At 68.2% G+C, this 57,671-nt stretch carries 42 protein-coding genes (1 of these 42 running past the window's edge); 20 read left to right on the top strand and 22 right to left on the bottom strand.

Annotated elements, in window-relative coordinates; translation table 11 throughout:
• The 11 genes from A5709_RS03945 to A5709_RS03895 form a co-directional block, all read left to right on the top strand.
• Positions 1 to 1,701 carry the 3' portion of a galactan 5-O-arabinofuranosyltransferase gene (locus A5709_RS03945; RefSeq protein WP_068010505.1) on the top strand. The gene continues 177 nt to the left of window position 1, outside the view, so only the last 1,701 of its 1,878 coding nucleotides appear in the window; the start codon falls outside the window, past its left edge; its stop codon occupies positions 1,699 to 1,701.
• A complete protein-coding gene (locus A5709_RS03940; protein WP_156767955.1) occupies positions 1,701 to 4,979 on the top strand; it encodes an arabinosyltransferase domain-containing protein in 3,279 nt (1,092 codons plus the stop codon). The genes A5709_RS03945 and A5709_RS03940 overlap by 1 nt, the downstream gene beginning before the upstream one ends.
• Before the next feature lie 79 nt (positions 4,980 to 5,058).
• Positions 5,059 to 5,385 carry a helix-turn-helix transcriptional regulator gene (locus A5709_RS03935; RefSeq protein WP_068118151.1) on the top strand — a complete coding sequence of 109 codons (327 nt, stop codon included), beginning with the start codon at positions 5,059 to 5,061 and terminating at the stop codon, positions 5,383 to 5,385.
• The gene (locus A5709_RS03930) at positions 5,382 to 5,867 is read left to right on the top strand and encodes an SRPBCC family protein (protein WP_068118148.1); all 486 of its coding nucleotides are present in this window, start codon (positions 5,382 to 5,384) and stop codon (positions 5,865 to 5,867) included. The genes A5709_RS03935 and A5709_RS03930 overlap by 4 nt, the downstream gene beginning before the upstream one ends.
• Complete coding sequence (locus A5709_RS03925) at positions 5,864 to 6,487, top strand: maleylpyruvate isomerase family mycothiol-dependent enzyme (RefSeq protein ID WP_068118145.1); 624 nt, start codon at positions 5,864 to 5,866, stop codon at positions 6,485 to 6,487. The genes A5709_RS03930 and A5709_RS03925 overlap by 4 nt, the downstream gene beginning before the upstream one ends.
• A 67-nt stretch (positions 6,488 to 6,554) precedes the next feature.
• Positions 6,555 to 9,881, top strand: coding sequence for an arabinosyltransferase domain-containing protein (locus A5709_RS03920; protein WP_068118142.1), 3,327 nt, complete (start codon positions 6,555 to 6,557; stop codon positions 9,879 to 9,881).
• Positions 9,878 to 13,075 carry an arabinosyltransferase domain-containing protein gene (locus A5709_RS03915; protein WP_068118138.1) on the top strand — a complete coding sequence of 1,066 codons (3,198 nt, stop codon included), beginning with the start codon at positions 9,878 to 9,880 and terminating at the stop codon, positions 13,073 to 13,075. Before A5709_RS03920 ends, A5709_RS03915 begins: the two co-directional genes overlap by 4 nt.
• 157 nt (positions 13,076 to 13,232) lie before the next feature.
• Positions 13,233 to 13,739, top strand: a complete 507-nt coding sequence (locus tag A5709_RS03910) for a hypothetical protein (RefSeq protein ID WP_067948269.1) — start codon at positions 13,233 to 13,235, stop codon at positions 13,737 to 13,739.
• Between the two features lie 108 nt (positions 13,740 to 13,847).
• Complete coding sequence (locus tag A5709_RS03905) at positions 13,848 to 14,312, top strand: hypothetical protein (protein ID WP_067948267.1); 465 nt, start codon at positions 13,848 to 13,850, stop codon at positions 14,310 to 14,312.
• Positions 14,309 to 14,755 (top strand): FHA domain-containing protein, encoded by a 447-nt coding sequence (locus A5709_RS03900; RefSeq protein ID WP_067948265.1) that lies wholly within the window; start codon positions 14,309 to 14,311, stop codon positions 14,753 to 14,755. The genes A5709_RS03905 and A5709_RS03900 overlap by 4 nt, the downstream gene beginning before the upstream one ends.
• Positions 14,756 to 14,765: 10 nt before the next feature.
• Positions 14,766 to 16,550 (top strand): acyl-CoA dehydrogenase family protein, encoded by a 1,785-nt coding sequence (locus A5709_RS03895; protein WP_068118135.1) that lies wholly within the window; start codon positions 14,766 to 14,768, stop codon positions 16,548 to 16,550.
• A 134-nt stretch (positions 16,551 to 16,684) separates the two neighbouring features.
• On the opposite strand, the gene A5709_RS03890 is transcribed toward A5709_RS03895, so the two are convergent.
• The 11 genes from A5709_RS03890 to glf all read right to left on the bottom strand — a co-directional run bounded on the left by A5709_RS03890 (position 16,685) and on the right by glf (position 35,945).
• Entirely contained in the window at positions 16,685 to 18,250 is a 1,566-nt protein-coding gene (locus A5709_RS03890; protein WP_156767957.1) for an acyl-CoA carboxylase subunit beta, read from the bottom strand.
• Positions 18,251 to 18,258: 8 nt separating this feature from the next.
• Entirely contained in the window at positions 18,259 to 23,601 is a 5,343-nt protein-coding gene (pks13, locus tag A5709_RS03885; protein WP_068118131.1) for a polyketide synthase Pks13, read from the bottom strand.
• An 11-nt stretch (positions 23,602 to 23,612) separates the two neighbouring features.
• Positions 23,613 to 25,511: a long-chain-fatty-acid--AMP ligase FadD32 gene (gene fadD32, locus A5709_RS03880; protein WP_067948257.1), complete on the bottom strand. Its 1,899-nt coding sequence runs from the start codon at positions 25,509 to 25,511 to the stop codon at positions 23,613 to 23,615.
• A gap of 288 nt (positions 25,512 to 25,799) precedes the next feature.
• Entirely contained in the window at positions 25,800 to 26,810 is a 1,011-nt protein-coding gene (locus A5709_RS03875) for a cutinase family protein (protein WP_067948255.1), read from the bottom strand.
• 183 nt (positions 26,811 to 26,993) lie between these two features.
• Complete coding sequence (locus A5709_RS03870; RefSeq protein WP_067948319.1) at positions 26,994 to 27,896, bottom strand: esterase family protein; 903 nt, start codon at positions 27,894 to 27,896, stop codon at positions 26,994 to 26,996.
• A gap of 156 nt (positions 27,897 to 28,052) precedes the next feature.
• Positions 28,053 to 29,105 carry an esterase family protein gene (locus A5709_RS03865; RefSeq protein WP_067948253.1) on the bottom strand — a complete coding sequence of 351 codons (1,053 nt, stop codon included), beginning with the start codon at positions 29,103 to 29,105 and terminating at the stop codon, positions 28,053 to 28,055.
• Positions 29,106 to 29,433: 328 nt separating this feature from the next.
• On the bottom strand, positions 29,434 to 31,404 hold the full coding sequence (gene aftB / locus A5709_RS03860) for a terminal beta-(1->2)-arabinofuranosyltransferase (protein WP_304442533.1): 1,971 nt from the start codon (positions 31,402 to 31,404) through the stop codon (positions 29,434 to 29,436).
• Positions 31,391 to 32,308, bottom strand: coding sequence for a decaprenyl-phosphate phosphoribosyltransferase (locus tag A5709_RS03855; RefSeq protein ID WP_067948248.1), 918 nt, complete (start codon positions 32,306 to 32,308; stop codon positions 31,391 to 31,393). Before A5709_RS03855 ends, aftB begins: the two co-directional genes overlap by 14 nt.
• Entirely contained in the window at positions 32,301 to 32,840 is a 540-nt protein-coding gene (locus A5709_RS03850; RefSeq protein WP_068118126.1) for a phosphatase PAP2 family protein, read from the bottom strand. The genes A5709_RS03855 and A5709_RS03850 overlap by 8 nt, the downstream gene beginning before the upstream one ends.
• On the bottom strand, positions 32,833 to 34,722 hold the full coding sequence (locus A5709_RS03845) for a glycosyltransferase (RefSeq protein WP_068118119.1): 1,890 nt from the start codon (positions 34,720 to 34,722) through the stop codon (positions 32,833 to 32,835). Before A5709_RS03845 ends, A5709_RS03850 begins: the two co-directional genes overlap by 8 nt.
• Entirely contained in the window at positions 34,722 to 35,945 is a 1,224-nt protein-coding gene (glf, locus tag A5709_RS03840; protein ID WP_068010482.1) for a UDP-galactopyranose mutase, read from the bottom strand. The genes A5709_RS03845 and glf overlap by 1 nt, the downstream gene beginning before the upstream one ends.
• A 265-nt stretch (positions 35,946 to 36,210) precedes the next feature.
• Between glf and A5709_RS03835 the strand changes: the two genes are divergently transcribed.
• On the top strand, positions 36,211 to 37,290 hold the full coding sequence (locus tag A5709_RS03835) for a PirG (protein ID WP_197520068.1): 1,080 nt from the start codon (positions 36,211 to 36,213) through the stop codon (positions 37,288 to 37,290).
• A 132-nt stretch (positions 37,291 to 37,422) separates the two neighbouring features.
• A complete protein-coding gene (locus A5709_RS03830; RefSeq protein WP_197520067.1) occupies positions 37,423 to 39,057 on the top strand; it encodes an LGFP repeat-containing protein in 1,635 nt (544 codons plus the stop codon).
• 13 nt (positions 39,058 to 39,070) lie between these two features.
• On the opposite strand, the gene A5709_RS03825 is transcribed toward A5709_RS03830, so the two are convergent.
• The 4 genes from A5709_RS03825 to A5709_RS03810 are packed head-to-tail and all read right to left on the bottom strand — an operon-like array spanning position 39,071 to position 42,250.
• Positions 39,071 to 39,886, bottom strand: coding sequence for a Cof-type HAD-IIB family hydrolase (locus A5709_RS03825; RefSeq protein ID WP_068118109.1), 816 nt, complete (start codon positions 39,884 to 39,886; stop codon positions 39,071 to 39,073).
• Between the two features lie 34 nt (positions 39,887 to 39,920).
• The gene (locus A5709_RS03820; protein WP_068118106.1) at positions 39,921 to 40,706 is read right to left on the bottom strand and encodes a 1-acyl-sn-glycerol-3-phosphate acyltransferase; all 786 of its coding nucleotides are present in this window, start codon (positions 40,704 to 40,706) and stop codon (positions 39,921 to 39,923) included.
• A 14-nt stretch (positions 40,707 to 40,720) separates the two neighbouring features.
• Entirely contained in the window at positions 40,721 to 41,476 is a 756-nt protein-coding gene (locus tag A5709_RS03815; RefSeq protein WP_067950236.1) for a 1-acyl-sn-glycerol-3-phosphate acyltransferase, read from the bottom strand.
• A 6-nt stretch (positions 41,477 to 41,482) separates the two neighbouring features.
• Positions 41,483 to 42,250 carry a 1-acyl-sn-glycerol-3-phosphate acyltransferase gene (locus A5709_RS03810; RefSeq protein WP_067950235.1) on the bottom strand — a complete coding sequence of 256 codons (768 nt, stop codon included), beginning with the start codon at positions 42,248 to 42,250 and terminating at the stop codon, positions 41,483 to 41,485.
• A gap of 157 nt (positions 42,251 to 42,407) precedes the next feature.
• Here A5709_RS03810 and A5709_RS03805 point away from each other — a divergent pair, with 157 nt between their 5' ends.
• Together A5709_RS03805 and A5709_RS03800 are read left to right on the top strand one after the other, a co-directional pair.
• Positions 42,408 to 43,958, top strand: coding sequence for an MBL fold metallo-hydrolase (locus A5709_RS03805; RefSeq protein WP_068118102.1), 1,551 nt, complete (start codon positions 42,408 to 42,410; stop codon positions 43,956 to 43,958).
• Positions 43,955 to 44,299, top strand: coding sequence for a hypothetical protein (locus A5709_RS03800; RefSeq protein ID WP_067950233.1), 345 nt, complete (start codon positions 43,955 to 43,957; stop codon positions 44,297 to 44,299). The genes A5709_RS03805 and A5709_RS03800 overlap by 4 nt, the downstream gene beginning before the upstream one ends.
• Here the strand turns inward: A5709_RS03800 and A5709_RS03795 are convergent.
• The gene (locus A5709_RS03795) at positions 44,282 to 45,712 is read right to left on the bottom strand and encodes a condensation domain-containing protein (protein ID WP_068118098.1); all 1,431 of its coding nucleotides are present in this window, start codon (positions 45,710 to 45,712) and stop codon (positions 44,282 to 44,284) included. The two genes, A5709_RS03800 and A5709_RS03795, sit on opposite strands and share 18 nt — an antisense overlap.
• Positions 45,713 to 46,139: 427 nt before the next feature.
• Between A5709_RS03795 and A5709_RS03790 the strand changes: the two genes are divergently transcribed.
• Together A5709_RS03790 and A5709_RS03785 are read left to right on the top strand one after the other, a co-directional pair.
• Complete coding sequence (locus tag A5709_RS03790) at positions 46,140 to 46,868, top strand: GAP family protein (RefSeq protein WP_068011316.1); 729 nt, start codon at positions 46,140 to 46,142, stop codon at positions 46,866 to 46,868.
• A 39-nt stretch (positions 46,869 to 46,907) separates the two neighbouring features.
• A complete protein-coding gene (locus A5709_RS03785; RefSeq protein WP_067950228.1) occupies positions 46,908 to 47,993 on the top strand; it encodes a PE-PPE domain-containing protein in 1,086 nt (361 codons plus the stop codon).
• A 6-nt stretch (positions 47,994 to 47,999) separates the two neighbouring features.
• On the opposite strand, the gene A5709_RS03780 is transcribed toward A5709_RS03785, so the two are convergent.
• The 4 genes from A5709_RS03780 to A5709_RS03765 form a co-directional block, all read right to left on the bottom strand.
• Positions 48,000 to 51,206 carry an RND family transporter gene (locus tag A5709_RS03780; protein WP_082973766.1) on the bottom strand — a complete coding sequence of 1,069 codons (3,207 nt, stop codon included), beginning with the start codon at positions 51,204 to 51,206 and terminating at the stop codon, positions 48,000 to 48,002.
• Between the two features lie 16 nt (positions 51,207 to 51,222).
• Positions 51,223 to 52,671, bottom strand: coding sequence for a condensation domain-containing protein (locus A5709_RS03775; RefSeq protein WP_068118095.1), 1,449 nt, complete (start codon positions 52,669 to 52,671; stop codon positions 51,223 to 51,225).
• A gap of 157 nt (positions 52,672 to 52,828) precedes the next feature.
• A complete protein-coding gene (locus tag A5709_RS03770; protein WP_068118092.1) occupies positions 52,829 to 54,391 on the bottom strand; it encodes an NAD(P)/FAD-dependent oxidoreductase in 1,563 nt (520 codons plus the stop codon).
• Between the two features lie 46 nt (positions 54,392 to 54,437).
• Positions 54,438 to 55,061 carry a TetR/AcrR family transcriptional regulator gene (locus A5709_RS03765; protein WP_067950220.1) on the bottom strand — a complete coding sequence of 208 codons (624 nt, stop codon included), beginning with the start codon at positions 55,059 to 55,061 and terminating at the stop codon, positions 54,438 to 54,440.
• 69 nt (positions 55,062 to 55,130) lie between these two features.
• Between A5709_RS03765 and A5709_RS03760 the strand changes: the two genes are divergently transcribed.
• Complete coding sequence (locus tag A5709_RS03760; protein ID WP_068011320.1) at positions 55,131 to 55,616, top strand: DUF2834 domain-containing protein; 486 nt, start codon at positions 55,131 to 55,133, stop codon at positions 55,614 to 55,616.
• Here A5709_RS03760 and A5709_RS03755 read toward each other — a convergent pair.
• Positions 55,613 to 55,882: a helix-turn-helix domain-containing protein gene (locus A5709_RS03755; protein ID WP_067950216.1), complete on the bottom strand. Its 270-nt coding sequence runs from the start codon at positions 55,880 to 55,882 to the stop codon at positions 55,613 to 55,615. The genes A5709_RS03760 and A5709_RS03755 overlap by 4 nt on opposite strands.
• Positions 55,883 to 55,973: 91 nt before the next feature.
• Between A5709_RS03755 and A5709_RS03750 the strand changes: the two genes are divergently transcribed.
• Positions 55,974 to 56,549, top strand: coding sequence for a carboxymuconolactone decarboxylase family protein (locus A5709_RS03750; RefSeq protein ID WP_068118088.1), 576 nt, complete (start codon positions 55,974 to 55,976; stop codon positions 56,547 to 56,549).
• Here A5709_RS03750 and A5709_RS03745 read toward each other — a convergent pair.
• The gene (locus tag A5709_RS03745) at positions 56,536 to 57,105 is read right to left on the bottom strand and encodes a class I SAM-dependent methyltransferase (RefSeq protein WP_068118183.1); all 570 of its coding nucleotides are present in this window, start codon (positions 57,103 to 57,105) and stop codon (positions 56,536 to 56,538) included. The two genes, A5709_RS03750 and A5709_RS03745, sit on opposite strands and share 14 nt — an antisense overlap.
• Before the next feature lie 55 nt (positions 57,106 to 57,160).
• Between A5709_RS03745 and A5709_RS03740 the strand changes: the two genes are divergently transcribed.
• A partial coding sequence (locus tag A5709_RS03740) for an AraC family ligand binding domain-containing protein (RefSeq protein WP_156767954.1) occupies positions 57,161 to 57,671 on the top strand: 511 nt, incomplete at its 3' end.

Below are 57,671 nucleotides of genomic sequence, written 5' to 3'. Positions count from 1 at the left end.
GCCGTGGGCTGGGCCTGGGGACGCTCCGGCCGGTTTCGCTGGCTCGCGCAGCTGGGCGGGCTGGCGTTTGTGTCCGCGTTCACCGTCGTGACGCTGGGCATGCCGCTGGGCGCGACCAAGCTGTACCTGTTCGGCATCTCCGTCGACCAGCAGTTCCGCACCGAATACCTGACCCGGCTCGCCGACAGCCCCGCCCTGCGCGACATGACCTACATCGGGCTGCCGCCGTTCTACCCGCCCGGCTGGTTCTGGCTCGGCGGGCGCGCCGCGGCGCTGAGCGGCACACCGGCCTGGGAGGTCTACAAGCCGTGGGCCGTCACCTCCATCACGATCGCGGTGGCCGTCGCCCTGGTGCTGTGGTGGCGGATGGTGCGCTTCGAGTACGCGCTGATCGTCACCACCGCGACGGCGGCGGCGACGCTCGCCTACGGCTCGCCCGAGCCCTACGCGGCCATGATCACCGTGCTGCTGCCGCCGGTGCTGGTGCTGACCTGGTCGGGTCTGCGCGGCGGCGAGCGCAACGGCGGCTGGGCCGCGATCGTCGGCGCCGGACTATTCGTCGGCTGGATGGCCACCTGGTACCTGCTGCTGTTCGCGTTCGGCGCGTTCACCGTCCTGCTGATGGCCGTGTGGCTGGCCGGCCTGCGCTGGCGGCGGGGCGGCGCCAGGGCCGCGCTCGACCCGCTGCGCCGGCTGGCCGTCGTCGCGGTCATCGCCGCGGCCATCGCGAGCACCACCTGGCTGCCGTTCCTGTTGCGAGCGGTGCGAAGCCCGGTCAGCAACTCCGGCAGCGCCCAGCACTACCTGCCCGCCGACGGCGCCGTGCTGACCTTCCCGATGCTGCAGTTCTCCCTGCTGGGCGCGGTCTGCCTGCTGGGCGCCCTCTGGTTGGTGGTGCGGGCCGGGTCGTCCGTGCGGGCCGGGGCCCTGGCCATCGGGGTGCTGGCCGTCTACCTGTGGTCGCTGCTGTCGATGCTGACCACGCTGGCGCGCACCACGCTGCTGTCCTTCCGGCTGCAACCGACGTTGACCGTGCTGCTGGTGGCCGCCGGGGCATTCGGCTTCGTCGAGGCCGTCCGGGCGCTGTCAGCGCGCGGCCGGGCCGTCCTTCCCGTCGCCGGCGCCGTCGGCCTGGCCGCCGCGATCGCGTTCAGCCAGGACATCCCCGACGTGTTGCGCCCGGATCTCACCATCGCCTACACCGACACCGACGGCAACGGCCAGCGCGGAGACCGCCGCCCACCGAGTTCGGAGAAGTTCTACCCCGACATCGACCACGCCATCGCCACGGTGACCGGCAGGCCCCGCGATCAGACCGTCGTGATGACCGCCGACTACAGCTTCCTGTCCTTCTATCCCTATTGGGGATTCCAGGGATTGACGTCGCACTACGCCAACCCGCTGGCGCAGTTCGACCTGCGGGCCGCCCAGATCAACAAGTGGTCGAAACTCAAGTCCGCCGACGACCTCATCCACGCGCTCGACACCTGCCCCTGGCCACCGCCCACGGTGTTTCTCATGCGGCGCGGCGCGAACGGCAACTACACGCTGCGGCTTGCCGAGGACGTGTATCCCAACCAGCCCAACGTCCGTCGCTACACCGTCGACCTGCGGGCCGCCCTCTTCGACAGCCCGCAGTTCGTCGTCCACAGCGCCGGCCCGTTCGTGGTGGCCATCCGCAAGCCCCCGGCAGGCCGCTGATGAGCACCGACACCGTGCCTCAAAAGGGGCAGCCGGGCGTCGAAGAACTAGCATCTACCACCGTGACCGACACGGGAGCGAACCACCGGATCACTCGGTTGGTTGCCACCGTCGCCGGGCTGCTCGGGGCGCTGCTGGCCATCGCCACCCCGCTGCTGCCGGTCAACCAGACCACCGCCCAGCTCAACTGGCCGCAGAACGGCAACTTCGAGAGCGTCGACGCGCCGCTGATCGGGTACGTCGCCACCGACCTCAACGTCACCGTGCCCTGCCAGGCCGCCGCGGGCCTCGCCGGCCCGGCGAACGCGGCGAAGACGGTGCTGTTGTCGACGGTGCCCAAGCAGGCTCCCAAGGCCGTCGACCGCGGGCTGCTCATCCAACGCGCCAACGACTACCTGGTGGTGGTGGTGCGCAACGTGGCGGTGGTGACCGCCCCGCTGAGCCAGGTGCTCAGCCCCGCCTGCCAGCGGTTGACCTTCACCGCGCACGCCGACCGCGTCACCGCCGAGTTCGTCGGGCTGACCCAGGGCCCCAACGCCGAGCATCCCGGCTCGCCGCTGCGCGGGGAGAAGAGCGGCTATGACTTCCGGCCCCAAATCGTCGGTGTCTTCACCGATCTGGCGGGGCCGGCGCCGCCGGGCCTGACCTTCTCGGCGACCGTTGACACCCGCTACAGCAGCAGCCCCACCCAACTGAAGATGGCGGCGATGGTCCTCGGGGTCGTGCTGACCGCCGCCGCCCTGGTCGCGCTGCACCTGCTCGACACCGCGGACGGCACCCGACATCGCCGCTTCCTGCCGTCGCGCTGGTGGTCGGTCGGCGGCCTGGACGCCCTGGTGATCGCCGTGCTGGTGTGGTGGCAGTTCGTCGGGGCCAACACGTCCGACGACGGCTACATCCTGACCATGGCCCGGGTCTCCGAGCACGCCGGTTACATGGCCAACTACTACCGCTGGTTCGGCACGCCGGAGGCCCCCTTCGGTTGGTACTACGACCTGCTGGCGCTGTGGGCGCACGTCAGCACCGCCAGCATCTGGATGCGGTTGCCCACCCTGGCCATGGCGCTGACGTGCTGGTGGGTGATCAGCCGGGAAGTCATGCCCCGCCTGGGTCACGCCGTGAAGCTGAACCGTGGCGCGGCGTGGACGGCGGCCGGCATGTTCCTGGCCGTGTGGCTGCCGCTCAACAACGGCCTGCGGCCCGAGCCGATCATCGCGCTGGGCATCCTGCTGACCTGGTGCTCGGTGGAACGCGCGGTGGCCACCAGCCGCCTGCTGCCGGTGGCGGTCGCCTGCATCATCGGTGCGCTGACGCTGTTTTCCGGGCCGACGGGTATCGCCTCGATCGGTGCGCTGCTCGTCGCGATCGGACCGCTGCGGACCATCCTGCACCGCCGGTCCAAGCGGTTCGGCGCGCTGCCTTTGGTGGCGCCCCTGTTCGCCGCGGTCACCGTCACCGCCATCCTCATCTTCCGAGACCAGACGCTGGCCGGCGAGGTTCAGGCCAGCATGCTCAAGCGCGCCGTCGGGCCAAGCCTGAGTTGGTTCGACGAACACATCCGCTACGAGCGGCTGTTCATGGCCAGTCCCGACGGGTCGGTCGCCCGCCGCTTCGCCGTGCTGGCGCTGGTCCTGGCGCTCGGGATCACGGTCGCAATGTCGTTGCGCAAGGGCCGGATTCCGGGCACGGCCGCCGGGCCGAGCCGCCGCATCGTCGGGATCACCATCATCTCGTTCCTCGCGATGATGTTCACTCCCACCAAGTGGACCCACCACTTCGGGGTGTTCGCCGGGCTGGCCGGGCCGCTGGGCGCGCTGGCCGCGATAGCCGTGACGTCCGTGGCTATGCGGTCCCGGCGCAACCGCACCATGTTCGCCGCCGTCGTGCTGTTCCTGGTGGCCTTGTCGTTCGCCAGCGTCAACGGCTGGTGGTATGTGTCCAATTTCGGTGTGCCATGGTCGAATTCGTTCCCGGCGTGGCACTATGCCTTCGCCACCGCGCTGCTCGGGCTGACCGTCGTGGTGCTCCTGCTGGCCGCGTGGTTCCATTTCGTCGATCCCGAAAACGGCGCACCGAAAACCCGCCTCGGCGCGCGGGCCGCCGGAATCGTCCAGTCCCCCTTGGCGATTGCGACATGGCTGCTGGTGGTGTTCGAGGTGGCATCGCTGACCCTGGCGATGACCGACCAGTACCCCGCGTGGACGGTGGGCCGCTCCAACCTCGAGGCGCTGACCGGCAAGTCGTGCGGACTGGCCGAGGACGTGCTGGTGGAACAGGACCCCAACGCCGGCACGCTGTCGCCGGTGAGCGCCACGGTGGGCGACGCACTTGGCGCGGGCCTCTCGGAAGCCTTCACGCCCAACGGGATTCCCGCGGACGTCCGCGCCGACCCCGTGATGGAGCGGCCGGGTGACCGCAGCTTCATCAACGACGACAAGCTGGTCACCGGCGCCGAAGCCGGCACCGAGGGCGGCACCACTCCGGCGCCGGGAATCAACGGTTCGGTTGCCCAGCTGCCCTACAACCTCGATCCGTCGCGCACGCCCGTCCTGGGCAGCTGGCGACCCGGCATCCAGGTGCCCGCCCACCTGCGATCGGGCTGGTACCGACTGCCCGCCCGCGACCAGGCGCGGCCGCTGCTGGTGGTGAGCGCGGCCGGCCGCTTCGACCCCCGCGAGGTCCAGGTGCAATGGGCCACCGATGACGAAGCCGCCCACGGACACCCCGGCGGATCGTTCCAGCTCGCCGATGTGGGCGCCTCCCCGGCCTGGCGTAACTTGCGGTTGCCGTTGTCGGCCATCCCCACCGGCGCCACCCAGATCCGGTTGGTCGCCGACGACGAGGACCTGGCGCCGCAGCACTGGATCGCGCTCACACCGCCGCGGATCCCGCAGCTGCGCACGCTGCAGGACGTGGTGGGATCGCGGGACCCGGTGTTCCTGGACTGGCTGGTCGGGCTGGCGTTCCCCTGCCAGCGGCCATTCGGCCATCAAAACGGTGTCGACGAGACGCCGAAATGGCGCATCCTGCCGGACCGTTTCGGCGCGGAGGCCAACTCGCCGGTGATGGACAACAACGGTGGCGGACCGCTGGGCGTCACCGAGCTGCTGGTAAAGGCGACCACCATGGCCACCTATCTGAAGGACGACTGGTCGCGCGACTGGGGCTCGCTGCAACGGCTGACGCCCTATTACGCCGATGCGCAGCCCGCCCGCCTGCAGCTCGGCACGGCAACCCGCAGCGGCCTGTGGAATCCCGCGCCCCTGCGCAAGACCTAGCCGTCACAACCCGGGCAGGCAGTTGGTAGGGCTCGCAGGCATTGCCGCGCCGCTGTCGGTAAGCGTAGGCTTACGGTTCGTGGCGGCTTACCAAGCTTATGGGGATGCCTGGGACGCCCTGGCGGACCGGACGCGCAGGGCCATCTTGGAGCGGCTCGCGCACGGCCCGGCCGCCGTCGGAGAACTGGCGCGGCATCTGCCCGTCAGCAGGCCAGCCGTTTCGCAACACCTCAAGGTGCTCAAATGCGCGGGGCTGGTGCGCGACCGCGCGGCAGGCACCCGGCGCGTCTATCAACTCGACCCGACGGGCCTCGAGGCGTTGCGCGCCGATCTCGACCGGTTCTGGTCGCAGGCGCTGGCCGGCTACGCCCAGAAGATCGATGAGAGTAAAGGAGAACCCCTGTGAGGCAACGGATTCCGAATGTCACACACCACGTCGTGGTCAACGCGCCGATCGAGCGGGCGTTCGCCGTCTTCACCGAGCAGTTCGGCGACTTCAAACCTCGGGAGCACAATCTGCTGGCGGTCGCGATCGCCGAGACGGTCTTCGAGCGCCGGGTGGGCGGGCACATCTACGACCGCGGCGTCGACGGCAGCGTATGCCGCTGGGCGCGGATCTTGGCCTACGAGCCACCCCGCCGCCTCGTGTTCACCTGGGATATCGGCCCAACCTGGCAACTGGAACCCGACCAATCGAAAACCAGTGAAGTCGAAGTGCGCTTCACCGCCGAGTCCGATGACCGCACCCGGGTCGACCTCGAGCATCGCCACCTGGACCGCCACGGACCGGGATGGGAATCCGTCGCCGAGGGTGTCGACGGTGACGCGGGCTGGCCGCTGTACCTGGACCGGTATGGCCGGCTGCTGCTCGCCGGGGCCCGGCAATGACTGCCACCCTGATGAGCATGGCCCACGACGAGCGGGCCGACCTGGCGGATTTCCTGGCCACCCTGACGCCGCAGCAGTGGGACGCCCCCAGCCTGTGCTCGAAGTGGACCGTGAAAGACGTTGTCGCGCATGTGATCAGCTACGAAGAGCTCGGCGCACTGGGGCTGCTGAAGCGCTTCGCCAAGGGCTGGGTCGTCCGGGCCAACCAGGTGGGCGTCGACGAACTCGCCGACCTGACCGCCGGGCAGCTGCTCGACTTACTGCGTGCCCATCTCGAACCACGCGGGCTGACAGCAGGTTTCGGCGGGATGATCGCGCTCGTCGACTGCACCATCCATCACCAAGACATCCGTCGCGCGCTGGGCCTGCCGCGCAGCGTGCCGGCCGATCGGCTCGAACGGGTCCTCGGCCTGGTGCCGGGCAACCCCAGGCTCGGCGCCGGCCGCCGGATCAGGGGCCTGCGCCTGCGCGCCACCGATGTCGACTGGGAACACGGCCACGGGCCGGAAGTCACCGGACCGGGTGAGGCGCTGCTGATGGCGATGTCCGGCCGCCGCGCGGCGCTCGCCGACCTCGCCGGCCCGGGTCTCGACACGCTCGCCGCGCGGCTGGCCCGCTGACGCCGGGCGGCCCCGCGCGGCCCCGCGTCCTCAGCGGACAAAGCAGCTTCGCTTACGATCGAGCCTCGTGCCCCACGACGATGATCAGCGTTCGCAGCGGATCCCTCGCTTGGTGGCAGTCGTCGCCGGCCTCGTGGGTCTGCTGTTGTGCGTGCTGGTCCCGTTGCTCCCGGTGAAACAGACCACCGCGACCGTGCTGTGGCCGCAGGGCACCGCGGACGGTCACATCACCCAGATCACCGCTCCCCTGGTGTCCGGGGCGCCGCGCGCGCTGGACATCTCCATCCCGTGCGCGGCGATCGCCACCCTGCCCCCCGGCGGCGGACTGGTGGTCTCCACCCTGCCCGCCGGCGGCATGGACGCCGGCAAGAACGGGCTGTTCGTGCGCGCGGACAAGGACCTGGTGGTCGTCGCGTTCCGCGACACCGTGGCCGTGGCGGCACCGCGCCCGGCGGTCGCCGGCGGGGCCTGCAGCGTGCTGCACGCCTGGGCCGACGCGGGCGCGGCCGGTGCGGAGTTCGTCGGCATGCCAGGCGCCTCCGGGGTACTGCCCTCGGAGAAGAAGCCGCAGGTCGGCGGGATCTTCACCGACCTGAAGGTGCCCGCACAGCCCGGGCTGTCGGCCCGCGTCGACATCGACACCCGGTTCATCACGGCCCCAACGGCCCTCAAGCAGCTCGCCATGGGCGTGGGCGCGCTGGCCGTCCTGACGGCCGTCATCGCGCTGGCCGCGCTCGACCGGCGCAGCCGGGGTGGCGGCACCCTGATCAATTGGCAGTCCCCGATCGCCTGGCTCTCCCGGTACCGTCCCCGTGCGCGCTGGAATTCGTGGCGGCGCGTCGGCATCGCCACCTGGATCGCCGACGCCGGAGTGATCGCGACGCTGCTGCTCTGGCACGTCATCGGCGCCACCTCGTCCGACGACGGCTACAACCTGACCATCGCCCGCGTCGCCCCGAAGGCCGGCTACATCGTCGACTACTACCGCTACTTCGGCACGACGGACGCGCCGTTCGACTGGTACCTGGGGCTGCTGTCCAGGCTGGCATCGGTGAGCACCGCAGGCGTGTGGATGCGGCTGCCGGCCACGCTGGCCGGCATCGCCTGCTGGCTGGTGATCAGCCACTTGATCCTGCGCAGGCTGGGGCCCGCCAGGGGCGGACTGGCGGCGAACCGGGTGGCCGTCTTCACCGCGGGCGCGGTGTTTCTGGCCGCCTGGCTGCCGTTCAACAACGGTCTGCGGCCCGAGCCGCTGATCGCCCTCGGCGTGCTGATCACCTGGATCCTGGTCGAACGCGCGATCGCGCTGCAACGCCTGGCCCCGGCCGCCGTCGCCATCTTCGTCGCGATGCTCACCGCGACGCTGGCGCCGCAGGGCCTGATCGCCGTCGCGGCGCTGCTGACCGGGGCGCGGGCCGTCGCCCAGACGATCCGGCGGCGCCGGGTGACCGACGGGCTGCTCGCCCCGCTGGCGGTGCTGGCGGCGTCGCTGTCGCTGATCACCGTCGTGGTGTTCCGCAGCCAAACGCTGGCGACCGTCGCCGAGTCGGCGCGCATCAAATACAAGGTCGGGCCGACGATCGCGTGGTACCAGGACTGGCTTCGCTACTACTTCCTCACGGTGGAGTCCAACCCCGACGGGTCGATGGCGAGGCGATTCGCGGTGCTGGTGCTGCTGCTGTGCCTGTTCGGCATGCTGGTCATCCTGCTGCGCCGGGGCGGGGTGCCCGGGGTCGCCAGCGGGCCGGCCTGGCGGTTGATCGGCACCACGGCCGTCGGCCTGTTGCTCTTGACGTTCACCCCGACGAAGTGGGCCGTCCAGTTCGGCGCGTTCGCCGGACTGGCCGGGGCGCTGGGTGCGGTAACCGCGTTCGCGCTGGCGCGGATCGGCCTGCACAACCGCCGCAACCTGACGCTGTACGTCACGGCCCTGCTGTTCGTGGTGGCGGTGGCGACCTCCGGCATCAACGGCTGGTTCTACGTCGGCAACTACGGGGTGCCGTGGTACGACATCCAGCCGGTCGTCGCCAGCCACCCCGTGACGTCGATGTTCCTGACGTTGTCGATCCTCACCGGGCTGCTGGCCGCCTGGCAGCACTTCCGGATGGACTACGCCGGACACACCGAGGTCAAGGACAACCGGCGCAACCGGGTGCTGGCGTCGACCCCGCTGCTGGTGGTCGCGACCATCATGGTGGTCGGCGAAGTCGCCTCGCTGACCAAGGGCGCGGTGTTCCGCTACCCGCTCTACACCACCGGGAAGGCCAATCTGGCCGCCATCAGTTCGGGCCTGTCGCCCGCCAGCTGCGCGATGGCCGACGACGTGCTGACCGAGCCCGACCCCAACGCCGGCATGCTGCAGCCGGCGCCCGGGCAGACGTTCGGCCCGGACGGCCCGCTCGGCGGCGCCAACCCGGTCGGCTTCAAACCCGACGGCGTCGGCGATGACCTGAGGTCCTATCCGGTGGTCACCAAACCGGGGGTGGTGAATTCCGACGCGTCACCGAACAAGCCGAACGCCGCCATGAGTGACTCCGCGGGCACCGCTGGCGGGAAGGGCCCCGCCGGCGTCAACGGCTCGCACGCGGCGCTGCCGTTCGGCCTAGACCCGGCCCGCACGCCGGTGATGGGCAGCTACGGCGAGAACTCGCTGGCTGCCACCGCCACCTCGGCCTGGTACCAGCTGCCGCCCCGCACGCCGGACCGCCCGATCGTCGTGGTGTCGGCGTCCGGCGCCATCTGGTCGTACAAGGAGGACGGCACCTTCACCTACGGACAGTCGCTCAAATTGCAGTGGGGCATCGCCCGCCCCGACGGCAGCACCCAGCCGCTCGGGGAGGTGCAGCCGATCGACATCGGGCCCGAGCCGGCGTGGCGCAATCTGCGGTTCCCGCTGACCTGGGCGCCGCCCGAGGCGAATGTGGCGCGCATCGTCGCCTACGACCCGAACCTGAGTTCGGATCAGTGGTTCGCGTTCACGCCGCCGCGGGTCCCGGTGCTGCAAACCCTGCAGCAATTGATGGGATCGCAGACACCGGTGCTGATGGACATCGCGACCGCCGCGAATTTCCCGTGCCAGCGGCCGTTCTCCGAACACCTTGGCGTTGCCGAACTTCCGCAGTACCGAATCCTGCCCGATCACAAACAAACGGCGTCGTCGTCGAACGGGTGGCAGTCCGGTGAGGCCGGCGGACCGTTCCTGTTCCTGCAGACCATGCTGCGCACCTCGACGGTCGCGACGTATCTGCGGGGCGACTGGTACCGCGACTGGGGATCCGTGGAGCAGTACTTCCGGTTGGTGCCGGCTGATCAGGCGCCGGACGCCGTAATCGAACAGGGTGTGATGACAGTGCGCGGCTGGAGCCGGCAGGGACCGATTCGGGCACTCCCATGAGCGTGCAGACCGTCAAGGACGTGCGGGTGACGCGCTGGGTGGCGACCATCGCCGGCCTGGTCGGATTCGTGTTGTCGGTGGCCACCCCGCTGCTGCCCGTCGTGCAGACCACCGCGACCCTGAACTGGCCACAGAGCGGTCAACTGAATAGCGTTACCGCCCCGCTGATTTCGCTCACCCCGGTCGACGTGACGGCGACCGTGCCCTGCTCCGCGGTGCGCGCCCTGCCGCCGGAGGGCGGGGTGGTGCTCAGCACGGCACCCAAAAAGGGCAAGGACGCCGCGCTGAACGCGTTGTTCGTTGTGGTCAACGGCAAGCGCGTGGACGTCACCGACCGCAACGTGGTGATCGCCAGCGCGGCGCGCGACCAGGTGGCCTCCCCGCAATGTCAACGCATCGAGATCACCTCGACGAAGGCCGGCGCCTTCGCCACCTTCGTCGGGCTGAATGATCCGGCGGGCAAACCCATCAGCGGCGGCTTCCCCGACCCGAACCTGCGGCCACAGATCGTGGGGGTGTTCACCGACCTGACCGGTCCCGCCCCGCCTGGGTTGAAACTGTCGGCCACCATCGACACCCGGTTCTCCACCACCCCAACGACTTTGAAACTGGTCGCAATGGTGGTGGCGATCGTGTCCACCATCGTTGCGCTGGTTGCGCTGTGGCGCCTCGACCAGTTGGACGGCCACCGGATGCGCCGGCTCATCCCCGCGAACTGGCGCACCTTCACCCTGGCCGATGTCGTGGTGATCTTCGGTTTCGTGCTCTGGCACGTGATCGGGGCCAACTCTTCCGACGACGGCTACATCCTGGGCATGGCCCGGGTCGCGGACCACGCGGGCTATATGTCGAACTACTTCCGCTGGTTCGGCAGCCCCGAGGACCCCTTCGGCTGGTACTACAACCTGCTGGCGCTGATGACGCACGTCAGCGACGCCAGCCTGTGGATGCGGTTGCCGGACCTGATCGCGGGAATCGTGTGCTGGCTGCTGCTTTCGCGTGAGGTGCTGCCCCGGTTGGGGCCCGCGGTGGCCGGCAGCAAGGCGGCGAATTGGGCGGCGGGCTTGGTCCTGCTGACAGCGTGGATGCCGTTCGACAACGGTCTGCGACCCGAGCCGATCATCGCCGTCGGGTCGCTGATCACCTATGTGCTGATCGAGCGCTCCATGCGCTACAGCCGGCTGACGCCCGCGGCGCTGGCGGTCGTCACCGCGGCATTCACCCTCGGCGTCCAGCCCACCGGACTGATCGCGGTGGCGGCGCTGGTCGCCGGTGGCCGTCCGATCCTGCGGATTCTGGTCCGCCGCCATCGCCTGGTCGGCACCTGGCCGCTGGTGGCACCCATGCTGGCCGCCGGCACGGTCATCCTGACCGTGGTGTTCGCCGATCAGACGCTGTCAACGGTGTTGGAAGCCACCAGGATTCGCACCGACATCGGGCCCAGCCAGGCCTGGTACACCGAGAACCTGCGCTACTACTACCTGATTCTGCCCACCGTCGACGGATCGCTCTCGCGCCGCTTCGGCTTCCTGATCACCGCGCTGTGCCTGTTCACGGCGGTGTTCATCATGTTGCGGCGCAAGCGAGTTCCCGGTGTGGCCCGCGGGCCGGCGTGGCGGCTGATGGGCGTCATCTTCGGCACCATGTTCTTCCTGATGTTCACGCCCACCAAGTGGGTGCACCACTTCGGACTGTTCGCCGCGGTGGGCGCCGCGATGGCCGCCCTGACCACGGTGCTGGTGTCGCATGAGGTGCTGCGCTGGTCGCGCAACCGGATGGCGTTCCTGGCGGCGGTGCTGTTCATCTTGGCGCTGTGCTTCGCCACCACCAACGGCTGGTGGTACGTCTCCAGCTACGGCGTGCCGTTCAACAGCAGCATGCCGAAAATCGGCGGAATCACGATCAGCACAATCTTTTTCGCATTGTTCGCGATCGCCGCCCTGTGGGCGATGTACCTGCACTTCGCATCCAGGAGCCGCGGCGAGGGACGGCTGGCGCGGCTGGTGACGGCAGCGCCCGTTCCCGTCGCAGCGGGATTCATGGCGGTGGTGTTCATCGCGTCGATGACGGCCGGCATCGTGCGTCAGTACCCCACCTACTCCAACGCCTGGGACAACCTGAGGGAATTCAGCGGCGGTTGCGGGCTGGCCGACGACGTGCTCGTCGAGCCGGACAGCAATGCCGGCTTCATGGCGCCGCTGCCCGACAATTACGGCCCGCTGGGGCCGCTGGGTGGCGTCAACCCAACCGGATTCACCCCCAACGGCGTACCGGATCGCACGCTGGCCGAGTCGGTCAAGGAGACGTCGGTGCCACAGCCCGGCACCGACTACGACTGGGACGCGCCGCTCAAGCTGACGACGCCGGGTATCAATGGATCGACGGTGCCGCTGCCGTACGGCCTCAACCCCGATCAGGTACCGCTGGCGGGCAGCTACACCAGCGGCGCGCAACAGCAGAGCAAGCTGACCTCGGCCTGGTATCAACTGCCCAAGCCCGACGCCGGACACCCGCTGGTAGTGGTGACCGCCGCCGGCACGATCGCCGGCAACAGCATCCTGCACCACCACACCAACGGGCAGACCGTGGAATTGGAATTCGGCAAGCCCGGTCCCGGCGGCGCCGTGCTTCCGGCCGGGCGCCTGGTGCCTTACGACCTGTACGGGGAACAACCTAAGGTTTGGCGGAACCTGCGCTTCGCCCGCTCCCAGATGCCCGCCGACGCCGTCGCGGTGCGGGTGGTCGCCGAGGACCTCTCCCTCACGCCGGACGACTGGATCGCTCTGACCCCGCCGCGGGTGCCGGAGCTGCGCTCGTTGCAGGAGTACGTCGGCTCGACGCAGCCGGTGCTGATGGACTGGGCGGTCGGGCTGGCCTTCCCGTGTCAGCACCCGATGCTGCACGCCAACGGCGTCACCGAGATCCCCAAGTTCCGGATCACTCCGGATTACAACGCCAAGAAACAGGACACCGACACCTGGCAGGACGGGGTCAACGGCGGCCTGCTGGGCATCACCGACCTGCTCCTGCGTGCTCACGTGATGTCGACCTATCTGTCCCACGACTGGGGCCGCGACTGGGGATCGCTGCGCAAGTTCGACACCGTCGCCGATGCCCAGCCCGCGCTGCTCGACCTCGGCACCGCGACCCGCACCGGGTGGTGGTCCCCGGGACCGATCCGCATTAAGCCTTAGCCGCTTTATATAGGTCTCGCAGTAATTGGTCAGCCGCCAAATAGCCGCATTAAATTGACGGTCGAGTAATTGTCCCCGATAGGTTTATTTCCGCCAATTTCGGGTCAATACTTATTCCGCTGTGATCCCCTTCACACGGACCCAATAGGCGGCCCCCATGCACGCGCTGACACGACTCGGAACATGTGCGGCGACGATCACCGTGGTGATCACCCCCGCGGCGGCGTTCGAAATTGCCAAAGCGGCCGCCGAGGGCGGCACCACGGTAGCCCTGGACAATTACTATCGGCGCTGCGATTTCAGCCGCGTCAGCGTCGCCCCCAAGGTGCCCCGGCCCGGGCTGGGCACCGGTTCGGCCCTGATCCATACCTCCGGGTCAAAAGCGGTCGCCGAGGTGCACCTGTACGACGAGCCCGAGCCGGGCACCCACTTCGACGTCGGGCTCATCCAGATGCCGCGGCCGTCGTCGAGTCCCTGCGGGCCGGGTGATCCGGGCACCGCCTTCTCCGGCATGGACATCGACCCGGCGGGCAACGGAACGGCGACCGTGCAAGACACCATTCACCCCGGCACCACTGGTGTGTGGGTGATTATCGAGCGGGCCAACCCGAACTCGCAGAATCCGGCGGAGTTTTACACGTCCGAGTTCGTGGCACCGGTATAAGCCCCACGCCCTGCCAGGCAGTGCCATAAGTCCCTATCTCGACGCCGCGGTCAAGTGCTCCGATAAAGGAGATCGCCGAATGACCGGCGCCGCATGAGAGGTACGGCAATGAACGCTCCACAACAGTCGCACACGACACGCTTCTTCTCCCGCGTGCTCGGTCCCTTCCTCGTCATTGTCGATGTGACGGCGGTGGCGCGCGTGTCCGACATGCAGTCGCTGCTGTCGCAGTTCGAGGCGAACTCGATGTGGACCTTCGTCACCGGCGCCTTCATCTTGTTGCTCGGCCTGACCATTGTCGCCGCTCACCAGAGCTGGCGCGGCGCCGCGGCGATCATCGTTTCCCTGCTCGGCTGGCTGATCGTGCTGCGGGGCCTGCTGCTGGTGGCCTTCCCCAAGTTCTTCGCCTCGCTCGCCAACGACATGATCGGCGCGCAGGCCTGGTGGATCACCGCGTGCGTCGTCTTCGCCCTCGTCGGTGTGTACCTGACCTACGTCGGCTGGGCACCGGCACCGACGCGGCCGACGTCGCAGGCGGCCGCGGCCAACCCGGATCTGCCGCGAGCCGCGTGAGCAGCACCGGGTCCACGCCGAACCGGCCGACGCAGCGCGAAGGCTCGGAGGAACTCACCGGCGACATCGGCACTGCGCTGCCGGCCGAGTTCGACGCGCCTGCGACCGCAGCCGCCGCGGCGCTCGAGGACACACCGACACTGAGCCCGGGCTCGGCGCTGCTCGTCGTCACGCGCGGCCCCAACGCCGGCTCGCGGTTTGCCTTGACCCAACCCGTCATGTCGGCGGGCCGGCATCCGGAAAGCGACATCTACCTCGACGACATCACCGTCAGCCGTCGGCACGCCGAATTGCGCAGCGAGGGTGGCCAATTCCGCATCGTCGACGTGGGCAGTATGAACCGCACCTATCTCAACCGGGAGCCCGTCGACTCGGCGGTGCTGGCCAACGGCGACGAGATCCAGATCGGCAGGGTTCGCCTGGTTTTCCTCACGGGCGCGTAGCGTCTCTTCCATGAGCGACTACGCCGTAGAGGCGGTGGACAGGCTGCCCTTCTCCACGGAGGAGAAGTCGCAGCGTTACCAAACCGAAAACTACCGCGGGGCCGTGGGTCTCAACTGGTATCGCACCGATCCCACCCTGCAGTTCACCATGGCGTACTACCTGCAACCGGACGAACTCGCGGTCGTAGAGCCGCATCTGGTGCGGATGGGCGAGTTGATGGCCGGCCCGGTCGCGCGATGGGCGGAGGAGACCGACCGCAACCCGCCCCGGCTGGAGCGTTATGACCGCTGGGGACACGACGTGAGCCAGGTCGTCATGCCGGCCTCGTTCACCCAGTCCAAGCGCGCGGTCCTGGATGCCCAGCAGGCCCTGCGCGACGACGCGCGCGCCGCCAAAGTGAGCTCGGGCCTAAGCCTGTTCGCGTCCAACTATCTACTCAACCAGGCCGATATCGGGATGGGCTGCGCGCTGGGCACCGGCGGCGGCATGGTCCAGTCGCTGGTGGCCGCCTACGCGCCGGCCGACGTGCGAGAGCACGTGCTGGCCAAGTTCGCCTCGGGCGAGTGGGCGGGCGAGACGGCGCAACTGCTGACCGAACGCACCGGCGGCTCGGACCTGGGCGCGCTCGAGACGACTGCTCGACGCGTAGGCGGCGAAAATGAAGGTGCGTGGATTCTCAACGGCTTTAAGTGGTTTGCGTCAAACTGTGGCGGCGAGGCGTTCGTCGTGATGGCCAAGCCGGAGGGCGCACCCGACTCGTCGCGGGGCATCGCCAACTTCCTGGTGCTGCGTACCCGCCGCGACGGTTCGCGCAACGGGGTGCGGGTGCGCCGCCTGAAGGACAAGCTCGGCACCCGATCGGTGGCCTCCGGCGAGGTGGAATTCGTTGACGCCGAGGCGTTTCTGCTATCCGGCGAAACCACCGGGGAGGCGGGCCCGTCGGACGGCAAGGGGCTGGGCCGCATGATGGAGCTGACCAACGCCGCGCGCCTGGGCATCGCCCTGTTCGGGCTCGGTAACGCGCGCCGCGCCCTGGTCGAGTCGCTGTGTTACGCCCGGCAACGGCACGCGTTCGGCGGGGCGCTCATCGACAAGCCGCTGATTCGGCGCAAGCTCGCCGAGCTGGTCGTCGACGTCGAAGCCGCGCAGGCGATGGTTTTCGACGGCACCGGCGCCACCAACCATCGTCAGCCCCGCAGCATGCGGCAACGCATCGCCGTGCCGGTCACCAAGCTCAAGGTGTGCCGGCTCGGGATCACCGCCGCGTCCGACGCGATCGAAATCCATGGCGGCAACGGCTATATCGAGACCTGGCCGGTGGCCCGGTTGCTGCGCGACGCGCAGGTGAACACCATCTGGGAAGGGCCCGACAACATCCTCTGCCTGGACGTGCGGCGTGGCATCGAGCAGACCCGCGCCCATGAGCCGTTGTTGGCGCGGCTACGCGACGCCGTGTCGGTTTCCGATGACGACGACACCACCCGGTTGGTCGCGGGGCGCATCGAGGATTTGGACGCGGCGATCACCGCATGGTCCAAGCTGGACCGCGACATCGCCGAGGCGCGCCTGTTCCCGCTGGCCCAATTCATGGGTGACGTGTACGCGGCGGCGCTGCTCACCGAGCAGGCCGCCTGGGAGCGTGCCACCCGCGGCGGGGAGCGCAAGGCGCTGGTCGCCCGGCTCTACGCGCAGCGGTATCTCGCCGACCGCGGGGCGCTGCGGGGCATCGACGCCGACTGCGACGAGGCGCTGGAGCGCTTCGACGAACTCATCGACGGCGCGTTCACGAGCTAGAAGTCACGCCGTCGCACGCCGGGCACACCACCCAATCCGCAGATTCGATATCGCCTGCGATATCGCTTTTCGCGGTCGGCGCATAGTCGGACCCGCGGTGCGGGTGTGACCAATGTGATTGTGCCGCAGCAGAGTTAAACCGGGATCAGCCCGTGCTTGCGCGCGGTGCGGAACCATAATTGCTTGTCCCGCAACAACTTCAGCGACTTACGCAGCAGCAGCCGGGTCTGGTGCGGGTCGATGACCGCGTCGATGAAGCCGCGTTCGGCGGCGGTCCACGGAATCGCCATGTTCAGGTTGTAGCCCTCGATGAAGTCCTTCTTGATCTGCTGCGCCTCGGGCGTCGTCGGATCCGGGAACCGCTTCATCAGCAACTGCGCGGCCCCCTCCGCGCCGATCACCGCGATGCGCGCGGTGGGCCACGCGAAGTTGAAGTCCGACGTCAGCTGCCGGGATCCCATCACGGCGTAGGCGCCGCCGTAGGACTTGCGCACGGTGATCGTCACCTTCGGCACGTCGGCCTCGACCACCGAGTAGAGGAACCGGCCGCCGCGCTTGATGATGCCCCTCTTCTCCTCCTCGGCGCCCGGCAGGAAGCCCGGGGTGTCCACCACGAACACCAGCGGGATGTTGAACGCGTCGCAGAACCGGATGAACCGCGCGGCCTTGTCGGAGGCCTCGTTGTCGATCGACCCGGCCAGGTGCATGGGCTGGTTGGCGATGACGCCGACGGGGCGCCCGTCGACCCGGGCGTACCCGGTGATGATGGCCGGCCCGTGTTGCGCGGCAACCTCGAGGAAGTCGCCGTCGTCGAAGATGCGCAGCAGGATTTCGTGCATGTCGTAGGCCGCATTGTCGGAGTCCGGCACGATCGCGTCGAGCTCCCGGTCGGTCGGCGTGACCTCCGGCTCCAGCCCGGGGTTGATGATCGGCGGACTGTCGAAGCAGTTGGACGGCAGAAACGACAAGAACTCACGCACGTACTGGAACGCTTCGGCCTCCGAATCCACCACCTGGTGGATGTTGCCGTAGCGGGCCTGCGCGTCGGAGCCGCCGAGCTCGTCGAGGGTGACGTCCTCGCCGGTGACCTCCCTGATCACGTCGGGACCGGTGACGAAGAAGTAACCCTGGTCGCGCACCGAGACGAGCAGATCGTCTTGGATGGGCGAATACACCGCTCCCCCAGCGCATTTGCCGAAGATGAGGGAGATCTGCGGCACCAGCCCGGACAGCGCCTCGTGGCGGCGGCCCAACTCGGCGTACCACGCCAGCGAGGTCACCGCGTCCTGAATCCGGGCGCCGCCCGAGTCCTGGATGCCGATGATCGGGCACCCCACCATCGCGCACCACTCCATCAGCCGCGCGACCTTGCGGCCGAACATCTCGCCCACCGTGCCCTGGAACACCGTCTGGTCGTGGGAGAACACCCCGACCGGCCGGCCGTCGATCATGGCGTGCCCGGTGACGCAACCGTCACCGTAGAGCGCGTTCGGGTCGTTCGGCGTCTTGGCCAGCGCCCCGACCTCGAGGAAGGTGCCCGGGTCGACCAGCGCGTGAATGCGGGCGCGGGCACTGGGGATGCCCTTCTTGTCGCGCTTGGCGACCGCCTTCTCACCGCCCGGCTCCTTGGCCAATTCCAGGCGAACGTGCAACTCGGCCAGCTTCTCGGCCGTCGAATGCTGAACGGGAGCGGGCAGCATTTCCGTCACTACTTGCCTACTTTCGCCTCGATCGCGTTGAGTGCCTCGGTCATGTGTGCGCCGACCTTGGCGATGATCGGCTCGTCGATGGCCTGGATGTGCTCACCACCGATCGGCACGACCTCGAGGTCGGACACGTACTCGCCCCAGCCGCCGTCCGGCTGACGAACGGCGTACCGCGGCTCGAACATGATCGCGTCGTCATGGTAGCGATCAGCCATGTAGAGGGTGACATGCCCGTCGTACGGCTGGATCTGTGCGGTGTCGATGGCCCGGTTGTCCAGGTACGACGTGCGCTGGTGCTCGATGATCCCGGCCGGGATCTGGACACCGCTCTGGCTGACCGCCTCGAGCACGAACCGGATCTGGCCCTCGTCGTCGAGCTCCTCGAGCTGCTCGTACGGGATCTCCGGGATGGTGACGTTGAACGTCTTCTCGGCGAACCGGGCGTAGCGGTCCCAGCGCTTACGGATCTCCTCCTTGGTCTGCGGGACCTCTTCGCCCGCGCGGACCGCGTCGATCAGCCCGACCCACCGGACGTCCTTGCCGAGCCGCTTGAGCCCGATCGCGCACGCGTAGGCCAGGACGCCGCCCAGCGACCAGCCGGCCAGGATGTACGGCCCGTCGCCCTGCATCTCGATCAGCTTCGGAATGTATTGCGCGGCACGCTCTTCGATCGACCCCTCGACCCGCTCGAAGCCATACATCGGGGTGTCCGAGGGCAATCGGTTCAGGAGCGGTTCGTAGACGACCGTCGAGCCGCCGGCCGGGTGGAACACGAACACCGGCGGTTTCGTGCTGCCCTCGGGTCGCGGCCGCAGCGTGCGGACGAACCCGTCGATCACGCCGGCCTCCAGGTACTCGCGCACCTTCTCGGCCAGCGCCTCGATGTTCTCCGACGTCACCACGTCCTCGACGCTGATCGGCCCCTCGGCGCGCTCCGACAGGCGCTGCGCCATCTTGGCGGCCTGCTCGTCGTCCAGCTTGGGCAGCGGATTGAAGATGCCGCCCGGGGACTTGCCGGTGACGATCGCCCACGTGGCGAACGTGACCCGCTCGGCCGCGTCGCGCGGCGGCACGTCGGAGTTGAGCGCCGCGGCGACCGCCTGCTGGTTCAGCGCCTCGGCGGCCCCGGCCAGGTTGGGTGCCGGCTGCGCCGCCCCATTGGATTGGGCGCCTTTGCCGTTGGGTCCCGACGGGTCGGTGGGGGGCGGCGGGATCGGCATGTCGGATGCCGACGGTGGCGCTGGTTGCGTTTCCGGCTCCGCCTGCGGGTCGGGCGCCGGGGCTGTCACCGTGCTCGGCGACGCGCCGCTCATCATTTCCGCCTGCAGCCGGGCGATCTCCTCGGCCGACTGCGTCTTCTGGTACTCGTGCAGCTGCTCGACCTCGTCGCGGTGCTCGACCGCGTACTTGATCAGCTCCTCGATGTTGTAGAGGTTGGCGTCGCGCACCGCGGCCAGCTGGATCGGCGGCAGGTCGAAGTCGTATTCGACCCGGTTCTTGATTCGCACCGCCATCAGCGAGTCCAGGCCGAGCTCGATCAGCGGGACCTCCCACGGCAGGTCCTCGGGTTCGTAGCCCATGGCCGCGCCGACGATCATGCCCAGGCGCTCCGCGACGGTCTCGCCCGTGTCAGGTGACCACTTGCCCACGCTGCCCGAGAAGTATCGGTTGGTCAGGCTGTCCGTCAGGGTTTCCGCATCCGCCTCGTCGACGGGGGCCTCCGGCACGGCCGCTGCCCCGTTGGACGGGGCCGTGATCGCGGCTGCGGCACCGACCGCGGTCGGCAGGGCGACGCCGGCTTCCCCGGCCCGCGTCACCAGCGCGTCGTAGACCAGCGTGAAGGACTCGTCGATGCGGGCGTGCACCTGCACCGAGGCCCCGCCGGGGTGCCGGCTCAGCGTCGTCACCAGCCGGGCGTTCTCGCCGGGAACCGCGCGCTGCTCGGCGGCGGCCAGCTGCGCATCCGGCAGCACCGCTGCCGCGGCGGCTTTCACCAACGCCGCCAGGTCCGCCTGGCCGCGGGGGTTGTACTCCCACACGTGGCGACCGTCCGGCAGCGCGACGTGGTTGCCGGGCATCATCACCGACGCGTCGCCGGAGAAGTGCACGTCCAGCCAGTGCTCCTTGCGCTTGAAGCGGGTCGGCGGGATGTTCGCGTAGTCGGCCGGCCCGGCGGCGCGGGTGAACAGCGTCCAGATGTTCAGGTCGTGGCCGTAGACGTAGAGCTGCGCCATGGTCGAGATCATCGATTCGACCTCGTCCTGCTTGCGGGCCAGCGTCGGGATCAGCTGGGCGTCGTGCAGCCCGGCCGCGGCCGTGGTCAGCCCGACCTGCATGAGCGCGACCGGATTGGGCGCGAGCTCCAGGAAGGTGGTGTGCCCGCTGTCGACGGCGTTGCGGACGCCGTGGGTGAAGTAGACGCTGTGGCGCAGGCCCTTCTTCCAGTAGTCGACGTCGTGGATCGGCTCGCCGCCGGGCTTGATGTAAGTGCCCTCGTGCACGGTCGAGTAGATGCCGACGGTCGGGCTGGTCGGCTTGATGCCTTGCAGCTCCGCGGCGAGCTCGCCGAGCAGCGGGTCCATCTGCTGCGTGTGGCTGGCGCCCTTGGTCTGGAACTTGCGGGCGAACTTGCCCTCGGATTCCGCGCGGGCGATGATCGCGTCCACCTGCTCGGGCGGACCGCCGATAACGGTCTGCGTGGGGGCGGCGTAGACGCACACCTCCAGGTCCGGGAAATCGGAGAACACCGTCTTGATCTCGTCGGCGGAGTACTCCACCAGCGCCATCAGCCGGATGTACTCGCCGAACAGCATCGCCTCGCCCTCACCCATCAGGTGCGAGCGGGAGCAGATCGTCCGGGTGGCGTCGCGCAGCGACAACCCGCCGGCGAAGTACGCCGAGGCGGCCTCGCCCAGCGACTGGCCCACCACCGCGGCGGGCTTGGCGCCGTGATGCTTGAGCAGCTCACCGAGCGCGATCTGGATCGCGAAGATGGTGACCTGGGTGGTCTCGATGCCGTAGTCCTGCGAGTCGTCGAGGATCAGCTCGAGCACCGAGTACCCCAGCTCGTCCTGGATCAGCGCGTCGACCTTCTCGATCCACTCGGCGAAGACCTCGTTGCGCAGGTACAGGCTCTTGCCCATCTTGCGGTGCTGCGCGCCGAACCCGGCCAGCACCCACACCGGGCCGTTGGTCACCGGCCCGTCGACGCTGAACACGCCCGGCCGCTGCTTGCCCTCGGCGACGGCGCGCAGGCCCTTGATGGCCTCCTCGTGGTCGTGCGCCAGCACCACCGCGCGGGAGCGGCCGTGGTTGCGCCGCGACAACGCCCGCCCGATCGATTCCAGCGACGACGCCTGACCCTCCGGGCTTTCCATCCAGTCGGCCAGCTCGGCGGCCGCCGCCTTCTTGCGCGAGGTCAGAAACGCCGACACGGCGAGCGGGATCAGGGGCTTGGTCGGCTCCTCCGCCTCCTGTGCGGCGAGCTCTTCCAGCGCGATCTCTTTGAGCCGCAGCGCCTCGTCGGTGACGCCCGGCAGCTCGTATTCGTCCTCCGCGGGGGCCTCGGCATCCGGGATGATGTTGCCGAAGTCGTCGAACCGCAGCGCGTGGCTTTCCATCGTGGGGGCCTCGGCTGCGTCAGCGGCGGCCTTCACCTCGGGCTCGGGTTCCGGCTCACGCGCCTCTTTTTCCACGACGTCACGGGGCAAGACCTCGCGCACCACCAGGTGCGCGTTGGCGCCACCGAAGCCGAAGCTGGACACCCCGGCCAGCGCGTAGCCGCCGTAGCGCGGCCAGTCGGTGGCCTGGTCGATCACCTTCAGGCGCATCGCGTCGAAGTCGATGTAGGGGCTGGGCCCGGCGAAGTTGATCGACGGCGGCAGCTTGTCGTGCTGCAGGGCCAGCACCACCTTGGCCATGCTGGCTGCGCCGGCCGCCGACTCCAGGTGGCCCACATTGGTTTTCACCGCACCCAGCAGCGCCGGGCGGTCGGCCGGACGTCCCCGGCCGACGACGCGGCCCAGGGCCTCGGCTTCGATGGGGTCGCCCAGGACGGTCCCGGTGCCGTGCGCCTCGATGTAGTCGACGGTGCGCGGGTCGATGCCGGCGTCCTTGTAGGCCCGGCGCAGCACGTCGGCCTGCGCGTCCTGGTTGGGCGCGATCAGGCCGTTGGACCGGCCGTCGTGGTTGACCGCGCTGCCCGCGATCACGGCCAGAATCTGGTCGCCGTCGCGGCGGGCGTCGTCGACCCGCTTGAGCACCAGCATCCCGCCGCCCTCGGAGCGGGTGTAACCGTCGGCGTCGGAGGAGAACGACTTGATCCGGCCGTCGGGCGACAAGACCTGGCCGATCTCGTCGAAACCGAGCGTCACCACGGGAGTGATCAGCGCGTTGACACCCCCGGCGACCGCGACGTCGGCCTCGCCGTTGCGCAGGCCCTGCACGGCCTGGTGGATGGCCACCAGCGAGCTCGAGCACGCGGTGTCGACGGCGACCGACGGACCCCGAAAGTCATAGAAATAGGAGACCCGGTTGGCGATGATCGACGTCGCCGTTCCGGTGATGGCGTACGGGTGCGCGACGGTCGGGTCGGACACCGCCAGGAAGCTGTAGTCGTTGTTGGAGACGCCGACGTACACGCCGACGGACTGTCCGCGCAGGCTCGACGCCGGGATGTGCGCCTGCTCGAGCGCCTCCCAGGTCAGCTCCAGCGCCATCCGCTGCTGCGGGTCGATGTTGTCGGCTTCGGTCTTGGCCACCGCGAAGAACTCGGAGTCGAAACCCTTGATGTCCTTCAGGTAGCCGCCGCGGGTGCGGGCCTTCGCCATCCGCTCGGCCAGCCGCGGCTCCTCCAGGAACTCCGCCCAGCGACCCTCCGGTAGGTCGGTGATCGCGTCGCGGCCCTCCATCAGCGCTTGCCACGTCTCGTCGGGGCTGTTCATGTCGCCGGGCAACCGGGTCGACAAGCCCACGATCGCGATGTCGACGCGCTCGGCCGGGCCGTTGCGCGTCCAGTCCGAAACGTCGTCGCCCGATGTGTCGATCTCGGGCTCGCCCTCGATGATCCGCGTGGCGAGCGACTCGATGGTCGGATGCTGGAACGCCACCGCGACCGACAGGGTGACACCGGTCATGTCCTCGATGTCGGCGGCCATCGCCACGGCGTCGCGCGACGACAGGCCGAGCTCGACCATCGGCACCGACTCGTCGATGTCGTCCGGTGACTTCCCGACGGCCCGGCCCACCCAGTTGCGCAGCCATTCGCGCATCTCGGGGACCGTTAAGTCCGTCTTCTTGGCGGGCGGATTCTCCTGCTGGTCCTGGGGGTCGTCTAGTTCAGCCATGGTTCCTGGGTTCAGTCGTTAGCGCCGGCGAAGGCGGTCGGCGAACCGACACCGCTACGCAGGCTGCCGTCGAGGTAGGCGGCGCGGCACGCGCGGCGCCCGATCTTCCCGCTGGAGGTACGCGGAATGGTTCCGGCCTGCACCAGCAGCAGGTCGCGGATGGTCACCCCGTGACGGACGGCGATGGCCGCCCGGATCTCGTCCGCGATCGGCTGGTACTCGAGCTTGTGCGTGCCGGGGGCACGCTCGGCCACGATCACCAACTGCTCGGAGCTGTCGTCGGGGTCGTGCTTCAGGCCGGTGTGCGGGTTGTCGAACACCTCCTGCGGCAGCTGGTTGGCCGGCACGGAGAACGCGGCCACGTAGCCGGTGCGCAGGGCGCGGCTTGCCTCCTGGGCCGAGTACTCGAGGTCCTGCGGGTAGTGGTTGCGGCCGTCGATGATGACGAGGTCCTTGATCCGGCCCGCGATGTAGAGGTGACCGTCGTGGTAGGTGCCGTAGTCGCCGGTGCGCACCCACATGCCGTCGTCCGGGGCGCCCTCGGCGTGCGACTGGCTGATGCGCGACTTGAGGAGGTTGCGGAAGGTCTCGGTGGTCTCGTCTTCCTTGCCCCAGTAGCCGGTGCCCATGTTGTTGCCGTGCAACCAGATCTCGCCGATCTGCCCGTCGGGCAGCTCGCTGGCGGTGTCGGGGTCCACGATGACGGCCCACTCGTCGACGCCGATGATGCCGGCGGAAACCTGCGCGACGGCCTTGGGCGAATCGGGGGCCACCTCGACGAAGCGCTGCTTGTTCAGCTCGTCGCGGTCGACGTGGATGACCCTGGGCGCCTCGTCCATGGGCGTGGTGGACACGAACAGCGTGGCCTCGGCCAGGCCGTAGGACGGCTTGATCGCCGTCTCGCGCAGGCCGTAGGGCGCGAACGCCTCGTAGAACTTGCGCATCGACGCTGGGGACACCGGCTCGCTGCCGTTGAGGATCGCCTTGACGTTGCTCAGGTCCAGCGGTGGCTCGCCGTCCTTGGGGACGCCGCGCACCGCGGCGTGCTCGAACGCGAAGTTCGGCGCGACGGTGACGACCTCGCAGTTCGGCGCGTCTTCGGGCTTGCGTGCCATCTCCCGGATCCAGCGGCCGGGCCGGCGCACGAACGCCGCCGGAGTCATGAACGTGAAGTTGTAACCGAGCACCGGCGACAGCAGCGCCGTGATCAGGCCCATGTCGTGGAAGAACGGCAGCCAGGACAGACCGCGGTCGCCCTCCTTGCCCTCGAGGCCGTTGAGCACCTGCAGCACGTTGGTGGGCAGGTTCAGGTGGGTGATCTGCACGCCGGTCGGGGTACGGGTGGAGCCGGAGGTGTACTGCAGGTAGGCGATGGTGTTCTCGTCGGCCTCGGGCTCGACCCAGGTGGACGCCACCTCGTTGGGCACCGCGTCGACGGCGATCACGCGGGGCCGTTCCTTGGCCGAGCGCGCGCGGATGAACTTGCGGACGCCTTCCGCGGCCTCCGTGGTGGTCAGGATGGTCGACGGCGTGCAGTCGTCGAGCACCGCGTGCAGCCGGCCCACGTGACCCGGCTCGCCCGGGTCGAACAGCGGCACCGCGATCCGGCCGGCGTACAGCGCGCCGAAGAAGGCGATCAGGTAGTCCAGGTTCTGGGGGCACAGGATGGCGATGCGGTCACCGGGCTGGGTGACCTGCTGCAACCGGGCGCCCACCGCCCTGTTGCGGGCGCTGAAGTCGCGCCAGACGATGTCGCGGTACACCCCGTCGCGCTCGGTGGAGTAGTCGATGAAACGGTAGGAAAGCTTGTCGCCGCGGACCCTCGCCCACTTCTCAACGTGCTTGACCAGGTTGGTGTTCTCCGGGAACCTGATCTTTCCATTCACGATGAACGGGTTGTGGTACGGCATTCCGCTCTCCTGTCACACCTGTTTTAGGTCGGCGTGCGCCGACGTTTTGTCCTCTGGTCGGCGACGCCGACGGTTTCCATCTCTACGCGGACCAGCCCTCGCGCGGCGCCACGGGCGCCGGCCTCCTGCTCATCACAGGCCGGCGTCTAGCAGGACCGGGTCCGCAACAAAGTCTTATAGCTCTTAAATTCCTCTTAATGTTAAGGGGCTGCCCGCAGCACACCAAATCACAAGGTACCGCTGATATGAACCCGTGACGGGCTCCTGGCTGCTGTGTCCCGCCGCCGGTCATCCATGTTTGGGGTGGGGCGCATTATTGATCAGTCCTTGAACCCAATTCAAGGTCCAATCCGTCGCCGCCTGTCCGTCGGCATTCCAGAACTCCGTCGTCGCGTACAAGGCGTGGATTGGCTGTCCGGCATTCCCCGCCAGCGTGTTGAGCGTGTTGGGCAGGTTGGCCACGCTGAACGCCTCCTGCGGCGCGGCGCAGATGAGGTCGCCCGGCGCGCAGATCTCGTTGGTCTTGTCGTTGAGCGCACCGAAGCCTCCGGGCCGCGCCCCGGTCATCGTCAACCCCAGCCCGGACAGCACCGGCACCTCGTGCAGCGTGACCTCGGCGCCCTGCCCCGGCGGGTTGGGCCCGACATCGTTGCCCACCCCGGGCTGGCGGCGACCGTCGGCGATCAAGGTCACACCGAGCACCAGGTCGTCGTCGACGGGTCCGCGACCGTTGCCGATGTCGCTGGCGATGTCACCGGCGATCACCGCGCCTTGGGAAAAGCCCATCAAGACGTAACTGGTCAGCGGGCACTTGGCGTTCATGTCCGTCATCGCCTGGACCGTCGCACGGGTGCCCTCGGCGCGGCTTTCGTTGTACGACATCTGCGTGTCACCGCTGAGCGGGTTGTGGAACTGCGCGGTGTAGGGAGTGGTGTACTCCTGCACCCTGGACGCGGGGAACTGCTGGCTGATCGCCGCGGTCACCTTGTGCAGCAACGCGTTGGGAAATTGCATCGGGTTGGCCGGATCGTCCTGCGGGGCGGACTCCCAGGTGCCGGGGACGTTGACCAACTGGACGTCGGGACACGACGCGTCCTGCGAAGCGGGCCGGGGCTTGTGCGGGTGGGTGGTGGTGGACGGCGCCGGCAGCACGCCGGGCGGCACCGCACTGGGCGGCGATTCGCGGTGGCGCAGCAAGACCACCACGGCCACGATCACCAACAGCACCACGACCGCCATCGCACACGCGGCGGCCCAGGCGAGGACTCGGTGGCGCTTACGCTGGGCGTTGGTAGCCATGTTCTCCTGCTAGCAGAGCGGGTGGATCGCGACGCGGTCCTCCCGACCCCTGCCGCACACCACTACACGGTACCGGCTCGCCCGACGACGTCCGTCGGACAGCGACCACAGGCGAATGGCGCCGACCCGCTAGCGAATGGCGCCGACCCGCTTCACCCGGCTGCGCCGCGCTCGCGATCGCCGCTAGCGAATGGCGCCGACGATGTCACCCGACATGGCGCCCAGCTGCCCCGACCACGAGCCCCAGCCGTTGTCGCCGCCGCCCGGGAAGTCGAAGTGACCGTTGTGCCCGCCGTTGCTGCGGTACTGCTGATAGAACTCCCGGGAGCTGCCCATCGCCGCGCCCGCCTGGCCGATCATGGCGGCGTCGTCGCCGCCCATATTGGTCGGGCTGTAGACCCAGACGCGAGTGTTGTTCTGCGCCAGCAGCGAGGCGTGGACGTAGGGGTCGTGCCACTTCCACCGGCCCAGCTGCGGGGCGCCCCACATCCCGTTGCCGTCCACACCGCCGAATTGCTGCAGGCCGGCCAGGATCGCGCCGTTGTAGTTGGTGCTGGACGGATATAGGAATCCGGACAGCGAACCCGCGAAGCCGAAGCGGTCGGGGTGGAAGGCGGCCAGCGCCATCGCGCCATAGCCACCCTGCGAGGCGCCGACGGCGGCGTGGCCACCGGGCGCCAGGCCCTTGTTGGCGGACAGCCAGTTGGGCAGCTCGCTGGACAGGAAGGTGTCCCACTGCTTGCTGCCGTCCTGCTCCCAGTTGGTGTACATGCTCCACGCACCGCCCGCAGGCGCCACTACCGAGATGCCTTTGCCGCCCAGCGTGTTCATCGCGTTGCCCGCGGTGACCCAGTTGCTGACGTCCGGGGCCGCGTTGAATGCGTCCAGCAGATAGACCGCGTGCGGACCGCCGGCCAGGAAGGCCACCGGGATGTCGCGGCCCATCGCCGCCGACGGCACCATCAAACTCTCGTAACCGGCCGCCCGCGCGCGGCCGGCCGGTCCGCCCGTCACCGTCACACCGATCAAGCCGACCGCCAGCGCGACCACGGAGATCATCCGAAGAAGCGCTGGCATACCCCGCACGACCCTCATGTCCACCCTCCATCGTCTAGTCGCTGTGGAGCACATTAGCCAGCGCCGTAGCTCCCCCGCCCGCGGGGTAGTGAAACAAATCACACACCAAAACAACCAGCGGCGGAAACCCGAAGGTTTCCGCCGCCAGTCGCGTCGTTCTTGGGCTTAGGTGCCCTGGCCGTTGCCGGCAGCAGCGGCGGGAGCCGGAGCGGCCGTGGCCGGACCGGCGCCAGGCGTGGCGCCCAGGGTCGCCTGCAGGTCAGGCTTCATCGCCTGCAGCTGCGCACCCCAGTACGGCCAGTCGTGCGTGCCGTTGGCGTCGAAGTTCCACACCGCGTTGTTGCCGCCGGCGGCTTTGTACGCGTCCTGGAACTTCAGGTTGCTGGTCCGCACGAAGCCCTCCAGGAACTTGGCGGGCAGGTTGTCGCCACCGAGGTCGGACGGCTTGCCGTTACCGCAGTACACCCAGATCCGGGTGTTGTTGGCGACCAGCTTGCTGACCTGCAGCGACGGGTCGTTGCGCGCCCACGCCGGGTCCTCCTTCGGGCCCCACATGTCGGCGGCCTTGTAGCCACCCGCGTCACCCATGGCCAGGCCGATCAACGACGGCCCCATGCCCTGGGACGGGTCCAGCAGCGCCGACAGCGAGCCGGCGTAAGTGAACTGGTTCGGGTGGTATGCGGCCAGGATCAGGGCCGACGATCCGGCCATCGACAGACCCACGGCGGCGTTGTTGGTCGACTTGACCTGCTTTTGCGCCGCGAGGTACGCCGGCAGCTCGCTGGTCAGGAAGGTCTCCCACTTGTAGGTGGTGCAGCCGGCCTTACCGCAGGCGGGCTTGTACCAGTCGGAGTAGAAGCTGGACTGGCCGCCGACCGGCATGACCACGGCAATGCCCGACTGGTTGTACCACTCGAACGCCGGGGTGTTGATGTCCCAGCCGTTGAAGTCGTCCTGGGCGCGCATACCGTCGAGCAGGTAGAGCGCGGGTGCGTTGGCCCCACCGCTTTGGAACTGGACCTTGATATCGCGGCCCATTCCTGCGGAAGGAACCTGCAGGTACTCCACCGGCAGACCGGGGCGCGAGAACGCGCCGGCGGTCGCCGAGCCCCCCACGGCGCCAATCAGGCCCGAGAGCAGGGCCGCACCAGCGGCCGCCACCACGAGCCGGCGCGGCATACCTGCCACGGCGCCGCGAAACCTGTCGACAAGCGTCATCCTTGCTTCCTCATCCTTTCGGCGCGCCCATCACCCGGACGCGTCCATGATTTGGGTCGTACTGCATACGATCTCCGCGCAGCAGTGCTCGTGTAGTCAACCACACCTACAGCCGTCGAGTCGCATCGAGGCCGCCACGCAAAGCGTCATTCGGCGGTCGTTACCCGGGGTTTTCCAGGCGAAACATCGACGCCTTTTGTGGCGTTTGCGCATGTGCTTGGGCACGACTGCCAGCTGGTGAAGGCCCAAATGTGATGTTGCTGGCAATCTTTCATGGGCGTGAATCGTGATCGTTTTGAGATCGGTCGAAAATACTTCTGCGCGCGGCTTACTCGCGAGGCGGCGGCGGGACCTCTTCGGGCACTGGGAGACCGCATCTGGCGAGCTCATAACGCGGAACGCGGTCGATCCGGTATTTGGTGAATTCATAGGAATGCAGCAGGTTGGAGAGGAATCGGTGCGGGGTCATCGGTGCGCGCACCGAACTCAGCACCGCCTTGGTCTCGGGGCATTGCAGGGCCGTCACCGCCTCTGCGACCCACTGCTGGTCCAGATAACCCGGGATGCCGGGATACACCTTCACCCACGGTCCGTCGGCGATCACCCAATCCGGGAAGAGGTTCTTGTCGTGCCCGATGCGGCCGTGCTTCAACCGTTCCGTGTGTTGCGCAAGCGGATTCGCCAATCCGATCTGGTCGATCACCCTGACATCAAGCCCGACGTTCATGCCCACCATGCCGAGGTTGGTGAAAAACACTGTGTGCTGCGGCTTTTGGGGCGGCTTGTCGGGGCCCTGCTGCGCCTGCGGCACCAAGTCCCACTGGATGTAATTGCCCGACGGCAGCAGTAACGCGCCGTCCGGGGTGTTGTCGAGCGCCGTCAGGATGGCCGCCATCCTCGGATACCCCAGGTAGTCGGCGGCGGTCAGCGGATGCGCGTGACCGGTGGCCTGCGCGTAGAAGCGCCGCTCGTCGACGATGCCGGTGTAGGTGACGTGGGTGGCGTCGTCACCCATTCCCGGTGAATTCGCCGCCCACAGCGACCAACCCGCGACACCCAGCCACAGCGCACTCGCCGCGCCGAGCACCCAATAGCCCGTCTCCCGCGAGTAGTCCTGGCCGTCCGGTATGGCCACCGGGATCACGGCCACCGGGGCCAGCAGGCAGAAAAGTGGCGCAAGCAGCACCCGCCCGTGCATGAAGTCGCCGCCCTGCCGGATCCAGTAGAGCGCCTGCAGCAGGCCGCTCACCAGAACGAAGGCCACGACGGCCGGGGGGCTTTGGACCGCCCGGGCGAGCCGACCGTAGTTGGGCGACAGCGCGGGGCGCAGGAATGAGGGCCGGCGGCGGGCGGCGAGCAGCAGCACCCCGAGCGGCACGAGGAGTACCACCGGCACCCAGACCGCGTAGGGCGCGTCGAAATTCGAGAGGTAGATCATGCCCTGGGACCACTTGTCGCCGGCCGCGTCCTTGGCCAGGGCGGTGCCGGGCACCAGCAGGCCGTAGTAGCCCATCCGGAAGATCTCATAGCCCACCGGCAGCAGGCCGCCGGCCACCACGACCAGCACCCGACGGCGCCACGTCCGCGCCGCGATCAACATCATGATCAGCGCCAGCCCGCCCATCAGCGCCAGATCGGGCCGGACCAAGACGCTGAAACCGGCCACGAACGCCAGCGCACCGATGAAGAGCCTGCGATCCGGGCGGTTGCGCACCGGCTGGGCCCAGCAGACCATCATCCACCAGAGCAACCCGAGGTAAGCCAGGGTCAGCCCGCTCTCCAGCCCCGAGGTGGCGAAGTCACGCGCGGGCGGCAGCGCGACGTAGACCATCGCCCCGGCGGGCAGCATCACGGCCCTGCGGCCCCGCAGGCTGGGCGCATACAACCGGGCGGCCCCCAGCATGAGCAGCGCCACACCCGCAACCGAAAGCGTCAGGGCCAGCGCCAGCGCCACGTATTCCATGCGCATCGGCCCGCCCACCCAGCTGCCGACATACATCAGATAGGTCCAGGCCGTCGAGGTGTTGGCCTCCACCCGCTCGCCCTGGTTGAAGACCGGGCCGTTGCCGGCCAGCAGGTTGCGGACCGTACGCAGCACGATCAGCCCGTCATCGGCGATCCAGCGCCGCTGCCAGGCGCCCCAGGCGAACAGGACGGCGACAACCACCACGCTGATCCAGAGGCTGACCCGGACCAGGGCGGTGTAGGGGAATACCGGCCAGCCCAACCGCCTGATGACCGGCCGTCCGCGCATCATGCGCGCCTTGAGGGCCTGCAGTTCGGAGCTAGCCGAAGGCAACGGCGGCTCCAACTGTCGCGATCCAGGTCAGCGCCAGCAGTTGCAACACCCGATCCCGCAGCGCGATGTCCTCGGGCTCGCCAGCCAGCCCGCCGTCCACGTCCACCGCGTACCGCAGGATGGCGATGGTGAACGGGACCATCGACACCACGAACCAGCCGGCCGCGCCGTGCTCCCGGTCGAACGCCCACAGCCCGTAGCAAACCACCAGCGCCGTGGCCGACAACGTCCAGACGAACCGCAGATAGGTGCTGGTGTAGTTCTCCAGCGCCTTGCGGATCTTGGCCCCGGTGCGCTCGGCCAGTTGCAGCTCGGCGTACCGCTTGCCGGCCACCATGAACAGCGACCCGAAGGCCATCACCAGCAAGAACCACTGGGTCAGGCGGATGTCGGTGGCCGCGCCCCCGGCGATGGCCCGCAGCAGATATGCCGACGACACGATGCAGATGTCCATCACCGCTTGGTGTTTGAGGCCATAGCAGTAGCTCAGTTGCATGGCGAGGTAGACGGCCATCACCAGCGCCAGATTGGGGGTGATCCACCAGCCGATGACCAGCGAGGCGACGCCCAGCACCACCGCGAGGGCATACGCCAGCCATTCCGGCACGACGCCCGCGGCGATCGGGCGGAACCGCTTGGTGGGGTGCTCGCGGTCGGCCTCGACGTCGCGCACGTCATTGATCAGGTAGATCGCCGACGCGGCGAGGCAGAACGCCACGAACGCGCCCAAGGCGGGGTATGCCTTGTCCAGCACGTCGTGGTAGTGGTAGCGCACCGGGCCGCCCAACGCGGCCAGCGGCGCGGCCAGCACCAGAACGTTCTTCACCCACTGGCGCGGGCGGATCGCCTTGACGACCCCGATCACCACGTTGCCCGACGGGCCCGTCACCACGTCCTCACTCATTCGGCCAGACCTTCCGCGCCCGGCCCTCGAGCCGGACGGTGATTCGAGCGACGATGGCTCCGAGGGCGATGCCGCAGGCCACGTCGCTGGGATAGTGCACCCCCAGCAGCATGCGCGACAACGCCATCGGGGGAACCAAGACGGCGGGCAGCGGCAGGCCGGTGATCCGGCCCATCAGGATGGCCGCGGCCGTCGTCGAGGTGGCGTGTGCTGACGGGAAACTCAGCCGGCTGGGCGTGCCGACGTTCACCACGACGGCCGGATCGTGGGGCCGCTGACGCCGCACCACCCGCTTGACCAACACGGCGGCGGCGTGCGCGGCGAACGCGCCGGCCCCGGCCACCAGCCACTCCCGGCGCCGCTTCGGCATCAGCAGCGCGCCCACGGCCGCGACGGCCAGCCAGCCGATGCTGTGCTCGCCGAAGTGCGACAGACCGCGCGCCGCCGTCAGCACGCCGGGCTGGTCGGCCAGGGCCGACTGCACAGCCACCAGCGCGGCCACCTCACCCGTAGGGGGTGGCGATTCAGGCATGCTCTCGCTCGGCAGGTAGCAGCGCCGTCTCCCACTTCTGCTTGCTGGACAGCACGGGCAACGCGTCCCGGTACGTTTTGCGCATCTCGTCGAACCGGCTCACCAGCCGGCGCTGCCGCCGCAGCGAGGCGAACAGCAGCTGGAACATCTTGCGGCGGTCGCGCTGCCGGTACACCACGCCGCACCCGTCGGCCGTCGTCACGGTGACGCCGTCGACGGTGCACAACCGGAACCAGCGCGCGTCCTGGGTCGGCACGTTGAATTGCGGGCGGCGGTGGGCTTCGGGATCGGCCTTGGTGGCGTTGTGCGCGATGCCGCGGGCCAGCCGATAACCGATCGACACCGGGTTGACCGGCGGCTTCATCGCCCTGGTCTTGTTCGACGGCGGCGGCAGTTCGCTCGCCGCCGGGAGCACCACCGCGTCCGGATATTCCTTGCGCAGCCGATGTACCTCGGGCAGAGCGGATTCCAGGATCGAGAAGATGTGCTCGGGTCCGGCCAGGAAGTCGTCGATGGCCCGGTTCTGGATCGCCACGGTCGAATACTCAAGGCAGGCAAGATGTTTCAGCGTCGCCTTCAGGTGGCTGCGAACCAGTCCGGTGATGTCACCGTCCCAGTGCATCGCGGCGACGACCAGTCGGTTGCGCAGATGGAAGTACGCCTGCCAGTCGATGGCGTCGTCCTTGTCGCTCCAGGCCATGTGCCAGATCGCCGCGCCGGGCAGCGTGACGGTCGGATACCCGTGCTCTCCCGCACGCAGGCCGTATTCCGCGTCGTCCCACTTGATGAACAGCGGCAGCGGCTGGCCCAGCTCCTCGGCGACCTGCCGCGGGATCATGCACGTCCACCAACCGTTGAAGTCGACGTCGATGCGCCGGTGCAGCAGCGCGCTCCGGGCGTTCTTGTCGTTCAACGGGAATTGGGCGAAGTCGTGGTCGTACTCCGCGTGCGGTGCGGCCGTCCACATGAAGTTCGACTGGTTGACGACCTCGCCCATGATGTGCAGGTGCGACGGCTCCTGCAGGTTGAGCATCTGGCCGCCGATGAGCATCGGCGTCTTGGCGAAGCGGTGCAACGCCAGCACCCGCAGGATCGTGTCCGGCTCGATGCGGATGTCGTCGTCCATGAACAGAATCTGTTGGCAGTCCGTGTTTTTCAGCGCCTCGTACATCACGCGGCTGTAACCGCCAGAACCGCCGAGATTGGGTTGGTCGTGGATGGACAGCCGGTTGCCCAGGCCGGCGGAGGCGGCCGGGAAGTCCGGGTGATCGCGCACCTTGCGGGTGCCCTGGTCGGGGACGATCACCGCCCCAATCACCTCGTCCACCAACGGATCCGCGGTCAGGTCGGCCAGCGCGTTGACGCAGTCGGCGGGCCGATTGAACGTGGGGATGCCGACGGCGATGTTGGCCGTGCCCGGGGCGGGCTCGGTCGCATACCAGCCACCGCTCACCAGGTTGACCGCGGTGTCCGTGGTGATGTCGAACCAGATCCAGCCGCCGTCCTCGAACGGCTTGAGCGGCACCTCGATCTCCACGATTGCGGGCTGGTCGTCGGTGCCGACGAATTGGCGGCCGTCCACGGAGATCCGCACCCCGGTGGCCTTCGTCCGGTACAGGTCGACGCGTCCGGTTCCGGTCAGCTCGACCCGCAGCACCACCGACGTGCAGATCGACCAGCGGCGCCAGTAGCTCGCGGGGAACGCATTGAAGTAGGTGGCGAACGACACCTCGGACTCTTTGCCGATCTCCAGCGAAGTGCGGCTGGTCGCGTGCGCGCGCCGCGCATTGGTGGTCGATTCCTCCAAGTACAGCTTGCGCACGTCGAGGGGCTCCCCCGGACGCGGCAGGATGATCCTGGAAAGCAGGCTTACAGCAGTCATCAGGCGCCGCTCCTCCCCGTCGCCGGCGCGCCCCCCGCGCCTTCCTCCACTAAAGCTTTGCCGTCGCGCAGGTGCGGCGCGACGGTGTTGTCGTACATGTTCAGTGCGCTGGCAATCGCCATGTGCATGTCCAGGTATTGATAGGTGCCCAACCGGCCACCGAAAAGCACCTTGTTGGAGGCGGTTTCGGCCTTCGCCCGCGCTCGGTACGCGGCGAGCAGGGTGCGGTCGGCCTCGGTGTTGATCGGATAGTAGGGCTCGTCGTCGTCCTCGGCGAACCGCGAGAACTCCCGCATGATCACCGTCTTGTCGGTGGGGTAGTCGCGCTCGGGGTGGAAGTGGCGGAACTCGTGGATGCGGGTATAGGGCGGGTCCGGGTCGTTGTAGTTCATCACCGGGGTGCCCTGGAAATCACCGATCGGCAGCACCTCGACCTCGAAATCCAGTGTGCGCCAACCGAGCCGGCCCTCGGCGTAGTCGAAGTAGCGGTCCAGCGGGCCGGTGTACACGACGGGCGCATCCGGGCTTTCCGCCCGCAGCTGGTCGCGGACCTCGAACCAGTCGGTGTCCAGCCGGACCTCGATGCGGTCGTCGGCGGCCATGTTCTGCAGCCACGCCGTGTACCCGTCTACCGGCAGACCCTCGTAGGTGTCGCTGAAGTATCGGTTGTCGAAGGTGTAGCGCACCGGCAGCCGGGTGATGTTGGACGCGGGCAGTTCCTTGGGGTCGGTCTGCCACTGCTTGGCGGTGTAGTTCTTGAGGAATGCCTCGTAGAGCGGCCGGCCGACCAGTGAGATCGCCTTCTCCTCGAAGTTCTGCGCGTCCTCGGTTTTGATCTCGGCGGCCTGCTCGGCGATCAGCTTGCGCGCTTCGTCCGGGGTGAAGTATCTGCCGAAGAACTGCGACACCAGGCCCAGCCCCATCGGGAACTGGTAGGCCTGCCCGTCGTGCATGGCGAATACCCGGTGCCGGTAGTCGGTGAAGTCGGTGAACTGCCGCACGTAGTCCCAGACCCTCTTATTAGAGGTGTGGAACAGGTGGGCGCCGTATTTGTGGACCTCGATGCCCGTCTGCGGCTCGGCCTCGGAATAGGCGTTGCCGCCGATGTGCGGGCGGCGTTCAACCACGAGCACGCGCTTCCCGAGTTGGGTAGCCACGCGCTCGGCAATGGTCAGGCCGAAGAATCCAGAGCCGACGACGAGGAGATCGAAACGAGCGGTCATCGGTTGCTTAGGGTATCCGACCGCGTCGGCCTAACCCATCTGGCGAGGCCAGGGAGTCCGCCTTCGGCCAAATGACGGCGCCCGCGGGACGCCTCCAAGGAGGATCACAGCCCGAGTCGCAATTACCTCACGATTCAATATCACCACTCTAGTCACAGCAATCTCACTCGTACCATCGACTCTGTGTGGTTCTCGCCGGCTAGAACGGCAGGCCGCACCGAAACAACACAGTTGAGATTGAGTTGTCCAGATTGAGGAGACTTCCGTGCCGAACCGACGCCGACGCAAGCTTTCGACAGCCATGAGCGCGGTCGCCGCCCTGGCAGTGGCGAGTCCTTGCGCATACTTCCTTGTCTACGAATCGACGGCCGGCAGCAAGCAGCCCGAGCACCACGACTTCAAGCAGGCTGCCGTGATGACCGACCTGCCCGGCGAGCTGATGGGAGCGCTGTCGCAGGGGCTGTCGCAATTCGGGATCAACCTGCCCCCGGTGCCCGCTCTGAACGGCGGCACCGCCGCCAGCACTCCTGGCCTGGCCAGCCCCGGCCTGGGGACCCCAGGGCTGGGGACGCCTGGCCTGACCAGTCCGGGCTTGACCAGTCCGGGCTTGACCAGTCCGGGCTTGACGAGCCCGGGACTCACCAGTCCCGGTTTGACGAGCCCGGGTCTGGCGAGCCCCGGCCTGACGCCCACGACGCCGGGACTCACCGCGCCCGGCGCGCTGCCGACCACCCCGGGCGCCGGAGTGGCGACCCCGGGCGCGGGGCTCAACCCGGCGCTTTCCAACCCCGGGCTGACCAGCCCGGCCGGAGTCGCGCCCGGACTGGGCACCCCGACGGCCGCGGGTGAAGTGCCGATCACCGCTCCGGCCAGTTTGGACCCGGGCGCCGACGGCACCTACCCGATCCTCGGCGACCCGTCGTCCTTCGGCAACGGATCACCGCTCGGTGGCGGTGGCACCGGCCTCGGCGGCGGTGGCGGCAGCAGCAGTGGCGGCGGCGGCCTGGTCAACGACGTGATGCAGGCGGCCAACCAGCTCGGTGCAGGCCAGGCCATCGACCTGCTCAAAGGCCTGGTAATGCCGGCAATCACGCAGGGCATGCAGCACGGCGCCGCGGGTGCCCTCCCGGGTGCCGCGGGTGCCCTCCCGGGTGCCGCCGGTGCCCTCCCGGGTGCCGCAGGCGCCCTGCCGGGTGCCGCCGGTGCCCTGCCGGCCGCCGCGGGCGCTCTGCCGGGTGCCGCTGGCGCCCTGCCCGGTGCAGCCGGCGCCCTGCCGGCCGCCGCGGGCGCTGCCGGTGCGTTGCCGGCCGCCGCGGCCGCTGCGCCGGTCCTGCCCCCCGTCTAGAACTCAGGCGAACCCTTCAACCAGACGGCACCGCAGATTCTTCTGCGGTGCCGTCGATTTTCGTGCAGATTCGCACGGCCGCAGTTCGTGTCGTCTCATCATTAACATTAGAAACACAAGTAACATCGCCTGGTGTCTCCTAGTCGCGGGCCGACGACGTTGCTCACCGCCATCGCGGCGACCGTCGTCATCGTGTCCTGGGTGGCGGACACGACGCGCGACCGCGGCACGGCCGGCACACCGCCGGCCCGCGGCACCCAGCTCGCCGAACAGCCGCTGGTCGGGCTGGGCGGCGGCGTCACGGTTCGCGAGATCGGGCAGAACACCCCGTTTTCCCTCGTCGCGCTCACCGGCGACCTGGCCGGCACGTCGACCCGGGTACGAGCGAAGCGTCCCGACGGTTCGTGGGGGCCCTGGTACCAGACCGAGTACGAGACGGCGGCGCCCGACGGCGCGACAACCGCCGGGTCACTCGAGGGACCGCGCGGGACCGACCCGGTGTTCGTCGGCACCACCACTACCGTCCAGATCGCCGTCACCCGCCCAATCGACGCGCCGGTGACCCAAGCGCCGCCCGCGCCGCCCAACGAGACCGGCCTCGGCTACAAGCCGGCGTCCCGGGAACAACCGTTCGGGCAGAACATCTCAGCCGTCCTGATCTCGCCGCCACAAGCGCCGGTGGAGACGCAGTGGACACCGCCGTCGGGGGTCTTGATGCCCGGCCAGGCACCGGCCATCATCAGCCGGGCACAGTGGGGCGCCGACGAGTCGCTGCGTTGCGGTAGTCCTCAGTACGACAACGGGATTCGCGCCGGGGTGGTGCACCACACCGCGGGCAGCAACGACTACTCCCCGCTGGAATCGGCCGGGATCGTCAAGGCCATCTACACCTATCACAGCAAGACCCTGGGGTGGTGCGACATCGCCTACAACGCCCTGGTCGACAAGTACGGCCAGGTGTTCGAGGGCAGCGCCGGGGGGCTCACCAAAGCGGTCGAGGCGTTTCACACCGGGGGGTTCAACCGCAACACCTGGGGTGTGGCGATGATCGGCAATTTCGACGACGTGCCGCCGACGTCGATCCAGCTGCGCACCCTGGGCCGGCTGCTGGGCTGGCGGCTGGGCTTGGACGGCGTTGACCCCAAGGGCACGGTCGCATTGGAGTCGGCGGGTAGCCACTACACCACCTTCCCGGCAGGTTCCGTCGCGACGCTGCCCACGATCTTCACCCACCGCGACGTCGGCAACACCGACTGCCCGGGCAACGCCGCTTACGCACTCATGGACGAAGTACGCGACATCGCTTCGCATTTCAACGATCCGCCGGAGGAATTGATCAAGGCCCTGCAGGGCGGCGCGATCTACGAGCACTGGCAGGCCATCGGCGGCATGAACAGCGCGCTGGGCGCGCCGACCTCACCGGAGGACAGCGCGGAGGGCGACGCCCGGTACGTCACGTTCGCCCGGGGCGCGATGTACTGGTCGCCCGAAACCGGCCCCCAGCCGATCACCGGCGCGATCTACGACGCCTGGGCGTCGCTGAGCTACGAACGCGGTCCGCTCGGCTTGCCCACCAGCGCCGAAATCCAAGAGCCGCTAAGGATTACGCAGAACTTCCAGCACGGAACCCTGAACTACGACCGACTGACCGGCAACGTCACCGAGGTCGCCGAGGGAATCACGACGCCGCTGTCGACGGAGTCACCGAGCGGTCCGACCGTGGCGCCCGAACACTTCTCGCTGCCGGTGCACCCGTCCGCCACTTAGCCGAAGAGCCTTCTCAGAGCCACCAGCGTTCCAGCACGCGGCCCACCCCGTCCTCATTGTTGCCGGTGGTGACCTCGTCGGCCGCGCTCAGCACGTCGGGATGGGCGTTGCCCATCGCCACGCCATGACCGGCCCAGCGCAGCATCGGTAGGTCGTTGGGCATGTCGCCGAACGCCACCACCTCTTCGCTGGCGATCTGTAGGGGCTTGGCGATCTCGTCCACCCCGGTGGCCTTGCTGGTGCCCAGCGGCACGATTTCCACCAGTCCATTGTTGGTGGAGTAGGTGATGTCGCCCTCGATGCCGACATGCTTGGCCAGCGCGGCGGCCATATCGGCGCTGCGGGCGCCGCTTCGGCGGATGAGCAGCTTGATTGCCGGGGCGCTGAGCAGATCCTCGATCGACACCTCGGTGTTGTCCGGGTTCAGCCAGGCATGTTCGTAGCCGGGCGAGCTGATGAACTGCGGGGTCGCCGTGTCGTGGGCGCGTTCGCCGATTCGCTCGACGGCCAGGCCGGCCCCCGGAATGACGCGGGTCGCGAGCTCCGCCAGCTCGGCCAGCGTGTCCACGGGCAGCGTGCGCGTCGACAGCACCCGGTCGGCCGCTGGATCGTAGATGACGGCACCGTTGGCGCACACCGCGATCGGCGCGAAGCCGAGCGCGTCGACGACCGGGCGTATCCAGCGCGGCGGGCGGCCGGTCGCCACGACGAACGTCGCGCCGGCGGCGACGGCGGCACGCACGGCGTCGCGGGTGCGCGCAGTGATGGTTTCGTTGTCGTCGAACAGGGTGCCGTCGACGTCACAGGCGATGAGCGCCGGCAAGGTCATCTGACGGTTCCGCGTTCGCAGGTCGCCGGTCTGATCAATGCACTCCGCTCTGGTCCTGTCCCGGTCGGGTGACGCCGTCGGTGCCGTATTTCTGCATCCGCGCCTGCAATTCCGACAGTCGGATCGCCCGGGAATCTTCCTGGGTGGGCGCGGAGCCGCCGAGCCGCCTCGGCACCCAGAACTCGCCCTCCGGGTGCGGGTATTCCTCCTGCACCCGGTACAGCAACTCGTTCATCGCGACGCGCAGCGCGACGTTGAGCTGCTCCGGTGTGCCCTGCGGCGGCAGCGGGCGCCCGGCGGCGACGGTGATCGGAACCTTGTTGCGCCACACCTTCTTTGGATGATCCTTCGGCCAAATCCGATGGGCGCCCCAGACGATCACCGGAACGACCGGCACCTGGGCGTCCAGCGCCATCCGGGCCGCACCGGTCTTGAACTCCCGGAGCTCGAAGCTGCGGCTGATCGTGGCTTCGGGGTGCATCCCGATGAGCTCGCCCTCCCGCAGCCGCTGCACGGCCACCTCGAACGCGTCGTGCCCGGTCCTGCGGTCCACCGGGATCAGCCTGGCGTGGTTGATGACATAGTTGACCGCCTTCACCTCCGCCATCTCCGCCTTGATCATGAAATACGCGCGCCGTCCGCGCTCACGCACGCCGAGCAGCGTCGGCAGCCAGTCCAGGTAGCTGGTGTGGTTCTGGGCCAGCAGGGCGCCGCCCCGCTGGGGAATGTTGTCCAGGCCGCGATAGGTGATCTTGGTCCCCTGCATCGCCACCATCGGCGGGACGATCCACTCGCACAACCGGTAAAAGCCCTCGGGCATCAGTCCTCCTTCGCCTACCGCGACGACGGTCCATCACGACCGGCGGCGCGCGCCGCGGCCTCGTCCGCCTCCATCCGGGCGGCCTCCGCCATGCTCGGTGCCCCACCGCCCAGCCGGCGCGGCGTCCAATACGCCCCCGGTTCGTGCGGATAGCGCTCTTGCACGTGGTGTAGCAGCGCGGTCATCGACTCGCGCAGTGCGGCGTCGGTCCGCGCGATATCTTCGGCCGCCGTGACGGGCGCGCCCACCTGCACTTTAATCGGTACCTTGGTGCGGCCCAGGGTGCGCGGGTGGTCCTTGGTCCAGATCCGGTGCGCACCCCAGACGATGATCGGGATGATCGGAACGTCCGCGTCGATGGCCATGCGAGCGGCACCCGTTTTGAACTCCTTGAGCTCGAAGCTGCGGCTGATGGTGGCCTCCGGATACACGCCGACCAGTTCCCCCTCGCGCAGCCGCTGCACCGCCACCGCGTAGGCCCCGGCCCCCGCACCGCGGTCCACCGGAATGGTCCGGGTGTGCTTGATCAGGAAGTTGACGATCTTCACCTGCTGCATCTCGGCCTTGATCATGAACCTGAGCCGGCGGCGCCGGCGATGCACCGCCAGGGCGGCGGGCAGAAAGTCGACATAGCTGGTGTGGTTGATCGCGACCACGGCGCCACCGGAGTCGGGGATGTTCTCCTCGCCGCCGTAGGAGATCCGGGTGTCGGTGGCCAGAACCGTCAGCCGAGCCAGGATCTCGAGCGTGCGGAAGACCGGTTCCACCATCGATCGCTACTCCGGTGCTCCCGCGGATCCGGCCCGGCGCGCCGCGCGAGCGGCGGCCTCTTCGGCATCCATCCGGGCGGCTTCTGCCAGCGACGGGGCACTGCCGCCCAACCGGCGCGGCACCCAGAACTCACCCGCCGGATGCGGCCCATACATTTCCTGCGCCCGCTCCAGCAGGTGCTGCATGCGCGAGTGCAGCAGCCCCTTCAATTCCTCGACGCCCAGCGTCGGTTCGATCGGTTCGCCGACGACGACCATGATGGGCACCTTGGGGCGGAACAGCTTCTTGGGGTGCCCCTTGGTCCAGACGCGCTGCGCGCCCCAGACGATCACCGGAACGATGGGCACCCCGGCTTCGACCGCCATCCGCGCGGCACCCGACTTGAATTCCTTGATCTCGAAGCTGCGGCTGATGGTGGCTTCCGGATAGACGCCGACCAGCTCACCGTCCTTGAGGTTCCTGACGGCCTCCTCGTAGGAGGCGGCCCCGTCTTGCCGATTAACGGAGATGTGCCGAAGGCTGCGCATGATCGGCCCGGTGATCTTGTGGTCGAACACCTCCTGCTTGGCCATAAAGCGCACCTTGCGGCCCAGACCCTGCTTATAGGCGGGCAGACCCGCGAACGTGAAGTCGAGGTAGCCGGTGTGGTTGATGGCGATGACCGCACCCCCGCTTTTGGGCAGGTTTTCGACGCCCGTGACCGTGATCTTGAGACCCTGTATGCGCCATATCAAGCGGGCAAGTTGAATGACAGTCCCGTATACCGGTTCCACAGCAGATCAGCCTAGTGCTCCCCGCTGTGAGTCGGCCCTGGAGTCAATCGAAGTGCCGACAAAGAAGATGCCGCCCCGCGCTAAGCTCGGAGGCTGAAAAAGCCGTTACCCGGCCGCGGGCCGTGCAGGTCCTCGAAGCGGCCCCAGGAAGGTATTTGTGCAGGTCACAAGCGTAGGTCACGCCGGATTTCTGATCGAGACGCCCGCGGGCAGCGTCCTTTGCGACCCGTGGGTCAATCCCGCCTACTTCGCGTCCTGGTTTCCGTTTCCCGACAACAGCGGCCTGGACTGGGACCGGCTGGGCGACTGCGACTACCTGTACGTGTCGCACCTGCACAAGGACCACTTCGACGCCAAGAACCTGGCCGAGCACGTCAACAAAGACGCAGTGGTGCTGCTGCCCGACTTCCCCGTGCCGGACCTGCGAAACGCGTTGCAGGAGCTGGGGTTCTACCGGTTCTTCGAGACCAGCAACTCGGTCAAGCACCGGGTCAGCGGCCCGAAGGGCGATCTCGAGGTCATGATCATCGCCCTGCGGGCGCCGGCCGACGGGCCGCTCGGCGACTCGGCGCTGGTGGTTTCCGACGGCGTAACGACGGCCTTCAACATGAACGACGCCCGGCCGGTCGATCTCGACGTACTGAGCTCGGCTTTCGGACACATCGACGTGCACATGCTGCAGTACTCCGGCGCGATCTGGTACCCGATGGTGTACGACATGCCCGCACGCGCCAAGGAGTCGTTCGGGGTCCAGAAGCGGCAGCGGCAGATGGACCGTGCCCGGCAGTACATCGCCCAGGTGGGCGCGACGTGGGTCATCCCGTCGGCCGGGCCGCCGTGCTTTCTGGATCCGGAGTTGCGTCATCTCAACGACGACCAGGGCGATGCGGCCAACATCTTCCCGGACCAGATGGTGTTCCTTGACCAGCTGCGCACTCACGGGAGCGACGGCGGCCTGCTGATGATCCCCGGTTCGACCGCGGACTTCACCGGCACCACCCTGAATGCGCTGAGCCATCCGCTGCCCGACGATCAGGTCGAGGCGATCTTCACCACCGGGAAGCGCGCCTACATCGCCGACTACGCCGAGCGGATGGCGCCGGTCGTGGCCGCCGAGCGCGCGAGCTGGGCGCCCGCCACCGGGGAACCCCTGCTGGAGCAGCTGCGCGCGCTGTTCGAACCGATCATGTCCCAGAGCGACGAGATCTGCGACGGCATCGGCTATCCCGTCGAGCTGGTGATCGGCCCGGAGACGGTCGTGCTGGACTTCCCGAAACGTGCCGTGCGCGAACGCATTCCCGATGAGAAGGTGCGCTACGGTTTCGCCATCGCGCCGGAGTTGGTCCGCACCGTACTGCGGGACCGGGAACCGGACTGGGTGAACACCATCTTCCTGTCCACCCGTTTCCGGGCGTGGCGCGTCGGCGGCTACAACGAATATTTGTACACCTTCTTCAAGTGCCTCACCGACGAACGGATCGCCTACGCCGACGGCTGGTTCGCCGAGACGCACGACGATTCGTCATCGGTCACGCTGGACGGCTGGGAGATTCAGCGCCGCTGCCCACACCTTAAAGCCGACCTGTCGAAATTCGGTGTGGTGGAAGACGATACGTTGACCTGCAACCTGCATGGCTGGCAGTGGCGATTGGAAGACGGGCGGTGCCTGACGGCCCGGGGTCACCAACTGCGAAGTGCGCGAGCATGAACGACAGCCCAGGCCGGTCTTACGACGACGGGTTGGTCCAGCTGGACCGTGCGGCTATCACGCTCCGCCGCTACCACTTCCCTTCCGGAACATCGAAAGTCATTGCGCTGAAATCGATTCGTGGATACAAGGCCGAAGGTCTGGGCCTGCTCACGCATCGGTTCAGGATCTGGGGAAGCTCGGACTTTCGTCGCTGGCTACCGCTGGACGTGAGCCGGCCGTTCAAGTCAACCTTGGTCACCCTGGACGTGCCGGGCGTCCGGCCCAGCCCCGCGTTCACGCCCGCGCGACCGGAAGAGTTCACCGCACTCCTGGATGAGCTGCTAGCTCAGCGCGGTTAGCGTCGCGCGCGAGTGCGCAAAAGCCTGGTTGCGCCTGCCGTCGGCGACCCCGACATACGCCGACTTCATCGCTTGGATATAGCGGCCCACCGATTCGCGGGCGACCGGGTTGTCGGGGAATAGCACCGTCACCTTGGTCTCGCGCTGCAGCCGAATCACCCACAGCGAAACCTGATGGGAGACCCGGCCCTCGTCGTAGATCCGAAAGTTCAAGTCGGAGTTGGCAACGGCTGACAGCGGGGCGATGCTGGCGTCCAGGAACGACATCACGAAGTTGCCGGGACGCGGCCTGCCCAGGCCCGACTCGGGCGGCGCCAACTCCAGCACACGGTCAAACGGCACGGTCGCCAGCTCGATCCCCGAGTCGAAGGACGTCTGCGCGGAACGTGCCGCGTCTTCGAACACCCCCGCGCCGACGCCGACCATGACCGGAACCAGGCCGGTGAACCAGCCCGTCGTCATCAATTCCGTTGGCGTTCTGCGGGTATCGGTGGTGGTCACCACCGAAAACGTCTCGGCGCCGGTCAACGCGCGCTGCGTGAGGCCCGCGCACGCGAAGACACCGCCGCTGAAACGGGCGCCCGCACCGACGCAGGCCCGCTCGAACCGTTCCGTCTGCCGCTCGTCCATCAGCGTCTCGGTGACGAGCTTGCCGGCGTAGGGCACCGTGAGGTCGCCGAGGGGCAACGGGAAGTACGGCAGCGTTCCACCGTTGGCTGCGGCGAACGCGACCCACGCGCGCACCCCGGGGGAGTCCGCCGTCAGCGCGGCCATCTCCTCCCGCTGCCGGACGCAGTAGTCGCCGTACCGGCCGGCCTCCGGGAGTTCGATGGGCGCCTCGCCGCCGACCAGGGCGGCGTACATCAGGTGAATCTCGGTGAACAGGACGCCGACGATCATCGGGTCGACGCACAGGTGGGCGATGCTGGCGTAGAAGGTGAAGTGGCTGCCGCTTTGCACCACCCCGAAGAAGAAGCAATCCCACTGCAGCGGCTGCGGGGTCGAGATGTGGTCTCGCAGTTCTTTCGGCGTCAGCCGTCCGTGGTCGACCGGGACGAGTTCGATATCGCCGGGGTCCGCGAGGGTATGGCGAACGATGTGTCGCGCGTCGCGATACTCGAACCAGCTGTGGTAGGTGTCGTGCCGGCGAATGTGTGCGTTGATCGCGTAATTCATGGCGCGGACGTCGCAGCGGCCCGGGATATCCCAGGTGAAGATCATCAAGCGCGACATGTCCAGCCCCCGCGCCGCGTGGTCGCTGTAGCGCCGAAGATGTTGTGTTTGCTGATAACTGGGTGGTACGGGACTGACTGGCGCTTCAGCCGCCCTGGCCTTTGCCGCGGGCGAAGCATGCCAGCAGATGACGGGGCCGGCTTGCGGTGTCCAGTCTTGGAGTGTCGTTATGCCAAACACTGAATGCCCTGCACCTCCGCGCTATTCGGCTCGGCATAGCCCGAGCTGAGCGGCCCGCCAAGCGCTGCTTCAGACGACCTGCCGTCCGCGCTATCGCCACGGAGCCGAGCCCGCCAGTGCGCCCGCAGCTGCCCCGCGGCCAGGCGTGGTCACGCTCTTCCACGAAATCCCTTGGCGGACAACGACAGTGGCGCCGAACAGACAGATCGAGCCGCCGACCTAGGATTTCTCCAGCCGCAAGTGGTGCTGCGGGAATCCTCAGCATAACCGCTTCGGGTAGCGGCCGCTCTGCGAAACTCCGGGGGCGTTACGCGCGAATTACGGCTGCTTGAATGGAAGGCGTCCAATTCCGGGCCTGCCCAGGCCGCCGGCTTGGCTGGGCGAGTTTCGGTCCGGGGCGCGGCGCGGTCGGGTACGGTTGCCCAGCATGTGGATCACCGTGCTGATACTGGCCGGCGCAGTGATCTTCGAACCGATACGCGTCGGGCTGGTGATACTGCTGCTCGGCCGTCGGCGCCCGCTTTTGCAACTGCTCATGTTCTTGTGCGGTGGCTTCGCCATGGGAGTCGGTGCGGGCCTGATCGTGCTCTTCGTCCTCAGGGCCGCGCCGGTGGTCGGCCACTTCAGCGTGGCCGAGGTCCAGATCGCATCCGGGCTCGTCGCTTTGCTCGTCGCCGTCGCGCTGGCCACCAACGTCGTGCGGCGCAGGATCGCACGCCCCGCGCCGGCGGACGCGGCAGTCGGTGGCAGTGGGGGCGTCGCCCTGCTCGTGGGGACCGCACCGAGCGGTCGCCAGCAGCTTGCCGAACGCGCACGCATCTTCTTGCGAGGCGACTCGCTAACTGTCGCAGCCGCTAGCGGGATGGGGGCTTCGTTGCCGTCCGCGAACTACATGGGCTCGATGGCCGCCATCCTCGCCTCGCACGCCGCACCGGTCGCGCAGGTGCAGGCGCTGGTCGCCTTCAACCTGGTGGCGTTCACGGTGGCCGAGATCCCGCTGATCGGGTTCCTGGCGGCGCCGCAGCGCACGCGCGCCTTCATGGCCGCGCTGCAAACCTGGCTGCGCTCCCGCGGCCACCGCGACATCGCTGTATTGGTGGCGGCCGGGGGCTGCTTCATGCTCGTCCTCGGCCTGATCAACCTCGGTGCGGGGTAGCATCCAGCTATAGTTTTCGATCGGCCGTGAGGGGAGTTTGTGAACAAGCTGCTCGCCGGGGCCATTGCCGTCGGAATGCTCACGTGTGCAACGCTTTTCGATGATGGCGTCGCCGCCGCCGACACCGCTCTGATAGTGCCCGGCACGGCGCCGTCCCCGTACGGGCCGCTGAGGTCGCTGTATCACTTCAACCCCGCGATGCAGCCCCAGATCGACGAGAACTATTACAGCCCCGGGGCCGTCAGGCGCGTGGTGCCCTATCCGGGCAGCTTCTGGCCGGTCACCGGCCTGAACTCGCCGACAGTCAACAGCTCCGTGAACACCGGGGCGAACAACCTCGACGCCGCGATCCGGACCACGGACGGGCCGATCTCGGTGGCCGGGCTGTCTCAGGGCTCGCTGGCGCTCGACCGCGAGCAAGCGCGCCTGGCGCACGATCCCACCGCGCCGCCGCCGGGCCAGCTCACCTTCATCAAGGCCGGTGACCCCAACAACCTGCTCTACCAGGCGTTCGGTCCCGGGACGCACGTGCCGATCATCGACTACACCGTCCCGGCTCCGGTGGAAAGCCAGTACGACACGATCAACATCGTCGGCCAGTATGACCCCTTCTCCGACCCGCCCAACCATCCCGGCAATCTGCTGGCCGACCTGAATGCCATTGCCGCCGGCGGATATTACGGCCACAGTGCGACGGCCTTCTCCGATCCGTCCCGCGTCGCGCCCTGGGACATCAAGAGGACGACGAACAGCCTGGGCGGCACCTCGACGACGTATTTCATCCGGAACCCCGAGCTGCCGCTGGCCCGGGCACTAGTCGACGGGGCGGGCATGCCGGCCGAGGCGGTCGGGCCGATTGACGCTGTGCTGCGCCCTCTGGTCGACAGGGCGTACGACCCGGGGCCGGCGCACAACCCCGTCCAAATGATCAATGGCATCGTCCACATACCTACGGCCATCTCCGCCGCCTCCTGGTCCGTCCGTGGCGCCGGCGCCGCCGTCAACCTGGCCACCAACTCGCTGGGGCTCGCCAACCTGGCCCGAAACCTCGGCCCGGGTCCACGACTCGGCAGAGGCGGCGTGTTGCCGAAAGTCGTTCGCGCGGTGGTCAAAGCCAAGAAGTGACAGCGGCTAGAGCCTCAGGCCGTCGCGCGGAGAAAAGCCGATCAGTTGCTCGGCCGTGCGCGTCGGCACCTTCTCTTCGTCCGGCAGCAGCCGCTTGCGTTTGACCGGGCCGCGATGCCGCCGCAGCGGCCACCGAGTGACGGAAACCAAACCGGGCGGCCACCACCAATTCGCCCGACCGACCAGCACGGCGATGGCAGGCACCGTCACGGTGCGCAGCAGGAACGTGTCCAGGAGCAGTCCCGTCCCCAGAACGAAGCCGCTCTGAATCACCGTGGACAGACTGGCGAATACCAAGCCGTACATCGACGCGGCCATGATCAGGCCCGCCGCGGTGATCACCCCGCCGGTCGAGGACACGGTCCGGATCACGCCGGAGCGCAGTCCCCGCGCGGATTCGTCACGCAGTCGAGAGATGAGCAGCATGTTGTAGTCGGCACCCACCGCGACCAGGATGACGAACGTCAATCCGGGTACGCTCCAATGCATTTCTTCGCCCAGGATGAACTGAAACGTGATGACGCCGATGCCCAGCGCCGACATGTACGAGACGATCACCGTGCCGATCAGGTACAGCGGCGCGATGACCGCGCGCAGTAATGCGATCAGAATCAGCAGCACCACGCAGGTGGTCATCGCGATGATGAATCGCAGGTCGTGGTCGTAGTAGTCGCGCGTCTCCTTCAGCACGACGGGTAGCCCCACCACCGATACCTTGGCGTCGGCCAGCGACGTATTCGGTTGGGCGCCCTGCGCGGCCGCCCTGATCTCGTCGACCTGGTCCATCGCCGCGGTGCTGAACGGATTGAGGTCGGTCTGGATCAGGTACCGCATCGAGTGGCCGTCGGGCGAAACGAACGCCCCAGCAAGCCTTTTCAGTTGCTCGGCCGTCATCCCGCCCAGCAGATCCTGCGCCCCGCCCGGCAATGCCGCTGGCTTGCCGCCCTCACCGGTGGCATACGACAACGCTTGCGGGGGAATGTAGAACCCGGCCATCGCCGGCGTCGTGGCCTCCTTCTTCATGGAAAGCAGGAACGCGGAAGCCTCGCCCAACCCGAAGCCCATCTTCTTGACCTGGTCCACCAATTGCTGCACACCGTCGGCCAATTGCCGGCTGCCGTCCGCGAGGGTGTTGGTCCCCTGCTGCAAGAAGGTGATCTTGGCCCGCATGCCGCCCGGGCTACCCATCCCCAGGGAACCCATCGCGCCGACGACGGTGGACAACGCCCGGCGCAACCCGGAAACCGTTGCCGCGAGGGTCTGCACGGCCTGCGTCGCCCGCAGCTGGCGGGCCAGCTCCGATATCTTGCCCAGCGTTCCGTCGTCGCGGGCCGTCACCAGCCGCTGCAGTTCCCCGCGCGCATTGACACAGGCGGGCTCGGCACTGCACATCGGGCTGTTGTCGAGCGCCCCCAGCACGGGGTTGGCCCAATCGGAGTTCTCGGCAACGAAGTTCGCGTTCGCGCCGATGGCGTCGCCAAGCGAGCGCATGCCGTTGACGAGCCGCTCGGCGCCCTCGAGTTCGGCCAGCGCCCGATTCCCGCCGAAGATATTTTGCAGGGTCGCGAGCGCGTCGACGAGACCGCCCACGGCGGACACCGCCTGGTTGACCTGGGCCCGTACGTCGCCGAGCTTGCCCGCCATTTGGTTGGCGCCGCCCGCCAGCCGATCGAGATCGCCGGTATGGTCGACGATTTGCCGGGAGCCCGCGCCCAGTTTGTCGCCGACTTCGCCCGCCTGCCAGGAAGTCGTGGCTTGCTCCAGCGACTGCCCGGTGGGCCGGGTGATGCCTCTGACCATCGCGACGCCCCGCACCTGACTGACCCGCCGCGCCATCTGCTCGAGGTCGGCGAGGGCCTTCGCCGTGCGCAGGTCCTGCGGCGAGGAGATGAACAGGTACTCGGGGATGATCAGATTGGTCGAGAAGTGCTTGTCCAGTGCGGCATAGCCGACCGAACTCTCGACGTTGCCCGGCAGCGCCTTGCGATCGTCGTAGTTGTAGCGGGCCAGGCCCGCGCACCCGGCCAGAATCACCAGTACCAGCGCGCTGGCCAGCAGGTGAGTTTTGGGCCGGCGCACGATGTTGACGCCCGAACGCCGCCAGAAGCGGCGGCTGAGATCGCCGCGCGGCGCGACCCAGTTGCGGCGCCCGGCGAGCACGAGCAGGGCCGGCAGCAGGGTGATCGCGGCGAAGAAGACGACGGCCACCGACATGCCCAGCACCGGTCCGACGGTCCGCAGGATGCCCAATTGGGTGAAGATCATCCCGAGGAACGTGACCGCTACGGTGGCGGCCGACGCCGCGATCACCTTGCCGATGGACGCCAACGCCCAGATCACCGCCCGATCCGAGTCCATCCCCTGGCGCACGTAGTCGTGGTATCGGCTGATCAGAAAGACCGCGTAATCCGTTCCGGCGCCGACCATCATCCCGCTCATGAAGATGACGGTCTGGTTGGCGATGCCCAGCCCGGCCAGTCCCACCAGCGCCACCAACCGCTGGGCCACCACCGCGGACATGCCGATCGTCAGCAGCGGCAGCAGCATCGTGACGGGGTTCCGGTAGATGACCAGAAGGATGACGAACAGCAGCACGATGATCGCGAGCTCGATCCGCGTCCTGTCGCGCTGGCCGGTGAGGTTCAGGTCGGCGACGGTAGACGCGGGCCCGGTGAGGTTGGCCGTCAGAGTGGATCCCGCCACGGCCTGTTTCACGATGCCGGCCACGCGGTTGTACGCCCGTTTGGACTGCGGCGAGCCAAGGTCGCCGGGCAGCCCGATGGGCAGCAGCCAGGCGCGGTGATCCTTACTGGTCATCAGCTCACGCAGCGGCGGTGTCGTAACGAAGTCCTGCACCATCGCCACGTCTCGGGTGTCCCGGCGCAGGGCTTCGACCAGTTTCCGGTAGGTGCCTTCGTCGGCCGGGCTCAACCCGCCGGCATCGCTGAGCACCACCACCGCGATGCTCTGCAACCCGGCTTCACCGAACGCGGCGTTCATTTCGCGGGTCGCGGCCAGCACCGGCGCGTCGGACGGCAGGATGGCCACCGGGTGTTGCTGCGAGATCTCTTCCAGCGACGGCGCGGTCAGCAAGAGAACTCCCGCGAGCGCGAGCCAGGCGCCGATCACCAGCCATGGCCTTCGCGCGATCAGCCGCCCGAGCCGGGAGAAGCCACCCGCCGGGTCATCCTGGCCAGTCTTCGCTAATGGCATCGGAACCGCATTCTTTTCAGCGTTTGTGCGCCGCCTGCCGGTAGAGGTCGGCAACGTTGCGTGCACGCTCCGCCGCCCCGCCGTCGGCGATGCGGACGCACGCGGATTTTAAGGCACCCAGGTATCGGGTGACGGAATTTCGGGCGGCGGGGTGGTCGGGAAACAACACGCTCGCCGCCGTCTCGTCGAACCGCCCGACCATCGTGCTCAACGGGTAGGTGACCCTGCCGTCGCTGTGCGCACCGACGCTCAGGCCGTCGAACAACTGGGTCATCACCGACAGCGGGCTGGCCTGGGCGTCAAAGAAATTCACCAGGGCGAAAAGGGGTGGGGGCCTGCGCAGCGACGGTGCCAATTCCACGACCCGCTCGAACGGCACCAGCGCCAGGTCCGCACCCGAATCGAAGGAGGCCTGGGCGCTTCGCGCGGCGTCGTCGAAGGACGACCCGCTGACGGGGACGGTGACCGGTATGTGGCCGGTGAACCAGCCCTGCGTCGCGAAGTCGGCCTGGGTGCTGCGGGTGTCTTTCGGGGTGATGGCGAAATACGTTTCCGCACCGGTCAACTCGTGGATCGCCAGGGCAAGACAGGCGAACATGCCGCCGACGAAGCGGGCGCCGGCGGCGACGCACGCGGTTTCGAATCGATGCGTTTGCTTCGCGTCCAGCAGGGTCACGCCCAGCAAGTCGCCGTCATACGCCACCGCATCATCGCCCAGGGGCAGCGGGAACGCCGGGAACGTCCCGTCATTGAGCTCGGCAAAGTCGATCCAGGCCCGTACCTCCGGGGAGTCGACGGTCAGCGCCGAGGTATACGCACGCTGCCGCACGCAGTAGTCGGCATAGCTGCCGGCCGGTGGCAGCTCGACCGGTGGATTACCCCCGATCAGCTCGGCGTACATCGCCTGGAACTCCATGAGTCCCATCGCAACGAACTGCCCGTCGGCGTGCAGGTGGTCGATGCTGGCGTAGAAGGTGAAGCGGTCCGCGCGCTGAATCACCCCGAAGCTGAAGCAATCCCACTGCAGCGAGTCGGGGGTGGCCACGATGTGGTCCCGCAGCTGGGCGCCGGTCAGCTCGCCGTGTCCGGTCGGGACGAAGTCGATGTCGACCGCGTCGTCGATGGTGTGCCGCACGATGCGGTCGGCGTCGAGGTACTCGAACCAGCTGCGGTAGGTGTCGTGCCGGCGAAGGTGCGCGTTGATGACGTAGGTCATGGCGCGAAGATCGCACCGGCCCGGCACCTCCACGGAAGCGATCAGCAGCCGAGAATGGTCGAGGCCGCGTGCGGCCTGTTCACGCAGGCTTCGAAGGTGCCGCGCCTGAACGTAACTGGGCGGCACGGCGCTCGCCGGCGCCTCGAGGGCCTTGGCGCGGGTATCGGGCGACGGATGCCAGGAGAACAACGCGCCGGGAGCCGGAGCCCATTCGTTGACCGCCGAGACGTCCAAGGGCCCGATCCGCACCGCTACCTCCCGTACCGAGCACCGACGGCGGTGCTTCTGAGGGCAGCTGACTGCTCATTCGGGAGATCCGCCAAACACCGGTGGTGCTGAGGTTCCTGGGTAGCGTAGCCCGCGTTGCAGCGGGCCGCTTGGTTCGACCTGCCGCCCGCTCGAATCCCTAGGTAGCGCGCTCGGCGAGCGCCCGCCGGGCGGCGTTGTAGCCGGGAATGAACGTGATGCCGGGTCCGCCGTGGCAGCCCGCGCTGCCCAGGTACAGGCCCTCGATCGGGATCGGCTGCCCCCGAAAGCCCTTCGGGCCGGGCCGGTTCGGCCCGATCTGGTTCGGGTTGAGCAGACCGTGGCAGTAGTCGCCGCCGGGGGCACCGAACATCACGCCCATGTGCTTGGGCGTGAAGGTGGTGTGCCTGATGATGCTGCGCTCGAAGTTCGGCGCCAGCCGGGTGATCTTGTCGATCACCCGCTGGCCCATTTCGACCTTCGCGTCGCCGTAGTCGGCGCCGCCCTCGATCGGGAACCACAAGGCGAACGCCGAGGCGGCGTGTTTGCCCGCGGGTGCCAGGTCCGGGTCGTTCTGCGTGGGTATCTGCAACACCACCGTCGGGTCGGCCGGGACGATGCCGCGCCGGCAGTCCTCCCACTGCTGCTGCACTTCCTCCGGCGTGCAGAACAGGCCGATGGACGCCTGCATGGCCGGGTCGTTGAGCGCCTCGTAGGGCGCGGCGAATTCCGGCGCCTCCTCGAGCGCGAAGTGCATCTGCAGGTAACTGCCGCGGTGATCAGTTCGGGCATATCGCTCCCGGATGTCGCCGGGCAGCAGGCCCGGGTCGATCAGGTCGTTCAGGGTGGTGTCGGGCGCGATGCCGGACACGACGATCGGGGCGGTCAACGTCTCGCCGCCCTCGGTGCGCACCCCACTCACCCGCCCGTCCTCGACGAGGATCTCGGTCACCTTGCTGCGCAGCCGGACCTCACCGCCGTGGCTTTCAAGCAGTTCACTCAGGTGCGAGGTGAGCGCCCCGATGCCGCCTTGCAGCTTCTTCATCTGCATCGTGTCACCGTCGGGGACGCCCAACCCGAAGGCCAGCGCCGCCGCGCTGCCCGGCGTGGCGGGCCCGCGATAAAGGGTGTTGACGGCGAGCACGGTCATCGAGCCGCGCAGCGCACCGTGCTTCTCCCGGTCGGGAAGGTAGCGGTCCAGCACGTCGGTGACCGAACCGAACAGCATGTCGTCAATCGCCGACCGTTCGAATTCGTTTGTCGCGCAGGCATACATCTCGTCGTAGGTCTTGGGCTCCGTTCCGGCTTCGAAGCGGCCGAGCGCCCGGGTGGGCGCCTGGCTCCACGCCATCAGCCCCGCCATCCCGTTGACGGCGTCCGCCCCGTGCACCTCGTTGAGGTGGGTGAACAGCTTGATGGGGTCGCTGTACTGGATCAGCGGATCGTCGCCGACGCCGCGCACCGCCACCGACATCACGTCAAGGTCGATCGTCGGCAGGGTGTCCAGGCCGAGTTCGTCGACCACCACCTTCGAGGTGGGAAACTGCACCGAGCCCGCGATCTCGAACCGGTAACCGTCGAAAAGCTCCACCGTGGATGCCATTCCGCCGGCGTACAGCTTGGAATCCAGGCACACCGTGCGCAATCCCGCCTTCTGCAGCAGCACCGCCGCCGCCAGGCCGTTGTGCCCGGCACCGATAACTATCGCGTCGTAATCAGACATATGACCTCCCGCACAGCAGGCTGGCATGCGGCCAAAGTTTTGTCAATTATGACGAAACTGTGGTCACCCAGGTACCGGAGATGCCCTCCCGCAGCGATTCCAGCGCGACATGCGACATCCTCGCCAGCTCCCCGAGGGATCGCTCCTCGCCGACCATCCAGGCTTCCATCGCGCCGAATACCGCGGCGGCGATGCAACGGGCGGTCACGGTGATCCGTAGCCGCGCGTCGGGCTTCCGTTGCGCCTCGCAGCTACGCCTTTCCAGTTGCGCCTCGATGGCGTCGGCGAGGTCGGCCTGGACGTCGCGGATGTGGCGATGGATGCGGTCCTGGTCCAGCTCACCGCCGCGCATTGCGGCGATTTTCGCCACGGCCTCAACGTCATAGGGGAACGCGAAGACGGCCGACTGAACGGAATCGATAACCGGTTCGTCGGCGGGTCTGGCGTCCAGCGCCGCGCGAAACCAGTTCAGTCCGGTGTAGTCGGCAAACAGCAGATCGTGTTTGGAGCCGAAGTGGCGATAGAAGGTGCGCAGCGAGACTCCGGCGTCGGCGGCGATCTGTTCGGCCGAGGTGTCCTCGACCCCCTGGGCCAGGAAGCGCACCATGGCGGCCTGGCGCAACGCCTCACGGGTGCGTTCGCTGCGCGCCGTCTGCGCCGGCCTGACCATGCAAGTAAGGTACCCCACCAGCTTTTGTCAGTATTGACAAAACTTTGGGAGCCGGGTCAGACTGCGGCCATGGTCTCGCTTCTTGTGCATGCAGTTCTCGGGCTCAGCGTCATCGGCTGGATCGTCGCCGCCAACCCGAAGGTCTTCGCCCGCCCGGCCGGCGGACCGTTGTTCTCCCCGCTGGAATGCGTGTATTACGTCGTCGGCATCGCTTCGGTCGCCTTGGGTTGGTACTTCAACGTCACCTACGTGCAGGAGTACTCGCACGGATCCACGAACCCGCTCTGGGGCGAGCACGGGAGCTGGGCCGAATACATCAGGCTGATGTTCACCAATCCGGCCGCGGACTCCGCGAGCCAGGACTACACGATCGCGAATGTGGTTCTGCTGCCGCTGTTTACGATCGTGGACGGCTATCGCCGCGGGCTCAAGCACCCGTGGCTGTACTTCGTCTCCAGCCTGTTCACCAGCTTCGCGTTCGCGTTCGCCTTCTACTTCGCCACCATCGAGCGGCAACGCCGGCACGAGCAGGCCCGCCAAACGGTGGACGCCTAGCTTCCCTCCGCCCAGCGGCGGGCCCACCGGTCCAGCGGATCGAGGGCCTCGCCCAGCGACAGGCCGGTCGCGCTGAGCTCGTAACACTGGTCGGCGCGCTGGACCACCAGGCCCGCGTCCGTCAGTTCGCCGAGCCGGTCATACAAAACGCTGGGCGACATGCCGTCGCAGCGCTCCCGCAAGGCCCGTGCCCCCAGCGGCCCGTCGCGAAGCTCCCACAGGATCCGCAACGACCAGCGCCGCCCGAGCAGATCGAGGGCCGCCATCAGCGGGCGCCCCGTTGTCGACCCCCGCACCGGCCGCCCCGGGCGAGCCGCCGATTGACGTTTCGGATTTCGTAACGTAGCTTTCTTGTCCATGGTTACGGAAATAGTAACGCCTCGCATCGGCGCCCTCGAACCGCCCTACGAGGACGCCGTGGCGGCACAACTTCAGAAGATGATGCCGCCGAACGTGCCGCCGATCGCCCTGTTTCGCACCCTGGTGCGCAACATGCCCATGACCGAGGCCATGACGCTCTGGGGCGGCTACGAGCTGAGCCGCTCGTTGTCGCTGTCCCTGCGTGATCGTGAGATCGTGATCGACCGCACCTGCGCTCGCTGCGGCTGTGAGTACGAATGGGGCGTGCACGTCGCGTTTTTCGCCGAGAAGGCGCGCCTCGACCGTGAGCAGGTCCGCTCCTTGACCCATGGCGGCGCCGACGATTCCTGCTGGACGGCCGAACGAGACCGCCTCCTCGTGCGGGCCGTGGACTCGCTCTGCGACCGTCGCGACATCGACGACGCCCTGTGGACGGCGCTGCGCGGCGAGTTCGACGAACGCGAGATTCTCGATCTCACGATGCTGTGCGGGTGGTACCACGCGATCAGCTTCACCGCACGTGCTGCCCGGGTGCCGCTCGAGCCCGGCAGCCCCACCTTCAGGTCGGTTTGACGGCGCGCCACCGTTGCCGCCCACCGGACGGGTCGACCTGCACGCCCGCGAAGCCCGCGTTGAGCAGCCGCACGCCCAGATCCTTCGGCGCGATCGGGTTGTAGGTGTCGGCAACGTGGAGCAGCCGGAAGGTCAGGGACGGGACGCCGTCGCTACCGGCGAAGGTCCCGCCCGGTTGCAGCACCCGGAACGCCTCGGTGAAAAGCCGGTCCTGCAATTCGGTGCTTGGAACGTGGTGCAACATCGTGAAACACACCACCGAGCTGAAGTGGTCGGTGGGCAGCCCCGTGGCGGTGCCGTCGCCGTGGATGATGCGGGCCCGGTCGCCGTAGCGGCGCCGCAAACGCTCGGCCATCGCGGCATCGACCTCGACGGCGGTGAGCGAGTTGGCCCTGTCCAGCAGGGCGCGCGTCGTCGCTCCGTACCCGGGGCCGATTTCCAAAGTGCGGGAACCCAATTCGACGCCGTCCAGCGCCCACGGCAGCAGCTGGTCGGCCACCGCCTTCTCCCAGCCCGCCGAGCTGCACCGCCGCCGGTGTAAGAGATTCATCGCCATGAGGGCCACGCTAGGCGGACGCGGGTCCTGCGCACTTCCGATATTCTGCCGCGTTATGTCGGGAATCAGCCATCACGGGCCGGCGACCTCGTCGCAGGCCTTGGCGCCGGGAGCCCGGATCGAGCGGCACCGACACCCCTTGCACCAGATCGTCTACCCGTCGTCGGGCGCGGTCTCGGTCACCACCCCGGCGGGCACCTGGATCACGCCGGCGAATCGGGCGATCTGGATACCGGCCGGCTGCTGGCATGAACACACGTTCCACGGCCACACGCAGTTTCACGGCGTCGCGCTGGACCCACGCCGGTACCGTCGCGGTCCCGCTGCGCCGGCGGTGCTGGCGGTCAACCCCTTGATGCGGGAACTCATCATCGCGTGCTCACGGGCCGACGGAACCGACACCGACACGCACCACCGGATGCTGGAGGTGCTGCATGACCAGGTGCAGGCGGCCAGTCCCGGTGAGCCACTGTGGCTTCCGACGCCGGTCGACGGCCGATCTGCTGCAACGTCAACGGGTCACGCAGGTTGTCGGCGATCATCGCGCACGCGTCGCGGAGCCGGCC

Origin of the sequence: Mycobacterium sp. E1386, from assembly GCF_001672745.1 — a bacterium.
In the GTDB taxonomy this organism is placed as follows: domain Bacteria; phylum Actinomycetota; class Actinomycetes; order Mycobacteriales; family Mycobacteriaceae; genus Mycobacterium.
This window is presented reverse-complemented; position numbering and strand designations above follow the sequence as displayed.

Bases quoted from the DNA above. Each gene is read 5' to 3' on its own strand.
- A5709_RS03750 (WP_068118088.1), top strand. From the start codon at position 55,974: ATGGTTACGGAAATAGTAACGCCTCGCATCGGCGCCCTCGAACCGCCC.
- A5709_RS03815 (WP_067950236.1), bottom strand. From the start codon at position 41,476: ATGGTGGAACCGGTCTTCCGCACGCTCGAGATCCTGGCTCGGCTGACG.
- A5709_RS03825 (WP_068118109.1), bottom strand. From the start codon at position 39,886: ATGACCTTGCCGGCGCTCATCGCCTGTGACGTCGACGGCACCCTGTTC.
- A5709_RS03905 (WP_067948267.1), top strand. From the start codon at position 13,848: ATGAACGCTCCACAACAGTCGCACACGACACGCTTCTTCTCCCGCGTG.
- A5709_RS03765 (WP_067950220.1), bottom strand. From the start codon at position 55,061: ATGGTCAGGCCGGCGCAGACGGCGCGCAGCGAACGCACCCGTGAGGCG.
- A5709_RS03925 (WP_068118145.1), top strand. From the start codon at position 5,864: ATGACTGCCACCCTGATGAGCATGGCCCACGACGAGCGGGCCGACCTG.
- A5709_RS03865 (WP_067948253.1), bottom strand. From the start codon at position 29,105: ATGACGCTTGTCGACAGGTTTCGCGGCGCCGTGGCAGGTATGCCGCGC.
- A5709_RS03755 (WP_067950216.1), bottom strand. From the start codon at position 55,882: ATGGCGGCCCTCGATCTGCTCGGGCGGCGCTGGTCGTTGCGGATCCTG.
- fadD32 (WP_067948257.1), bottom strand. From the start codon at position 25,511: ATGCCGTACCACAACCCGTTCATCGTGAATGGAAAGATCAGGTTCCCG.
- A5709_RS03780 (WP_082973766.1), bottom strand. From the start codon at position 51,206: ATGCCATTAGCGAAGACTGGCCAGGATGACCCGGCGGGTGGCTTCTCC.
- A5709_RS03790 (WP_068011316.1), top strand. From the start codon at position 46,140: ATGTGGATCACCGTGCTGATACTGGCCGGCGCAGTGATCTTCGAACCG.
- A5709_RS03800 (WP_067950233.1), top strand. From the start codon at position 43,955: ATGAACGACAGCCCAGGCCGGTCTTACGACGACGGGTTGGTCCAGCTG.
- A5709_RS03895 (WP_068118135.1), top strand. From the start codon at position 14,766: ATGAGCGACTACGCCGTAGAGGCGGTGGACAGGCTGCCCTTCTCCACG.
- A5709_RS03850 (WP_068118126.1), bottom strand. From the start codon at position 32,840: ATGCCTGAATCGCCACCCCCTACGGGTGAGGTGGCCGCGCTGGTGGCT.
- A5709_RS03760 (WP_068011320.1), top strand. From the start codon at position 55,131: ATGGTCTCGCTTCTTGTGCATGCAGTTCTCGGGCTCAGCGTCATCGGC.
- A5709_RS03745 (WP_068118183.1), bottom strand. From the start codon at position 57,105: ATGGCGATGAATCTCTTACACCGGCGGCGGTGCAGCTCGGCGGGCTGG.
- A5709_RS03845 (WP_068118119.1), bottom strand. From the start codon at position 34,722: ATGACTGCTGTAAGCCTGCTTTCCAGGATCATCCTGCCGCGTCCGGGG.
- A5709_RS03855 (WP_067948248.1), bottom strand. From the start codon at position 32,308: ATGAGTGAGGACGTGGTGACGGGCCCGTCGGGCAACGTGGTGATCGGG.
- A5709_RS03915 (WP_068118138.1), top strand. From the start codon at position 9,878: ATGAGCGTGCAGACCGTCAAGGACGTGCGGGTGACGCGCTGGGTGGCG.
- pks13 (WP_068118131.1), bottom strand. From the start codon at position 23,601: ATGGCTGAACTAGACGACCCCCAGGACCAGCAGGAGAATCCGCCCGCC.
- glf (WP_068010482.1), bottom strand. From the start codon at position 35,945: ATGACCGCTCGTTTCGATCTCCTCGTCGTCGGCTCTGGATTCTTCGGC.
- A5709_RS03770 (WP_068118092.1), bottom strand. From the start codon at position 54,391: ATGTCTGATTACGACGCGATAGTTATCGGTGCCGGGCACAACGGCCTG.
- A5709_RS03875 (WP_067948255.1), bottom strand. From the start codon at position 26,810: ATGGCTACCAACGCCCAGCGTAAGCGCCACCGAGTCCTCGCCTGGGCC.
- A5709_RS03940 (WP_156767955.1), top strand. From the start codon at position 1,701: ATGAGCACCGACACCGTGCCTCAAAAGGGGCAGCCGGGCGTCGAAGAA.
- A5709_RS03890 (WP_156767957.1), bottom strand. From the start codon at position 18,250: ATGCTGCCCGCTCCCGTTCAGCATTCGACGGCCGAGAAGCTGGCCGAG.
- A5709_RS03910 (WP_067948269.1), top strand. From the start codon at position 13,233: ATGCACGCGCTGACACGACTCGGAACATGTGCGGCGACGATCACCGTG.
- A5709_RS03820 (WP_068118106.1), bottom strand. From the start codon at position 40,706: ATGCCCGAGGGCTTTTACCGGTTGTGCGAGTGGATCGTCCCGCCGATG.